This window comes from Neobacillus sp. Soil_C_43 (genome assembly GCF_057656715.1).
This window is the reverse complement of record NZ_JBDGJV010000014.1, coordinates 1-57,671: the sequence shown is the minus strand read 5'-3', so window position 1 is coordinate 57,671 and position 57,671 is coordinate 1. Positions and strand designations below refer to the sequence as shown.

Below are 57,671 nucleotides of genomic sequence, written 5' to 3'. Positions count from 1 at the left end.
TAAAAGAAAAACAACCATTCGATAAGATGAAAGTAACTCTCACAGATCAAGTGAAAGACTCGAAGGTAACGCAGGATATGATTCTCAAAGTATTAAAAGAAGAGTTTAAAAAGGCAGATATAAAAATCTCTGATAAAGATTTGAAGAAAGCAGCGGAATTCGCTACACCAGCAACAACAAATTCATAATGAACTACTTTACAAAAAAGGCAACGACCAAGCGGTCAGTTGCCTTCTTTCAATATGAGTTGTGCGACACACTCTACATGTACAGTATGCGGGAATAAATCCACCGGCTGTACAATCTTTAATTCATATCCGAAATGCTCAAGCTCTTTAATATCTGTAGCAAACGTATCCGGATTACAAGATATATAAACGATTCTTTCTGGTTTGGATCGTCCAATTTTTCTCATTACTTTACCGCCTGCACCAGAACGGGGCGGGTCTAGCACTAATAACTCTGGATGACCAAAGCTCTCCAGTACTTCATCTATCCCATTTCTCGCATCTTTGGCTAAAAAGTATGTGTTTGTAAGGCCATTATCGAGAGCATTTCGTTTGGCCGATTCAATTGAACTCTCCACAATCTCAATTCCTGCTAGTTTTTCTACTTTGCTGGCAAAAGGAAGAGAGAACGTACCTACCCCACAGAATAAATCAATCATCTTTTCCGTTTTCTTTGGTTCACCCATTTCGATTGCTAAGTCAACCAGTTTTTGTGCTTGGGTTGGATTCGTTTGGAAGAATGTATCAAACCATAGACGGAACCGATAACCATCCATTTCATCGTATATAAAATCACGTCCGGCTAATACATGACTTTTTTCGGATTGCGTGCGGTCGGCCCAGTCTGTATTTTCAAGCCATAACAAGCTTTTTACCTGAGGAAATTTTTGTCCGATTCTCTTTGCTAAATCAGCTGCTGCATCCTCTAAATGGGCAACAGGTCCTTCTGTTGCAAATAAAGCCAGCATAATTTCACCTGTAGCAAAGGACTGTCTCACCATTAAATGACGTAGCAATCCTTCATGTAGGTCTTTGTTATATCCTGTTAATTGGTGGTCTCTCACCCATGCGGCTACTTCCATCGCAGCTTCAACCATTTCCTTACCAGCAATCAAACATGATTCAAGTGAAATGATTTTTCGGAAGTTCCCTTGTTCATGCAGCCCAAGTGACCCATCAGGAGCAAACGTAAATTCCATTTTATTTCGATACTGCCAAGGGTCGTCCATACCCATCGTGTCTTGAACGAGGTCCGGATTAAAGCCTTGAGCTTCAATTGCCTGTTTTACATGTAGCGTCTTTTGCTTTAGCTGCCCGCTATAATCCCAATGTTGCCATACGCATCCACCACATCTTTCAAAATGCGGACATGGCGCGGTTGTTCTTTCTGGATTCGCCTCAAGGATTTCTTCCGGCATTGCTTTTCTTCGTCTTCGGTCTGGTTGGTCAACTATGACACGAACCTTCTCACCTGGAAGAGAATGCGGAATAGTAAGCTTTAACTTGCGTTTATTTCCAAGCTCATTTTCAAGCCATTGAACCGCTTGACCAGAGCCTTTTTCATCTAAATTATCTATTTCAACTAGCATTTCTTTTGCTGTAGTACCAGTCAATTTTTCTTCCTCCTAAATTACCTTTCTTACTCTATTTAAAAATATAATAAATATCTATTATGACATAAGTTTATCATTTTTTTAATCCTCTTTTACAAATATTAAAACCACCTTATTCTATTTTTTGGTGGTTTTAAAGTTTATTACATTGTTTTCAAAGAAGTGCATTTACCAAGATTTACTCCTTCAACCCGGCAGATAAATTAGACCCTTTGATAAAGTAGCTCTGGAACAGAAAGAAAATAAGAATAATAGGAATCAGAACCATAACAGACATAGCCATTAAATAATTCCATTGGGTCTGAACACTACCTTTAAACGTTTGAAGTCCCAGCTGTAGGGTATAAAGCTTTTCATCGCTAAGATACAATAATGGTGTTAAAAGGTCATTCCATGCTCCTGTAAAAGAAAAAATCCCAACTGTTAGTAACGCTGGCTTAACGAGCGGCATAACGATCGACCACCAAATGCGGAAATGGCTTGCACCGTCCATAAATGCTGCTTCAATGAGTTCATTCGGTACCGTCATCATAAATTGCCGAATCAGAAAAATATTAAAAGCACTACCTAAAAAAGCAGGTACAATTAACGGTAGATACGTATTGACCCATCCTAATTTTGAAAATAGTATGTATTGTGGGATTAAGGTCACAAATCCAGGTATGATCATGGTCGAAAGAACAAGAACAAAAAGCGCGTTCCTTCCTTTAAAATGAACCTTTGCAAACCCGTAAGCAACAAAAGAGTTGATTAAAACGTTCCCTACCGTGCTGGCAACGGCAATTAGTAAGGTGTTCGTACTCCATCTTGTAAAATCTCCCGTCTTCCACGCCTCTATATAATTGGAAAAATGGAATTGCTTCGGGAAAAAAGACGGTGGAAACTGCAAAATCTCCTGTGTTGATTTTAAGGAAGTGGAAATCATCCACCAAAGTGGTGTCAATAACACCAAGCTCCCTACTAGTAGAATAAGGAATACAACCAAATTCTTGCTGTTCCATTCCTTCTTACGATAAATTTCTAATTCTCTTGAATCACTCATTTTCCATCTCCCCCCTCATAGTAAACCCACTTCTTTCCTGCTTTTAAATTCAGTACGGTTAATACCATAATGATGATAAATAGGAACCAAGCCATGGCAGATGCATATCCCATATCAAATGACTTAAACGCATTGTTCCACATGTGAAGATTATAGAAGAGCATAGAATTGGCCGGACCGCCCGTGCCATTTTGGGTCATCACATAAGCTTCCTGGAAAATTTGAAAGGATCCAATCGTACTGGTAATCACATCAAAGAATATTATGGGCGTTATTAACGGAAGGGTAATATGAAAAAACTTTTGGAAACTGTTGGCCCCGTCTAATTCAGAAGATTCATACAAGGAGGGTGAGATCCCCTGCATTCTGCCAAGATATAATAACATCCCGCCGCCTACACTCCACATTTTCATTAAAATTAGTGCGGGTTTTGTCCATTTTGGATCGAAAAGCCAGTTAGGTCCATTGATTCCAAACATATGTAAGAATTGGTTAACTAATCCCGTTGAAGGGCTTAACAGCTGCATCCATAAAAAGTAGACCGCTACACCCGATAGTATAGCCGGAAGATAAAAAATGGTCCGAAAAACTTTTATTCCTTTAATTTTTTGATTCATTAAAACTGCTGCAAAAATCGCCCCTGCTGTAGTTAAAGGAACAGAAAAAATAACATAATAGACCGTATTCCACAGAGAAGTCCAAAACATATCATCTAAGGTGAACATCCTCTTGTAATTATCCAGACCGATAAAATTCATCTTGGAGGTAATATTATAATCTGTAAAGCTGGCATATAGAGCAAATAACAAGGGACCTGCTGTTAAACCGACAAAGCCAACAAGCCATGGAAAAATAAATACATATCCCGTAATGTTTCTTTTCCACTTTGATCGGGATGCAGTTGGGAGAATTGCCGCTTTGGAAGCCTTTTCGGTAAATTGGATTTTTGGTAATGTGGTATCGATTTGCTTCATTATTGCTTTATCCTTCCTCTCTTATAATCGGAAGAGAAGCACGATGGCTTCTCTTCTCACCTATTATTTCTTCATTTTTTCCACATCTTTTTCCGCCTTTTCTAAAGCTTCCGAAGGCGAACGTTTGCCATGAGTTGCAGACTCCACTAAAGGATTGATTCGGTTTTGATAGTCTGGATAATGTGTGGGAACCGGTGACATCGTTGTGTATGGTAAAGCGTTCACTGCCTCTCGATAGACAATTTTGGAATCACCCGTTAACCCCTTCAACGCACCTTCTGCTCCCTTGATATTAGCAACGTTATCATAATTCTTTTCAGCCCAATATTTTTGCGCTTTTTCACCTGTCAAGTACTTAATAAATTCCATCGCTTCTTTCGGATGCTTGGCACCTTTAGGAACTTCCGCCACAAATCCACCTCCATCACTCCAATGCTTACTCTCCTTATCTAAAGATGGGATTGGAGCTACACCAAAATCCATCTTCGTACCTGAGTCACGGATTTGGGTAAAGAATGTTGCTACATCCGTAAACATTGCAACCTTTCCTGCGATAAACGGATTGGCTTGTCCATTACTAAATTCGGCCTGGTAATTTTGGATTGTTTTATCGCCGTACTTCTTTTGCCAATCTGCCAGCCATTGTAATGCCTTTACCTTATTAGGGGTATTAATTTTTAACTTACCATCTTCAATGTAGCCATTTCCGTTATCCGCATTTTTCAGCCAACTTGGTGCACCGAAGCCGCCAAACAAAGGATAAAATCCAATTCTAGTGAATTGACCATCTTGCTTTTTATCCAGCTGTTGGGCATATTCCTCTAGCTCTTTCCACGTTTGAGGAGGTTTATTTGGATCTAATCCAGCCTCTTTGAAAGCATCCTTATTATAGAAAAGCAATCTAGTATCCGTGGTGAACGGAACAGCGTATGGCTTCCCTTTATATAAAACGGTGTTCCATAAATTTGGGTAAAATTGTTTTTTGAAGGTATCATCTTTTATGTACTGAGATAAATCTTCTGCTTGATTGTTTTCTGCGCGCTGTGCCACACTGTTTATATCATTGATGACCACATCTGCAGGGTTTCCTGCTGCTACTGCGGCAAGATTTTTAGTCCAAATATCTCCCCATGGGATAAATGTATGTTTTACAATAATTCGATCTTGCGATTGATTAAAATCATTGACGATTTTTTCAATGATCGGTCTTCTTGTTTCTGAGCCCCAAAAGGTCCAAAAGTTAACCACTACCTTCCCCTTTGTGTCAGCCGCTTCTGTCTTACTTGAACAGCCTGATAGGATCGTTGATAAAATGAGGATTACTACAAATAAAAAACTACTAATTTTTTTTGTCATTAGACGATGCCTCCATAGATGTTTTTGTTTTTTTATAAAAAAAACAACCCGATTACAATAGGAGGAATACCCAGGTTTTTGTCTAATAAACCTACTTATTATCAAAATAGGAAGAAAGTACGAGAAAACTTTAGAGGGCTAGAATATGACAAGTGGGGCAAGGTGAATTACCTTTACCAGCAAGTTTACCCGTGTTTCTTTTATTTAATAGGCAACTTGGGAATATTACAATAAGGTCATTTGCCTTAAAGGAATGGGGGGAAGATTCAATGGGAATTGTGACGGGAGCAAAATTTCATTTATATAAAGAGAAAATATTTTCTCTACAATTGCCGTTATCCGATCATGACCTGCTAAATTCAACATTTTTATTAGAAAAGGATGTACAGAAAAAATTAGAAGTCTATTACACTCCTTTTGATTATATAAATGAGCACGCAAAGGTGGTTATAGCAGGCATCACACCTGGACTCAATCAGATGAAAAAAGCTTATACAACTGTTATTGAGAATAGACATTTAAGTGACGAGGAAATACTTCATCAGGTAAAAAAAAGTGCCAGCTTTGAGGGATCAATGAGAACCAATCTTATTTCGATGCTTGATGCACTTGAATTACCGGGACATCTAGATATTTCATCTTCAAGTCAACTTTTTGGTGAAGCAAGCCACCTTGTTTACACTACCTCTATCCTTCCATACGCTGTATTTTACGAACATCAAAATTTTAACGGTTCACGGCCCAATATTTTAAAAACCGAAATGTTATTGGCCTATGTAAAAAATTACTTTATGAAAGATAACTCAAAAATTGAAAATCCGCTCATTATTCCTCTTGGTGTGAATGTAAGTAAAGTGCTTACCTATTTTTATAAGGAAAAACATATTTTGAAGGGGTTCCCTCATCCTTCGGGGAGTAACGGCCATCGGCACAGACAATTCCGCGAGAATAAAGAGGATATGAGGAGACAAATCGAGAATTATTTTACAGACCATCCGTTAGGAGTTTAGTAAATATGGAAAAAATCGCTGTCATTTCAGACATTCATGGAAATATCCCTGCACTAGAATCTGTGCTAAGTGATATAGATTCTAGAAACATTAAGAGAATTATTTGCCTAGGTGATTTAGTAGGCAAAGGCCCACAATCTAGTATGGCAATACAAATAATTGAAAAGCATTGTGAACGTGTGATTAGAGGAAATTGGGATGATTTTTTTCCTAAACCCCAAGAAGCGGACACAATTAAGTGGCATCAAAACCAATTAACAAAAAACCAAATGGATTATTTAAAAGACCTCCCCTTTTCCGTCGAGTTTATGATGAGTGGAAAACTAGTCAGAATGTTTCATGCTTCACCAAGAAGTGTGTATGAAAGAATACAGCCATGGGATTCACTCGAACGACGCTTAAGTATGTTCGAAAACACTGCATGCACAGAAAATATAGAGGGAAAAATGGAGCCGGATGTCGTTTGTTATGGAGATATACATAATGCTTATCAGCAAAATATAAAAGGTAAAACTTTATGCAATGTCGGAAGCGTTGGTAATCCTCTTGATCTCACTCAAGCCTCCTATGCCATTCTTGAGGGAGAATATAACCAAACTGAAAAAGGAGTGTTTTCGATACAGCTTGTTCGTGTTCCATATGATATAGAATTATCAATCCAATTAGCAAGAGAAGCGGCAATGCCTGATCTTGCAGAATATATTCAGGAATTAACCACGGCGAAATATCGAGGTTTGAATAAGTAGTGTAGAAATCATTAGTAAAAGGCATGAATTCGAGTAAGTCTCGAATTCATGCCAAATAGGGCTTCTAATCATTCGTTACCAAATTTCGTGTTAGAACAAATCAAGCTGCCCCACTATTTTTGTCCCATGTACTTCACTTATTTTAAGCTTACTAGTGATAAAATTTAGGTTTCTGTCTGTAATTCCACCACCGGGCATAATGGTGATTTTGTCTTTCGCATAATCTACATATTCCTTCAACCGACTTAGATTATCTTCAATTGGACTAGAACTTGACCCTCCATGAGTTAAAATCCGACTCACCCCTTGTTCCACAAGCCAATCAATAGCCTCAAATTGATTTTCAGGTTTAATATGATCAAATGCCATATGAAAAGTGACATCAAGCCCTTTCGCTGATTCCAGCAAATGGAGCATGGGCTCTTCATCTAGCCAGCCAGAACGATTCAAACAACCAATGACCACCCCGTCTGTTCCTAACTGTTTGAAATGGTCAATATCATTTTGCATAATCTCGATTTCTTCTTTAGAATAGATAAAGTTTCCACCTCTGGGCCTAATTAAGGTCATTACTTTCGTATTGTGAAGGTGACAATATGTAATGGTTTTTTCAGCTACCCCGTGACTTACTGTGGTGCCCCCTACAGATAAGTTGTCACAAAGCTCAATGCGATTTCCCCCACGCGCAATCGCCATAGGAACCCATGTAAAATTCTCAACACATACTTCTTTAAGCATACAATTACACCCTTTTTGTTTTAAACTTACCCTTAGTATAATAATTAATAGTATATTATAGAAACAAAAAACACCTTCTTTAAACAAACGGAAAAATTCCGTTTAAATTGGAAAATACCCATATTTCCTTATAAATAAAGGAAGTTTTTCCGCTTATATTATCCAAACTGTTGGATTTCGTCTTATTTAGAGGAGTTAATCGGAATCTCTCCGCTTATTTCAGCTTCTTAAGCTTCCTCTATATCCAATAGCCGGAAATTCTCCGCCTATGAATTCTCATACCTACACGAAAATCAACAATGAATAATAACAGACCCTTTCTAAAAAAAAGAGAAGTGCTTAAATACACTTCTCCCTCTACTTATATTCATCATTTCAAGAGACCCGTCATCTTGGAAACACTTCTTGCAGCGCTAGTCACTGTTACTTCATTCTTTCTACTAAACCTCGACTTAATCGACCTTAATATATGATACGTTGTTGGTACAATCACCAAGGTTAACAAAGTTGAAGTCAGCAGCCCGGAAATAACGACAATCGCCAAGGACCTTGAGATTAATCCACCTTCACTGGACAAAGCTAAAGGTAAAAGCGCACCAATTGTAGCTAGAGCGGTCATCAAGATCGGGCGTAGACGTGTCTTACCAGCTTCAAGCAAAGCTGCTTTGATTTCCATGCCCTTCTTCTCATTCTGCTTCACCCGTTCCATTAACACAATCGCATTGGTAACCACAATACCGATTAACATGAGGAATCCAACTAATGCTGGCATGCCGAGTGCTTGATTCGTCAGATATAAGCCCAACAATCCACCAGAGAACAAGAATGGCAGGGAAGACAAGATCGACACTGGCATTAACATATTTCCAAACGCGACAAGCATGACGATAAATACCAGCACAACTGCTATCGCCATCGCAATCGTCATATTCGTAAACCCTTCATTCATTGCTTGCGCTTGGCCTTCTGAATGATAGGTAATTCCATCTGGTAAGTCTAACGATTTAAGACGCTTATCGACCTCTGCTTGCACACCAGAAGAATTATCCGTTGTGATTCGGCCAGAAACCTGCACATATTGTTGCTGATTTAATCGGTACAATGCGGAAGGACTTGGCTGCTTCGTAAGTATTGCCACATCTGATAGAGTAACTGGAACACCAATAGGATTCGTAATTGTTTGACTCATGATATCATGAATAGAATTAGCCGAATCTCCCGCCAATAACAAATTCACACTGGTTGTTTTTCCATCCACTTGTATATCGCCTACATGATCGCCCGAAATCAACTGTCTAATGAAGCCTGCCACCATAATTGGGCTTAACCCTTTTTCGGCAGCTTTTTGGTCATCGATTTTCAATTGAAGCTGTTCCTTCACGCCAGAGAGGTTCGATTCGACATTTTCCAACCCATCAATATCTTTAATTTTATCTACAATCATTTTGCCAGCAGTTTCTAAATCTTTGGGATTTGAACCCTCGACCATTAATGCTAAACCGCTTGTTCCAACTATCCCCACAGGAGCGAGTGCCACTTTCATTTGATCATCCAGTTTCTCTACTTCTGTTCTGACCCTCTTTTCAAATTCACTGGTCTGTTCCTTCGTGATGTTATCCTTTAAATCTATGGAAAAACGAATATGTTCCCCATTCACAATTGTCTGTACATTTTTAATTTGCTTTTCCTGAACTAGGACTTCTTCTACTTTGATAGCAAGTTCGTTCGCTTTTACCAGCGAGGTTCCAGCTGGTAAATCCCCAGTTAACCGGTAGGAAACTGCTTTTTCTTGCGGTAAAAAGTTCTTCGGGATCATAGGAACGAGTGCGAGCGATCCGGCAAACATCACTACTGCTATAACAATCGTTACCGCCCGTTTATTTAAGACCCATGTCAAAGTATGCTTATACGCTTTTTCAAACCAACTTTCTTTCACTTCTTTATGCTTGATCTTCAGTAAGAATAATTTTGCCAACAACGGTACAACCGTTAGTGAAACAATCAAGGAAAACGCGAGCGCCACGATGACCGTAATACCAAACGGTGCAAAAAAGCGGCCAATAATCCCTGGTACAAAAGAAAGTGGCCCGAATACGGCAATGGTTGTAAGTGTCGAGGAAGTGATTGCTCCTCCCACCTCTTTAGCTGCCGTTAACACCATTCGCTCATCACGTCTTGTGCTTGTTAAGGTTCTACGGTATACGTTCTCAATGACCACAATTGAATCGTCAATGACCCGCCCAACAGCAACCGCGATTCCAGCCAAGGTCATCATGTTTAAGCTATAGTCCAAGTATTTCATTGTGATCATTGAAGCCAAAATCGATAACGGGATCGATAAGACTGCTACAATCGTTGCTCTAACATTTCGTAAAAACAAGAACGTCACAATAACCGCAAACAACGTACCTAGCAATACCTCGCGCAGCATCCCGTTTACAGATGTTTTAACTTCCTTTGAGGTATCGTATAATTTCGTTAATTTATAGCCAGCAGGAAGATCTAACGCATCCAGCTTTTCCTTTGCCTGCCCCACTACCTCAACCGTATTGGAACCTGCTTGCGCCTTCATTTCGACTAAAACAGCCGGTTTTTCGTTTAAGCGAGTATAAACAGTTTCCTTTTTATTGCTATAGGAAACGTCGGCGATCTCTGACAAACTGACCTTTTGGATACCAGTTGGCCCTTGAGCCAAAATTTGAATATCCTTTACATCCTTTACCGAACCAAGCTTAAAATCAGCTTGAACATTTAGTGTTTTATCCTCTACATTCATTTGACCAGCAGGAAAGGAAAAATGATGAGCTAAAAATGTTTGTTTGACGGTCTCATATGTAATCCCGTAACTCTTCATCTTTTCCGGATCAAGTTTGATTGCTACTTGCTTTTCTGTCTCACCAGAAATCTCAATTGCACCTGCACCATCGATTCCTGTTAGTGCCGGCTTAATATGTTCATTAATATATTGTGTCAAATCGGATTGATTGGCTGTATCAGAAGAAAGAGCAAACTCAAATACTGGAGCAGCAGAAGGACCATCCTTTAGAATTTGTGGTTTCTCGGCACCTTCCGGCAGCTTGATTGATGCGACTGCTGTGGTCACATCCTTTTCGGCTTCATCCATGTCCTTGCTCATTTCAAACTCAAGAATTCCCACTACTACATTGCTGTGTGCTTCAATATAGAGGTTATCTAGTTTCTTGATTCCCGACAAGGTTGATTCCATAGGCTTTCCTATATCCTCTAACCCTTGTTCCGGCGTAGCTCCAACATATGGAACCTGTACGATGATATACGGAATATCGACATTCGGCATCGACTCCATCTTCATCGTTTTGACGGAATATATACCGCCTGCAATCACCATTAACATGGCGATAAAAATAACCCCTGCATTTTTTAAAGAAAATTTAATCCACGACTGCATAACTTCTTTCCCCTCCGTTAATCGTTTTCCCACCGCTTATTGTTTGATCTCCTTTTTCATTATAGGTTTTCTACCCAGCTTCCAGCCTCGGGCGGCTGTTGTAAAATTACCTAAGACCTGAGACCTAGAAATGTTTTCCAACTAGAATTATCAAACTGCTAAATAGCAATTTACAGTCGAAAGCACCAGATGAATAGACGGGAAAGTTGAATGTATGGTTTCATAAAATTATCCATTTTTTCTGAACACACAAAAAAGCCGCCCAGCAGTAGGAGCAGCTCTTAAATAATGGCTCTTTTCTAAGTCATTGTTGCTTTTGGCTACCTTTTTTAAGGTTCGTTCTAATAAATAGGCGGAGGAATTCCGCCTATTTGGAAAACTGGACGTAAATTAGCTCAAATAGAGGGAGATATTCCGCTTATTTGATTTTAAAACGCAAAAATGAGGCACTTTTCTTTGAATAAGCGGAAATACTCCGCTTATCTACTCCGAAATGAGCTCGATTTTGCAAATAAGCGGAAAAACTCCACTTATTTGTTACCCTTCTAAGGGGCAATCCAATTAGCAAGTTTTTTGCAGTGTATCTCTGATTCTAAATGAATAAGCCTCCGCATTTATACCATAACAACAATGTTTTAGTAAACATCCTAAATAATATATATACCTGCATCGAACTCTTACATTATTTCATTACCTTATCTTTAGAAAGAGCATTCTTAAACTGTTCGATAAGAATTGGGACAATCTCAAAGGCATCGCCAACAATTCCATAATGACAGTTTTGAAAAATAGGGGCTTCTTTGTCCTTATTAATAGCAATAATCAAGCCGGAATTCTTCATTCCCACAATATGTTGAATGGCACCAGAAATGCCAATCGCAAAATAGATCTTTGGCGTAACCGTCACACCGGTCTGCCCTACTTGGTGAGGGTGAGCAATCCAACCCGCTTCCACCACATCCCTGCTGGCTCCAACCGCTCCTCCAAGCGTTTCAGCCAACTGGTGTATTAACTGAAATCCATCGTAGCTCCCTAAACCTTTACCGCCTGCAACAACAATATCGGCTTCGTCGATTCGTACTTTTTTTACCGTTGCTTTTACAATTTCCAAAACTTTTGTCCGGACATCTTCCTCTTGTAGAGAAATGGTTTCTTCCACGATCTTGCCTGTTCTCCCTGGCTCAGGGTCCAGCGCCTTCATGACTTTGCCACGTACAGTCGCCATTTGCGGCCGATATTTTTTACATAAAATAGTCGCCATAATATTTCCGCCAAACGCTGGCCTGCTCGCTAATAGTAACCCCGTTTCCTCTTCGACATCCAACTCCGTCGTATCCGCAGTCAAACCTGTAGGAAGATCAGTAGCTACCGCGCTTGCCAAGTCTTTTCCAGTTGAAGTCGCCCCGTAGAGGATAATTTCTGGTTTGTATTTATCACTACATTCCAGAAGCGCCTTCATATAGGTCTCAGTCCGATAATGTTTAAAGATGGGTTGGTCATAGACATAAACTGTATCTGCTCCATATTCAAATACGGTTTTTGTTAAATGCTTAACATTCTCCCCGATTAAAATACCAGCTAATTCCACTCCCCGTTTGTCTGCCAACTTTCTTCCTGCCCCCAAAAGTTCAAGGGAAACAGAAGCAACCACGTCATCCTTTTGTTCAATAAATACCCAAACACCTTTGTAATCTTTAAAATCCAATTACATGCCCCCCTTTGTTTCAAACAGTTCTTTCTTTTCAAGAAGGACAGAGAGCAATTGCTCTACTTGTGCCATTGGGTTGCCTTCAAGAAACGTTCCTCCTGCCGGTTTTTGCGGAGCCCATACTTTTGAGACAATCGTTGGGGATCCCTTCAAACCAAGCTGCTTAATATCTACCCCTTCAAGATCATCCACAGACCAAATATGAGGTTTATACCTGGCAGCTTTTATCATGTTCGGAAACGGAGAGTACGGCACTTCATTGATTGTTTTTTCAACAGAAAACAAACACGGCAATGACGACCGGACGACTTCATACCCGTCCTCCAGCTTGCGATGGACAATCGCATATCCCTCTTCTTGATTGATTTCCACGACTTTGTTCACAGACGTCAGCGGTGGAATATCGAGCCTTCTTGCTATTCCGGGACCGACTTGACCGGTATCTCCATCGATGGACATTTTTCCGCAAATGATTAAATCTACGGGCTTTTGTTTTGCTATTTTTTCAATCGCCTTTGTAACGGCATAGCTCGTTGCCAATGTATCGGCTCCCGCAAACCGGCGGTCGGTGATCAGATAACCCTCATCGGCGCCGATTTCAATACACTTCTTAATCGCGGTAACCGCTGGAGGCGGCCCCATCGTAACAACAGATACGATTCCTCCATATCTTTGCTTTAAACGAACCGCCTCTTCCACAGCATGGGCATCATACGGATTCAATATCGCAGGTGCTGTTCTACGGTCCATCGTATTTGTTTTTGGATTCATCTTAATGATTTTAGTGTCTGGCACTTGCTTGATACAGGCTACAATATGCAGCATTTAACCCCTCCCTCTTAATAAAGCAAATAGTCCTTTACTTACATCGATATGAAACTTGCCGGATGTTTTTCGCTAAAAAGCCTTTTTACGCCCGTTTACTTTTACTTTATTAAAAGAGATGTCCTGACATTCGAATTTTCTGATAAATATCTATGTAAATATTGCCGATGAAATGCCAGACACATGAAAAAAGAAGCTGCCGTATTGTTTTGGCAACTTCTTAAGTACTGTTTATTCACCATTAAAGATTTGCCTGTTTAAAGGTATCTCCACCCTCAATGGTGCCATTTTCAAATCCTTTATTAAACCATCGCTTTCTTTGTTCAGACGTTCCATGTGTAAAGCTTTCAGGAACCACATAGCCCTGTGCTTTTTTCTGAATATTATCATCACCCACAGCATTTGCTGCATTCAATGCTTCTTCAAGGTCCCCTTTTTCAAGGTATCCTTTCCCTTGGGCGTCGTGTGCCCAAACACCCGCCAAGTAGTCAGCCTGCAATTCAAATCGGACGGAGTATTCATTGGAACGTTTTTGGCTTGCTGAAGCGTTGTCTCCCATATTCAAAAGTGTCTGGACATGGTGGCCTACCTCATGTGCGATAACATATGCCATAGCGAAGTCACCAGGTGCTTGGAATCTTTGTTTCAGCTCCTCATAAAAACTTAGGTCAATGTAAAGCTTGTGGTCACCAGGACAATAAAACGGCCCAACAGCAGAACTAGCAGTTCCACAGGCCGACTGAACACTGTCCCTGTACAAAACGAGCTTTGGATTTTCGTATGTTAGACCTTGTTCCTTGAATTTTTCTGCCCATACATCCTCTGTATCAGCAAGGACAACAGAAACAAAGTCCGCCAATTCTTTCTCCTGAGTTGTTTCTTGATAAGGAGCGCTTGTATCTGAACCAAAATTCGATGTACTATTATTTATTAAATCTCCGGGGTTACCGCCGAGGAGCGTAAAGAGGAGAACGATAATGATACTACCGATTCCGCCTCCAATTACTGTCTTTCCTCCCATGCCCATACCTCTACGATCTTCAACGTTTGAGCTTTGCCGTCTTCCTTTCCATTGCATCTTTTTACCTCCCTAAAAATTTCTGATAGAGTATAATTAACTAATTCCATATTGTTATACCCATATAAAAGAGAAATACACGAATACCCGGCTCTACTTAGCCATATTCCGATCCTCACCTGTTATCAACGCCTTCACAATGCTATGAAACGCTTGCCGAGCATTTATTAACTCTAATTCCACCCCCAAGTACGTATAATCCTATCATTGTATAGATTCAGAATGGATTATAAAGGATATAAAAATAGACCTATCCGCATTTGGAATAGGTCCTACAGTTTTTGAATTTTATCTATTAACACCAGCAGCTGCTTTTTCTTCTGCTAAATAATCATAAACGACACTTGGTGCTGCAAGTATAAGATCAGTAAGAATGTGAGAGGCATGGACGATTTCACGAACCGGAAGGTCTGCCATTGGTGCAAGGACATGTTCAAATAATTGCAGACGGGCAGGTCCTGTCCAAGCTCCGTGGATGGTTAGATCCGAAATTTCAGTTCTCACAATTTCACAAACCTTTTGTTTGCCATTAAAATCAGGCACGATTTTGAGCATAAATGTCGGACGAGTAAGCTCTTCTCTCGCAATCTTTATATCTAGCGGCTCATGTTTATAACCCATGGTGGCGTTTGCTACACGAAGGCTACCATAATCTAGTGTGCCAACTAGTGTATCTGAGTCGATAAACAGCTTTGGAGCACCTAGTTTTTTCGGATAGGCACTCGCTTCCCGGCCAACAGCAATAGCGGGGTGATTGTCCACATACATGGCATGGAGATATTCCCCTTTTTCACCATTGAAGCTAACAGGAATTACCTGACCGCACTCTGTGTAGGCGCCAAGACCAGTAACATCAGGCATATACATTACTTCAAATTTAACGAGAGGTTCCTCAATCTCCAGTGGCTCAGGAACGATTTTTCTTAAAGAATCTATATCTGTACGATATACAATATTCAAGTATTCCCTGTTATGGAAGAAATATGGTCCTTTTGGATATGCTGGTGCACCAAGTGGTGTTGTCATTTGTTTTTTTACATCCTTAATTAACATACGATTCATCCTTTCCTTTGTACTCCAAAAGTTTAATGCTAATTTATATATAGGTACAATACATATAATGAATACGATTTATTCATAGAATGAATATGTATTATCCGTTAGGAAAGTTTGACGTGATAAATTGCAGCAATTCCCTCGTTGCATATGAAAGATACTTATTTTTCCTCCAAATGATTGCGAGGTCCCATAATATTTTGGGCTCAATGATCGAAATCGTTTTAATATAGGATGGATCGAGTTTGCGGCAGAGGGGCTCTGGCAAAATGGCCACACCATTGCCGTTCGCAACCATTTCAGTAATAAAGTCCCACTGGGAGCTTTCATAAATGACGTGAGGATTAAATCCTGCCTGAATACAATGCTCACGAATACGGTCGTGCAAAGCAAAGCCTTCCCGCATGAAAAGAAATGATTCATTTTGTAATCTTTTAAGAGGGATTGTATCAACTTCTGCCAAGGGATGCCCGTCATCGACGATCAGCTTTAACTCGCTTTTTACAAATGGGTATGAATCGAAGAGTTCCTTATTGACAGGCAGTACTGCAACGCCGAAGTCTACGGCTCCTTCTTCTATCATTTTTTCTACTTTCTTGGCCCCCTCCTCCTCCAAACTTATATGGATATTCGGATAGTACTGGCGAAATTCCCTGATCAACTTAGGAAAAAAGAGAGAACCTATTACGGGAGGGAGTCCAATTTTTATATGACCTTTTTTAATTTTCATCTTATCAGAAAGCTTGTCTGACAAATTATTCATCAACCTCATTATTTCCTGTGCTTCTTCAAAGACTATCTCCCCTGCATCCGTTAGTTTCATATGTTTTGTGGTCCGGTCAAATAAAAGGACCTCCAATTCTTCCTCTAAGTTTTTAACCATTTTGCTTAAGGTAGGCTGCGTTACATTAAGCTGCTCTGCCGCCTTCGAAAAACTAAGCTGTTTAGCGACCTCTAAAAAGTATCCAAGCTGTCGGCTTTCCAACAGAAAAACCTCCTTTTATAATTATTTTTCATAAATACTATTCGATATATGTATTTTACCAATATATCCAACTGTTTTATAATAAAAACGGTTTCTAACAAACCTTATCGAAAAAAGGTTGTAAGGGTTATCCATTTAAACAAAGGGGAGAACATCAATGGGAGAACACACTAATAGAACGATCATTGTTACGGGGGCTGCTAGAGGAATTGGCTATGCCATTGCCGAAGCGTTTGTTAAAAACGGTGACTTTGTTGCGATTGGGGATTTAAATCTAGAAAATGCTGAAAAAAGTGCAGCCGCACTTGGAAGCCTAGCTAAAGGTTATCAAGTAAATGTAGCGGACGAGGAATCTGTAAAAGGATTTATTAATCAAGTAGTAGCATATAGGGGTACTGTCCATGTATTGGTTAATAACGCTGGATTGCAGCATATCGATAAAGTAGAAGATTTCCCATCAGAAAAATGGAATCTATTACTAGGTGTTATGTTAACAGGACCATTCCTGTTGACGAAACATGTTGTACCACTAATGAAAAAGCAGCAATATGGAAGAATTATCAATATTTCTTCTGTTCACGGCAAGATGGCTTCTCCATTTAAAGCTGCGTATGTTTCTGCGAAGCATGGTGTCGTTGGCTTAACTAGAACGGTTGCGATTGAAACGGCTAATGAAGGAATTACCGTTAATGCGATAATGCCTGGAGCAGTAAAAACGGAATTAGTTATGAACCAGTTGGCTGGCTTGGCGCAGGAGGATGGAATTTCCGAAGAAGAAGCATTATACAAACATCTTTTAAACAAACAGGCTTTAAAACGTTTTGTCGAGCCATCTGAGATCGCTGCAGCGGCTATTTATCTAGCGTCTGAGGGTGCTGCATCTGTTACTGGTGAAACTCTTAGTGTTTCTGGTGGAATGTAAGACAATACATGTTAATAAGGGGCTTCTTTTGTAAGAAGTGCCCCTTTTTTTTCTGAAAAAGAAAGGTGTCAAGGAAGACTTTGTTCGCACAAGATTAACTAATTTTATGCCCATCAAATGGAAGATTTTAGTTTTTGTCATATGATTTTTTTATGATTATATGATATAGTTTGTGCCATTCACTAGTTTTGAGACAAAATGATCAGTTAACTCTTAAACCAGTTGCCTAATAGTAAAACAAGTCCCTTCTACCAGGAAATTTCCTTTCGATCCCTAAAAAACCGTCCCGTTCGTCCAACATTTCCAGTCGCCAGCCACACCGCAGTATCAGCCCCCTCTGCTACTGAACGCGGGGCACTTGATCCGCCCATGTCCGTGCGAACCCAGCCTGGACACATGGAATTGACCAAAACACCTTTATCTCGTAAAACATCTGCTAATTGAATTGTTAAAACATTCAAAGCTGTTTTGGAGAGGGAGTAAGAAGGATACCATCCTTCCAAATCCTCTATGGCTCCCATTCCACTTGATACGTTCACGATCCTGCCTTCCCCGCTTACTTCGAGTAATGGAACCAAAACCTGAGATAATCTAAGCGGCCCATAAACATTTGTTTCCATCGTTTTTCGCACAGTGTCTAAATCAATGTCAAGGATACTATTTTTATCATCAATATAGATTCCCGCATTATTAATTAAAATATCAAGCGATCCAAACTGTTCTTTTACATCAAGAGCAAGTTTTTGAATACTTTCTTCATTTGTCACGTCTAGATCATGAAAATGTACATCTAGCCCCTTCTTTTTTAATTGGCTGTATGCCGCTTTCCCTTTTTCTTCGTTTCTTGCGGTCATAATAACTTTTACTCCAATCTTCCCGAGCTGCCTAGTGATTTCCAGACCAATCCCTCTATTTGCACCTGTTACAATCGCTGTTTTTAGATTCATTTTACTCTTAGACCTCCAGTCTTTAAAAATTAAGCCACGACATAAACCCAATAACTTCTAATTTTTCATAAGGCTCAACTATAATAGAATGTTATTAAATGATACAAAAAATGGTTTCCTAGTCTGGAAACCATTTTTTGTATCATCCTTACAGCTCATTTTCCGTGCCGGTTTGAATCAGGATTGCAAAAATCTAGTGAATATTTTGTTCGAGTTATTTGATGAAACTTCAAACGTTCGTAAAAGAAATTTAAATAATAAAAATGGATTAGATTGTAGATTTAACAAAAGAGGTTAATGCTCTAAAAGTGAGTTGAAGAAGCTGAGTGTCTTTGAAGTGATTTACTTTTACTAATAATCATATTCCCAAAAACTTCAGGATATTTTTGGAAGATGTTCTTCACTATCTATAATTAACCTTAACAGAAACTTTTTATTTGATTTTCAGTGATCCCTTTTATTAATCCCAGTTCACTCATCAAAAATCCATGTGCGTTATCCAACATTGTTTTTTCGCTTGAATTAAGTGCTTTTTCTTTCTTCATACGCATTAAATCACGTACAACTTCAGCACCTTCTTGTATTTTACCCGTTTTTACTTTGTCGGCGTTCACTTTATACCTTTGTTTCCACGGCAGCAATCGATCTGATTCTCCATGCTGAAAAATGTGTATGATGTGTTTTAATGCAATTATGTCAGTAACTGGACGTATACTTGAACTCAATATTTTACCCGTAGGAATCATAACTTGCATATTACTGATTAACATTTTTATAACAAAATACTGTTGTTTTACCCCTGAGATTTCCTTTTCTTCTATGGCTTTAATTATACCTGCTCCGTGCATTGGATAAACAATGTTATCGCCAATTTGAAACAAATAATCCACCTCCATATTTGGTAACCTTCTTAAGCCTAACACATATAATATTTTTTATCAAATTTTCTATAATATCATAAATTTATTTTAAGCGTCAACTACTTTTTCTTCAAAAATCAAAAAAAGTAAAAACAATAGGAATCGTGTCGGATTACCAATAAAGGAAAGGTAAATTTTCCCTCATATATTCTGAAACCTCTACTAATTAACGTAGATCAATTTACCCTTGAAAATCCCGTTTTTTCAATCTTATGATACTTTTAAATTTCGAATTCTAAGGTTTCTGAGTCATACGAAATATTGTTTAGCCTAAATAAAAAAACGATTCATAAGGATAAGGAAAAAGGTATTGTTGCGTTCTCTTTATTTTCTAAGTTTATTGCATAAAAAAACCAATGTTTTTGTGGTAGTTACTTCTTCAAATAGCATTCATAGGCTGGTGAAAAAATGGGAGAATTGCTACTACGAATTTCACACTTTCTTGTAATTTTCCAATTAATAGACATAAAAAATCCACCTTTCCTAAAGCAAAAGTGGATTTTTACAAGTCTTTCTTATAAAATCACAGCTTAATCAACTGGAACTCTTGCATGATACAACTCATAATCTAGTTCACGAAAATAAATTTTCTTTTGTTCATCAGTCCAACCCATTTGCTTAGCCATATACTCAATTACGGCATCTTTGTTTTTATTAACATCTTTAATATTAAACAATAAATCTCCAGTCCGCCTCAAAAAGAAATCCAGCGGTGTAGCTACCATTTCATATTGAATTGCATATTCAAGTTTTGCTAATAAGACTGTAGGTAGCTTATTATTATAAAAAAACAGTTCCTTGTTTTGGACGATGTCATATAAAACAGACACATTCGTTCCATAGCATAGTGCCAGTTCCCTTGCTTCTTCTTCTGAAAGCCCAGCTTTTTCCCCTTTTTTTACCTGCTCTTTAATAAAACTGCTAAATTTCTGAGAACCACCAAATTCACCTCCAGATATTGGAGTATTTCTAGTGTGAGATTCCGTAAACTTTCTGCCGGTTTCCTCAGTAAATTTTTCGGAAAGTAAATCGACTACTGTTTCTGCCATTTTTCTATATCCAGTCAATTTTCCTCCGGCAATTGTAATTAAACCGGACCCAGAAACCCATATTTCATCTTTACGTGATATCTCAGACGGATTCTTTCCTTCTTCAAATATTAATGGCCTTACACCCGCCCAACTAGATTCAATGTCATCTGGATTAATCTGTACCGTGGGAAACATATAATTAATAGCATTGATAATATAGTTTCTATCACTTTCTGTCATCTTAGGGTGTGCTTTATCACCGTTATAAAAAGTATCTGTTGTACCAACATAAGTTTTCCCATTACGTGGAATGGCAAATACCATCCTTTGATCCTGTGTATCAAAATATACCGCCTGCTTAAGCGGGAATCTTGATTGATCAATTACAAGGTGTACTCCTTTTGAAAGCCTAAGCTTTTTACCTTTATTTGAGTTATCCTTCTCACGGAAATCATCTACCCAAGGACCTGTTGCGTTAACAACCTTTTTTGCCCTTATGTTGAAGGTCTCATTACCCAACAGGTCTGTAAAAACGATTCCACTTACTTGACCATTTTCATAATGGAATCCTTCAGCCTTAGCATAATTTATAGCATTTACCCCATTTTCAACGGCTTTTTTCATAACTTCTATGGTAAGTCTAGCATCATCCGTTCTGTACTCTACATAGCAGCCTCCTCCCTTTAAGCCTTCCTTTTTTATAAGAGGTTCAAGGTCAAGAGTTTCACGTTTACTCAGCATACGTCTTCTTTCTCTCTTCTTAACCCCAGCGAGAAAATCATAGACCCGCAGACCAATGGAAGTACTCCATTTACCAAAAGTACCACCTTGGTGGATTGGTAGAAGCATCCATTCCGATTTCGTTACATGAGGACCATTTTCATAAACAATTGCCCGTTCTTTTCCTACCTCTGCTACCATTTTCACTTCTAACTGCTTTAAATATCTCAATCCTCCGTGAACAAGCTTGGTAGAACGGCTGGATGTACCAGCCGCAAAATCCTGCATTTCAACTAGTGCTGTTTTCATACCTCTTGTTGTGGCATCAAGAGCAATTCCTGCCCCTGTAATCCCGCCACCAATTATAAGGACATCGTATTCCCCAGTTACGAGGTTTTTTATTATTTCTTTTCTGCTTAGATTAGTGAATGGCATATTAATCCCCTCAAGAATTTACAGGTTAAATACAATAATACGTTCCTCCGTCATTTCTTCGATGGCGTATTTTGGACCTTCCTTCCCATTGCCACTATTCTTTACCCCTCCATATGGCATATGATCCACACGATAGGCAGAGGCATCATTGACAATGAGTCCCCCCACTTCTATTTCTAGAGCAGCTTTCATCGCAAATTGAAGGTCATTCGTGAATAAACCAGCTTGCAACCCGTATTCAGAATCATTTACTTTTTCAATGACCTCATCAACCTCTTTATAGGTGGCAACAGAAACAACCGGTCCAAATATTTCTTGCCGGCAAACCTTCATATCATCATTTACATTAGTAAGAATTGTAGGATAATAGAGTGCCCCATTGCGCTTTCCACCCATCTCAATAACGGCTCCTTGATCGACAGCTTCGTTTACCCAGGCTTCTACCCTCTCAGCCTCTAGTAAGCTTATCATTGGGCCAACATCCGTTTTTTCATCCATTGGATCTCCGAGGACAAAGGAACTTGTTTGATCCTTTAATAGCGCTAAGAATGGTTCATAAATATCCTGGTGAACATATACCCTCTGAACAGAGATACAAACCTGACCAGCATTGCTAAAACCTTTTTGAACAATCATTGATGCTGCCAGCTCTAAGTCAGCATCCTTATGAACAATCGTTGCAGAGTTATTACCTAGTTCTAAAGCCACTTTCCTTAGCCCTGCCTTTGTGCGAAGGATTTCTCCCACACGTGGACTTCCTGTAAAGGTAAACATATTAATGTCTTTATTTTCAAGCAGCCACTCTCCAATCTTTGAACCCGAACCCGTTAATACTTGCAGTCGTCCGCTTGGAAGCCCTGCTTCCTCCATTATTTCAGCTAACAATAACGCACAAATGGATGTTACTTCTGCTGGTTTTAATACCACACTGTTTCCTGCTGCAATGGCAGGGCCTATTTTGTGACAAACAAGATTAATAGGTACATTAAACGGAGTGATAGCAGCCACGACTCCTACAGGTACACGGACCGTGAAGGCGATCCGATTTTCAGAACCTGGAGCAGCTTCGACCGGAATGCCTTCCCCTTGAATTCGTTTCGCTTCTTCTGCTGATATTTGTAAAGTTTGAACTGCACGTTCAACCTCACCACGGGACTCCCGAATGGGTTTACCCACTTCTATCGCAAGAATGTTCGCAAATTCTTCCTTACGCTCCAATAACAGCTGTGATGCTTTCATTAACACTTTATAACGCTCGTAAGGTGGAAACGGCTGTTTAAGCGCGGCCTTTGCCCCTCTCACTGCCGTATCAACATGCTCTTTTTTGGCAATGGAGATGTGCGCTGCCACCTCTTGGCTGTATTTATTTAAAACCGCCGCAGTCTTTTCTGTCTTTTCAAACTGTCCATTTATATAAAGTCCATATTGATTGGATAAAGTTACAACCGACATCTATTATCCACTCCTTAATATTGGGAATGTTTTCATTTACCAATTTATTTCTACGGGGAAAACCATTAGTTATAAAAAGACTTTTGTCTCTAGCGCAAGAATCCGGCCGAGTTCGATTAGCTGCTTCGTTACATCACCGTAGACCAATGCATAATGCGGCTCAAAGCCTTCATGCATAAGCTCATATACGGTTGATGTAACTTCGGTCGCTAATTCAACTTCTACCGATGTTCCGCTGAATGGCTGCTCAACATCAAGAGCCGACCCTTTCATGACTAGAAGCCGGTATCCGTCTGGATAATGACTGACTCTAAATATAGTCACTTCTCCTGGTTTTAAGCCAAAGTCCATTGCCAAGCCTATCTTTCGATTTGGATGTACACCTGCTGTTGCTCCAGTTGAAGGATGTGCAAGGGAATAAGCCCCAGCCCCACAGTGCCAAAATACCACCGAGTTTTTTTCTTCATTCACATGAACTAAATCCCCTAGGTAAGGAGCATTCCCACCTGTAAGTTCGCGTAACACAAACATCGAAATGGATCCATGAATATCGGATTCACATGAAGTAACCATGCCATCCTCTGTGAATTGCGACAATGTCGAACATGGTGCTGCGCCTAATTCATTGAAAAAGTCCGGCCAGCAGCGCATCGCTAAAGATTTCAGCTCTTCCTTTTTGATATGTTTTTTAATGTAGGTGGAGAACTGAGCGAATTTTTTTACGGTTTCATCATCGCGCTTTAAACCAATCACTTGCTTTGCTGCCCGGTCAATTTCCCTAACCCACTCTTCCTCTGGAAGCTCCACGCATTTCTTGAAAGCTTCCTGAAGGTCAATCTTATGAAGGGTAACGCCAAGTGCCCTTTGAAGTTCTTCCGCGTTGGCATCCGAGAAAAAGAATCCCGGTGGATAGTCCCCAACCACACCAATTTTTAGATTTCGCATCTTCTTCAGTACACGCATCACATCAAATTGGCGACGTAACCTTTGTTGAAGTTCTTCTTCATCTGGATTTCCGAATACGAAGGAAAAAGGATGTTGCTGGTTTCTTAGCACATTACTGGTGCTATTCCCACCAGTTAAAGAATTTAGACGCAGCCGACCGCCAATACTTGGTTCCCGAACGGACCATACAATGACTGGTTCTTTAAAATACTCTAATGCCTTCACCATAAATTCCCCATCAGCAAATGTAACACTTTGATATAAAATGGTATCAATTTCAATAGTTTTAATGGGCGCTAAAAAATCCTCGAGTTCTTCAATTGATGAAATGATCTGTTTTGGTGCAAGAACAGTTTGGCAGCTTTCTTCCAACCATTTCAGGCTTTGATCACGATACCGTTCGGCCACTTCCATATCAAATGTTTTTCTGCCAATTGGCAGGTATAAAACTGCTGAATTTATCATTAAACAGTTCTCCTTTTTGATCAAAATATCATTATCATTCCTTCATTATCTCTTTGGTTACAAAATGTGTTCTTACATTCCTACTGATGAAGAATCATATAAATATTTGAATATTTTCACCCATAATTCCCGGATACGCACCACGATTCACTAACACTTCTCTTTCAGGATGTACAAGAAGCCATTTATTTTTCATAAATAGCAATTTATCTTCTTCAGTCCGTTTATCGACCTCTTGCTCTAAAGGTTCGTTCGTACCTGCTGGTAAAATAACAACCGCCTTGAAACCATCTTGATTTACTTTACAAGGTCCAAAATGCAAGGTAGTTGCATAAATTTCTATTGCTGTGCCTTTAGGAATATAGAATGCTTCAACGATTTTAGAATCATAGCGATTTTGATTAATATCCTGTACACGTCCCAAAAGAAGTACCAGATCAGTAATCGCAATGTTAATTTCGCTGCTTTTATGATATTCAAGTCCATTTAAGGTAGAATTGGGTCCATTACAGTAGCCGATTTGAATAGGCATCCCCCCATAAAAAGTGCATTGAATCTCATCTTTCAATTTGGTATTTTCCATTTCCGGGACGGATGCTATATACACATTTCCGTCAACAGGAACCACTGTTTGTTCCATAAACGGGTGTAATTCTTTAAAATTATAATTCTTAATAATTTTGCCATAGGCTTTGAATTTCTGATCCACTATATGGAAAAAAGGGACATGTGTATTTATTTCTTTTAACCTATTAAAATCTGACATTGTCATTCACTTCCTATACCGGCAAATTCAAAAAATGGTGGGCCTTGTTACTACTACCGAATAATCTTATTTTTTCTTTCACTTTTTCTTTCATCAATTCACGTCCATTACCAAGGGACTTTGCGAGGTGATATTCGTGAGGATTATCCTTGAGTATTTCAAGCATTCCATAAGTAAATGCCTGGCGTAATTCCGTATCGACATTTATTTTCGCTACTCCAAGTGAAATCGCAGCTGATATTTGGTCATCAGGAACATCTGAACCCCCATGAAGAACAATCGGTCGATTTACAGCAGCAGAAATTTCTTTCAGTCTTTCCAAAGCCAGCTTTGGTGGTTTTTTATAAATTCCATGTGCAGTACCGATTGAAACAGCCAAGTAATCCACATCAGTTGCTTCCACAAAGGCCATTGCTTCTTCCGTACTAGTGATCATCGCATCCTCTTCTGCTACTGTAATATCATCCTCTGTACCGCCAATTTTCCCAATCTCCCCTTCGGTACCAATTCCGAGTGGACGTGCTTCGTTCACCACTTTTGAAGTTATTGCTGCGTTCTCCTGAAAAGAACGAGCAGACCCATCAAACATGACGGACTGAAACCCGAGTTGAATGGCTTGTTTCGTTTGAGCATAGTCACGGCTGTGATCTAGGTGAATGGATATGGGAACGGTGGTATTTTTTGAGAAAAGATCGATCATCCTTTTCATATTCTCAAGTCCCATATACTGAATCACCTTTTGTCCTATCATAATCATGACCGGTGCTTGTTCCTCTTCGGCTGCCCAAAGGATGGACTGAATGGTTTCTGCATTGTGGACACTAAACGCCCCAATAGCGTATTTATTTTTATAGGCATGAGATAATAAATCTTTTCCGGCAATATACGTCATACTATTCCTCCAAAACTAAAAAAATCTTTTTTTACATCTATTGAATCTACCTGAGAATAGTCGGTACTGATTAGTGGTGAGAGCCACTCGTAATACTTGTTCGTTTGATGCAAATATTCATACGGCAGCAATCTTTCGCTCGTATTTGCAACCGTATGGAGAGGTACAGCACAATATTCATATTGATAAAAAGGGCCAGGTTTTCTTTGAATGCTGACCATGACACTGGTTTTTCCCTCTTTTATAAAATCAGCAGCCATTTGCCCTATTTCATATGCTTCATGTCGATCCTGTGCAGATACAGATAAAGAAGAACTCCTCTGATTCATTCCGAGCATTTCAACCCTAGTAAAATATCCGAGATTTTCATTCACCATCTCTTTCAATTGAAAAGAGATGCCCCCCAGGACACTTCGCCCCTTTACCTCCGCCTGTTCCACTTGGCCCTGACCTTCAATTACCGATCCCTCGCTGACTACTACTGTGGCAGTACCATATTCCTTCACTGCATTCCGTACGTCTTCGAGAAATCGATTAATTTTGATAGGAACCTCAGGAACATATATTAGGTGCGGACCATCCTGTTCCTGTCTTTTTAAATAACCTGCAGCCAATGCCAGCCAGCCAGCATTCCGCCCCATCGTTTCAATGACTCTGACCTGTTCAAAATTAGACATGGCTGCTAGATCATAACTGATATCCCTGGTTGCATACGCCACGTATTTTGCTGCACTCGCAAAGCCTGGGGCATGATCGGTTTCAGCCAAGTCATTATCTACAGTCTTGGGTATTCCTATGACTTGTAAGGGGATGTTTAATTTCTGGGCCATTTCACTAATGCGATGCAGTGCTGCCATTGTTCCATTTCCCCCGATAAAAACGAGAGTAGTAATGTTCTTTTTTTCTAAATTTCTAACAGCGGTTTCTATTTTCTCTTCATCCATAAGGAATCTTCCTGCCCCGAGACACGCACCCGGCAAGTCTCTGCTTCGGTGAACCCGTTTTAACAACTCACTTTGAAGGGGAACGATATAATCGCGAGCCAGCCCCTCATATCCGTTCATTACGGCATATATAGGTCTTATGGATGAAAGGTTTTCTAAGAATCCTATTACACTCAAATTAATAACAGCAGTAGGTCCTCCTGCTTGCCCAATTGCCATTCCACTCATACACCACACCCCTTTCCTGGCAAACTATAATTCATTAATGGTAAATGTATCGAAAGAACCCATAAAATATTTGGACTAGCCAAATATCTTATGGGAGTGAAGAGATTAACGTTTAATGTATTCTTTAGATAAATTGTTCTAAGTGTTTTTTCGCGTGAAGAAGACCCTTTTGAACCTTTTCATCTGTCCCTTCCCAAATAGGATCTTCATGCTCAATACTAAGAACATGGTTATACCCCACTTCATGAAGCGCCGTAATGAATTTATTCCAATCAACATCCCCTTGACCCGGAATCCGGTGTCTCCACCAATTCATGGTCAGCATCCCTTCGGTCCGAAGGATGTTTGGGAGAACTTCGGTATCTTTCGCTTGGGCCAATACGATATGTTCCTTAAATTCATGTACTGCCTGCACATAATCAATTTTCTGCCACACTAGATGGGATGGATCGATATTTAAGCCTAGGGCGTTAGACGGCACTCTAGTAAATAACTCTTTCCATAGAAATGGTGAAACAGCAATGTTATAAACAGGCGGCCAGAACTCATACATCGGACAATTTTCAAAGGCAAGCCTTACACCGTATTTTTCAGCTTTTTCGGCAACTGCAGGAAAGACTTGCTCAAATGTATCTAGGTTTTCTTCGATAGTCTTCATCGGATCTCTACCTGTAAACGTAGAAACTACTTGTACGCCAATGTTTTTTGCTGCTCGTAATAACATATCGATATACTCCAGCGCTTCCCCTCTTTTCTCCTGATCCGGGGACAAAAATGGAAGGGCACCAAACATAATATCAATAACTGGCATCTCATATTTTTCTTGTAGATTCATGATTTCTGAAGTATTTTTCCCTTCCGCAAGCTCTTTCCAATTGATATGTTTATACCTTGGGCCGCCATGAAGTTCGATACCGTAGAAATCATTCTCCTTGGCCCAATTAAACGTTTTTTCGAGTTCCCAATTCATAAAGCAAGATTGGTAGAATCCGACTCTCATCATCTATCCCTTCCTTCCTGATACTCTTTGATTTATACAAAAATGACTTTGCCAGTTTCAATTGATTCCAACACAGCGTAAGATAGCTTTAGCATCTCTTTCCCCTGCTCAAATCCATAAGATACTGGATGACCTTGATCAAGAGCTTCAATAAAAGCTTCGAATTCTACTTGGTGAAGTACCCTTCTTTCCAGTGGAACGGTTTCAACTTGATCACCAATAAATAGATGAACTTCTGTTCCGCTGTCAGTACCCCACGTGTTGAAATAACCCTCTGCTCCTCCTTTAGGTCCAATGATCCTATCTGCTCTTCCCCGCATCTTTGTATGTTTCGCCAATCCCCAGGAGATGGTCATGTTTCCGATATCACCTGATTCAAATTCAATCGTGATGATGGCGGTATCTATTGCCAATTCCTCAAAATGGGCGATTTCCTGACGGTCCTTTCCTAAAATTCCGCCTCTTGCATACACTTTTTTAGGCTTCGAGCCAAACACGGTTTGCCACATCAGGAAAAAGTGACAACAAGTATCCACAACAGGACCCTGGTTGCCATTTTTATTATGCATGGTGATTTTCGGCCGTACCTCCTGAAGAAGATCCGAATTAAACACCATTGGAGAACCAAACAACCCCTTCTTCACCCAGTCGCTTGTCAGTTCCACACCATGTGCAAAATTACGTTGAAAACCCAGCCCAAATTTAACACCGGCTTCTTCTACAGCAGCTTGCATCCTTTCAACCTCTTCAAGTGAACTTGCTAAAGGCTTCTCGCAAAATACATGTTTGCCATTGTTTGCGGCCAAAATGGTTGCAGGTCCATGATAAATTAATGGTAATGCAATAGAAATGATATCTACATCAGGCTGGATAATTGATTGATTAAAATCCGAAAATACCTGCTTTACACCTGCTTTTTCAGCCAAAGTATTCGCTCTTTCAAGATCCACATCGGTAACCGAAACTACCTCATGCCCGGCTAGCTGCCATCCATGGACATGATGATTCGCCATGTCCCCTGCACCAAGAACTGCAACCCTATACTTTTTACTCATTGTTTCTACCCCCATTATAAAAATTGCTATTTTACCATTATTCAAGTTTTAAAGGGTAAGCACTCTACATCCCCAAGTTTTGAAGGAATTTCCTGCTTATAATGGCGCTCTCAACTGGCACTTTATCGGTTTCATCTTGTTCAACGGTCCACCATTCCAAATGTAACGTTTTTAATTCGTCGACAAGGGCGATCAAATCCATATCACCGTTTCCAAGTTCTTTCCATTGACCGTTTGCGGTGTCTTTCACGTGCACATATTTAATCGTTTCTCTATACCGATCAATAAATTCTTTGAAACTATATTTAGCACGGAAAATCCATGCAAAATCAGCAGCCAGCTGCATATTCGGGTCTTTACTAATCACATCGAACAGTTGATAACCGTAGTCAAATTCCCAATCATGGTTGTGGTACAAGAGCTGTATCTTTCTATTTGCACAGCTTTTTGCAATAGAAGAAATTGCTTCCATCCATTCTAAATATTCTTCTAGACTGTCTTTTTTTAATAATGTAACGATTAGCCTTTGAATACCGAAACGATTCATTCTTTCAAGTAAGGCAGTTAAATCCTCCTCGGGGTGATCGGGGTGAAAGGATTCAGCAAGAATATGTAATGCAACGATTTTTAGATTTGGATTTTGCTTTAAATAGGTGTTCAGGTTTTCCTCATCGTTAACAAGATTAAATCGGCATTCAACACCATAAAAACCTGCCTGCAAAACATCATTGAAGATGATAGGAAAATCAGTTTCGATCCGTTCTACGCCCCACATTCTTGTTTGTATGGCCAGCTTAGGTGAATACATCTCAAAAACACTTCCTCACTATTATTTTCAAGGGATGGCTTTAAAGAAAGGGAGACGTTGTTCCGTCTCCCAATCATAATGATGTTTTTATTGTTTCCTTAAGGTGTTCATCGCTTCATCTAATTTTTCAAGGGTCTGCTCTTTGGTCAATTTATTCGCCACATATGCTTGGAAAATTGAACCGAATTCTTTCTCATAACCAGAAGGCAGCATATTGTAATAACGTCCATCACTTAAACCTTTATCGGTGTATGCAGTTAGCGCCGTAGCCAGTGGACCAAGCTGCTCATTGGTAAATTTAATATTGGTGAAAGCAGGGATAAACTTAAATTTTTCCACAATATACTTTTGACCTGCTGGATCGGTTACCAGCCAATTTAACCATTCTTTTACTTCAGGAATAACCTTTGAATCCTTATTGATAGACCAATAGTTTCCTGCAAATGCAAACATTTCTTCGTTGGCTTTTACATCATCATTAATTGGAATCGGGAACATTCCCAAGTTTAATTTAGAACCCATCTGATCCAGCACTGGCTGTGTCCAGGAACCTTGTTGAATAATGGCCCCCTCACCGGCCACAAACTTTGCCATAGAAGTGTTGTAATCAGTCGTCATCGCATCTTTATTGCCATACTTTTTATTCAAATCAAGCAGTTTCATGTAATCTTCGGTCTGAGCGTTTCCTTTGAAAGTTACTTTTCCATTATTTAAATCTTCCATCCATTTTCTCGGATCTTCTTGTCTGGCAAAAACAGCATTAAACCCTTGCTTACCCATGGTGAAATTTTCCTGCCATGCATTAACGAAGGCCGTAATACCGGCAGCTTTCAGTTTTTTAGATACTTCTTCAAGCTCGCTTAATGTTTTCGGAGTTTCCTTAATACCTGCTTTTTCGAATAAATCCTTATTGTAAATGTAGCCGAAACCTTCTATGTTGTAAGGCATTCCATAGATTTTCCCATCCACTGTAATAGGTGGTTTAGCGATTTCTACCATGTCTTTCACCCAAGGCTCATTCGAGAGGTCAACCATCCGATCCTTCCACAATACCGCATCCGCATCACCATTATTGGTAAATACGTCAGGAGCATTCCCAGATGCAAAGGCTGACTTCAAAGCCGTGTTATAATCATCCTGACCACCCAAAAACTGAAATTCTATGTTTGGGTGTGTTTTTTGGTATTCTGTGGCCATCTCTTTTAATTGGTCGACGATTTCCCGCTTTAATTGAAGAACCGTAATAACCTTCTTCTCTTGGGATTTCCCCCCTCCTCCCGACGCATTGTTTGAACTCGATGTCTCCGTCTTATCGGAGCAAGCGCTCAGCATTGCAAGTAAAAGCATTAGAGATACACACAAGCTAAATACCTTTTTCATTTGATAGCCTCCCCAAATATTTTTATATGTTTTCATTTACTAACCTTTTACTGATCCAGCCGTAACTCCTTCTATCACATGTTTTTGCAAAATCAGAAAGAAAATAATAATTGGTGTAATGCTCATTACCAGGCTTGCCAGTCCCATATCCCACTGCTTCGCATATTCCGTAAAGAAAGTGAAATTCGCCAGCGGAATGGTTCTCAATTCTATGTTTTGTAAAATCAATGAGGGGAGCAGGAAATCATTCCAAACCCACAAGCTTTGGAGAATAATGACCGTTACAGTCATGGGTTTTAATAGGGGGAAAACCACCCTCCAAAAGACCCCATAAGGAGAACAACCGTCCATAACCGCTGCTTCTTCCAATTCAAGAGGAATCGACTTAATAAATCCTTGAAATAGAAAGACACATAGCGGTACTCCAAGACCCCAGTAGATAAAAATAAGTCCTAGATGACTGTTCATGATATTCAAACCATTAGCCACCTGTACAAGGGGAATCATAATAGATTGAAAGGGAATAACCATAGCAGCTACGAACAAAGTAAAGACCAGTTTACTAAATAAAGTGGGCCTACGAGCAATACGGTAGGCTGCCATTGCACTGATCAATGTCATCCCGGCAACACTGAAAACGGTTACAATTAATGAGTTCCAAAAAGCCTTAGGATAATCAATTCTCTCCCATACTTTTAGGTAGTTAGACCAAAGAAATTCTTTAGGCCAGCTAGCCCCATTAATCAGAATATCTGCGAAACTCTTAACCGAATTAATAAAAACGAAATAGAAAGGAATTAAAAATAGAATGGCGATTATGATTGCAAATAGCTCCAAAATCCACCTTCCCTTGAAGATTGCCAATTATTGTACCTCCCTTCTTTTTGTAAACCAGACTTGCAATAAGGTAATTAACGCGACAACAATAAAGAATATGAAAGCTTTAGCTGAACCAACCCCCATATTATTACGAGTAAAGGCTTCCACATAAATATCTAAAGCCACAGGCTCAGTGGAACGGAAAGGCCCCCCCTTCGTTAATGAGAAAATAACATCAAAAACCTTAAAGGATGTCGATAAACTGAGGAATACACAGACGGTAACAACCGGCATAATTAATGGAAGAATGATATGCCTGATTTTATGAAGAGTAGTCGCACCATCCATTTCAGCTGATTCCAACAATTCATGCGGGACACTGGCAATGCCTGCAATATATATAACCATTAAATAGCCTGCAAAATGCCAAACACTTACGATCACAATCCCCCAAAACGCGGTGTTTTCTGTTCCAAGCCACGGAAGGTTAAACAGGTCAATTCCCGTTAATTTACCGACTGTCGGGAGGCCTCTAGTGAAAATGAATAGCCAAATAAATCCAAGTAAGATTCCTCCAATAACATTAGGCAAAAAAGCGATGGCACGAACTGGATTTCTGATACGGAGTTTTCTAGTTAATAAGAACGCTAATAAAAACGCTAATACATTGTTCAAAATAACAACGACAACGGAATACTTAGCGGTAAATAAAAATGAGTTAAGAAAGTATTCATCTTTAAAGATACGAAGGAAGTTATCAATGCCTATCCAATTTTTTGCTGTTGAAATTCCATTCCAATCGGTAAAGGAATAATACATTCCCAATAAAAACGGGATAATTTTCATTATGAGGAATAAAACCAGTGCAGGTCCCAAAAATATCACGAGTTGCAGATTGTCGCTTTTTTTGCTATATTTCATTATTATACCTCCTCCCTTATCTAAAAGTTTACAATTAACTAAATTATCGGTAAATTCTAAATATTTGATATATGAAGTGTAATATATTGACATAGGAGGAATGATGTTTAGCATTCGTTATAAACTAACCCTACTGTTGTTGGCTGCCATATTACTTCCCATTGTAACTTCCATTTTGATCACCCATAATCTGACCAAATCTTCTATCACTGAAAAGGTGATAGAGGAGAACTCAAAATTATTATTTCAAGGGAAAACAAATTTGGAGAACTACCTGCAATCCATTGATAACACCACACAAAGCGCTTTATTTTCTAGAACCTCCTATCGATTATTTGACTTAATGAGAACCCGTACTCCTAAGGATCAAGAAAAAAATGATATCAATTTGTCTATCACTCAGCTGGGGGATTCAAAAAAAGAATTTCACCAAGTGTTCTTATTCTTGGACAGACAAAAACAAAGCTATCTTTACTCTGACTATGTAAGTAAACAAACTATGTCAAATTTTAAAACGGAACATAATGAAAGGGCTTTCACAGAACCAACCCATTTAAGTGATATCTATGGTTTCAATCAAAGGAATTTACTATCTCGATATGAACGCAAACAAGTATTTTCCTTTTATCGCATCATTGAAGACGTTCCGTTAAAGGACCGTCTAGGCGTCCTTTCTATTGACGTACGACTTGATTATCTGAGTTTTATTAGCGATATGCTATACACAAATAAAGAAGAAGATATTTTTATACTGGATCCAGACGGGGATGTCATTTATTCTTCTCAAGAAAAATTAATAGGTACAAAAGTACAGGAAGATTGGGTCGGTAAACTGTTTAGGATTAAAAAAACGTCCTCTCATTTTGAAGTAACCGATCATGGTTCTAAAGAATTAATTCTATATGATACTATTAACCTTCCTTATGCAAACTGGAAATTGGTTAAGAGAATACCCTATAGCTGGTTATATCATGATGCCAACCTTTTAACTAAGATTAATACTTTTGTAGTCATCTGTTTCTTAATTCTGGCGATTAGCGCCTCATTGATAATAGTTATCCAAACTGTTGTAAGACCCATCCGCAAGCTTATTTATGAGATGAACATTGTGGAAAGAGGTGAATTTAATGTTCAATTCCCAAACATCAACCGTAAAGATGAATTTGGGGTATTAGCTAGACGCTTTCATCAAATGGTTGATCGAATTAACTCACTTATTCTAAGTGAATATAAGTTAGAAATAGCCAATAAGACGAACCAATTGAAAGCACTTCAAGCACAGATTAATCCACACTTTTTCAATAATGTACTGCAGTCGATTGGCACCTTAGCGTTAAAGGATAAGAATCTTAAAATCTACTCATTAACATCGGCGTTAGGAAGAATGATGCATTTTAATATGAAAATTGATGAGTCCATTATTCCACTTGGGAAAGAAATAGATTATATTAAATCCTATTTGGAACTTCAGCAACAAAGATTTGAGGATGATTTCCAGGTGTTTATGGATATCGACGAGGCAACTTTACCTATTCAGGTTCCGAAGATGATTCTGCAGCCCATTATTGAAAATTATTTTGTACATGGCAGAATGGATCAAGGTAACCGGGGTGTCCTGAAACTAACTACTAAACTAGAAAATAATGAAGAACTGATTTTAATAGTCGAAGACAACGGACAAGGAATCAATGACTCGAAAATGAAAGAATTGACGAAGTTATTACGAGAAAAAAACGATTTTGAATGGAAATCATCGGACCATATTGGCCTATTAAATGTATTAACTAGGTTACGCGTTTACTTTTGCGCAGAAGTAAAAATGATTTTGAATCATGTAGTCCCACATGGTTTAAAAATAACGACAAAAATCCCTTTACATAAAGGCGGTGATCCAGAAAAAAATGAAGGTGTTAATCGTTGATGATGAAAAACATGTACGAGAGGCCATTTTGCTTTTAATTCCATGGGAAGAATATAAAATTTCAAAGGTTTTCGAATCACAGAATGTAGAAGCTGCTAAAAAAGTCATTGAGGTAGAAAAGCCAGATATTATCTTTCTGGATATGATGCTGGCAAATCAAACAGGTATTGAGCTATTAAGCTGGATTCATGAATGCGGCATCCCTTCGAAAGTTATTGTAGTAAGCGGACACAATGATTTTCACCTTGTCAGAAATACCATGAGATACAACGGAGTCGATTATATATTAAAACCAATCGATCAGGGTGAAATTTTAAATGCCTTAGAAAAAGCGATTGATGCGTGGAAACAAGATGAGGTAAAAAGATTAGAGAATCAATCGAAAAACTTAAGAATGCAACACTTTGAACCCATTTACTTGGACAAAGCTCTATCGGAATATCTTAAAGAACCTGCAAAGCATTATACTATTCTACAAGAGATTAACAGGGATATCGACGTAAACAATGGTCTAATTCGAATTGCCTTATTGAGCCTTCAGCTGATTCATAGGAGCATTCATCAAAAGTTTTCGACAAACAAAGACTTGCTGCTTTTTTCAATTAAAAATCTATGTAATGAATATTTAAGTCATTATGGCTGTGGTTATGCTTTTCAGGATTGGAATAATGAGAATGAGATTGTCATACTATTTTGGAATCAGTTTGACCTTACAAAACAAATTCTGGAGGGTATAAATCAGAAGATTGATCAAACTCTTGGTTCACATTTTTTCTTTTCTGTTGGCAAGCCACAGCCTCTTCCATTAGGAATCTCTCTTTCCTATGATGACGCTAGAAAGGTATTAAAGAGTAAATTAAATCTAAAAAAACCTGCCAGCTTTATTTTTGATGATTCACACCCAAGCGTCATAGAAAATGAATCTATTTATATCAATAATTATGAAAAAAAACTCCTTTTTGCCATGAAGTGTACAGAAGATACTATCATCAAATCAATAACAGACAACTTTACTAACGAATTGCGCACCTTACAAGCAATTACACTCAATCATATAGAGATTTGGCAAAACGAGCTCAATATTTTAAAGTTAAAATATTTTAAAGAATTCTCCGATCATTTAAAGCGATTTGACCCTCAAATTTCCTGTATCCTAATGAATGACAGTGGTCAATTGCTAATTGAGGAATGGTTAAAGGAGCTCAAGCAGTCTTTTATTCTTCTCCATCAAATCATATCCAAAAATAATACGGAAAGAGTAAATGTTTTTCATGAAATAGCTAATTATATCAGGAAGAATTATCATGAAGATTTAAGCCTGCAATATTTTTCAGATCATTTCTATTTAAGCCGTGAACATATTTCAAGGAAATTTAAGCAGGAATTTGGTACAAATTTACTTGATTTCGTCATTGACGTTAGGATGGAAAAAGCCAAGGCACTATTGTCCGACCCTGATTTAAGAGTTTCGGACATTTGCAAAATGGTTGGTTATAATGATGAGAAATATTTCTATAAAGTTTTCAAAAAAAGTATAGGGTATTCGCCTTCTCAATTTAGACATCAAATATTTCAGTAAAATAAAAATGGCTTGGAGGTGTCACTCCAAGCCATTTACTCACTAGTTATTTTTTAAAAAGGGTCTATAATTTTTCAATAGAATTCTAAACGGTCTATAGATAAAAGTGTTTTTCCAATCCATTTTTCATTCGAAGAAAACGTTAGTGTATCAATATTTTTTGGCGGGACTGCGTGGGAATCGAACCCACCAGACCTGGCACGCAGGTCTCAAGCAGTTTTGAAGTTTGCTAGCATCTATATTTAAAATACCTTGAAATACCTTCAAATATTGATAAATCAAGCTTTTTTGCTTCCTAATGTTTTCTAGTAATTAGTAATTTTAAAAATTTGGGCACCAAGCATGGCACCTTTATGCCCACTAATAAAAAAAGAAAAAATATATTACATTTTGGTCTTTTACTGCGTAAATCTCACTTGATGCCTTCCCCCTATGAATTATTGTCTCTCTAGTATTTTCATTATTAAATAATTATTTCTATGTATTTAGAACATCAGAAGCTGTTCAGGCTGTATATCATGTTTCGTTTACATATGTTTGAAAAAATTGATTTAAACAAATTAGGTTAGCTCGTGAATATACCTAAATATTATAGGAACTTCATTTAATGTTAGCTATGAATTGATTTATGACATAATAACTAACCACAATTTTTTATTTAATTCCTCATATCTAATTACTGACTTTAGCAAGGTTAAACTTAATAAAAAATGATTGTAGCATTTCTTCACAGATTTTACTTTTTGCTAAAAAGCAGTTTGAAGTTAGTTGAAGTGGGGAGCATATTTACTTATTTAGTAGACAGTTTGGAAGGGCTTTTAAACAGCTATTTCTATGTATTCCGTTGATATTTTAAGTAAATATTGCATTCAATTATCCATATAATAGCACTTGAAAGTAAATTAAAAAAGGGTGACTCCTACTTAAACATAGGAACACCCTACTATCTTTTAATGATATTAAGTACTGGGATTAAATATAAGTATTACATCTGCCTAAATTATTTATTTCCCATGCTATTAATTAGTTTTTTATCTTTATTATATTCTTCAACAAATTTACTTAGTTCATTCTTAATTGGAGATAGATAATTATCTTCATCATACATAATAAAATCTATTCCACTTAATAATATGTCAAACCGATGCACATGGTAGTAATAGTGATATTGTTCAGATAGTTTTTTCCCTAAATTGCACCAAAAAGTGAATTGTTCTAAATCCTTCTCTTTTAAGAATTCACTATAGTAATAGACTGCTTCTAAATAGTAATATTTTATATGAGATAGCTTTTCAATCGCTTGCTCAAAAAGCACAATTTTATGGCTTTCATCATCCTCACTTAATGCCAACATTAAATCTTTTATCCCCATTGTATATGGGTTTGTTACAACTAACTTTTCTATCAATTCTTTGTTATATATTCCCATCTTGGTTTTAATATAGTTGGTCTGCATTAGTTCTATATATTCTTTATTATAAATGCCAGATTCAATATATGAATCGAGTTCTTCAATATTGATTATTCCAGAATTAAGTTTAATTTCAAAAAGGAAAAACTCATCCTTTTTTTTGAATTCTTCCAATGCCTTATAAGCACCTAGTTTAAATAAACAACTATAAAGTTGATTCATATCGTACAGATTATTCTCTATACAAAATTTTAATACTTTATATTCATATCCTTCATGTGAATATAAATTAAGAGCGTAACCAGTAATTAATTTCTTAATACTAGGATCTGTGTCTGGTTCAAGATTCTCCAATCTATCGAACGTCATTTCTGTAATTAAAAAATCGATAGCTTCTTCAAAGTCACCCTCATAATATTTTAAATATGCAATCTTTATGTCTCTTAGTAAGTCCCCATTTATTACATTACTATAAATCTTGTCACATTTTATTAACTGATTACGAAATTTTTTTAATTGACCTATTCCTTGGAAATATCTTAAAAGCTGATTAATATATTTTATATTTTGAATGTTATCATAATTGAGTTGACCGATGTATTCTAAACTTTTGATGAAATTATCTTCATTTTTATCAAATATACGTAAGCTTTCTACACTATCCTCTGAATGTATTTCATCTAATAGTTCAAGCAAATACACATTGAAGGCAAATGCTCTTTTAAAATATTTATACTTTTCTTCTTCAGACCTTTTATTCAAATGAAAATCAGCAAATCTACCAATTATTGACTGAAGGGAAATGAACCCGCCATTTATTTCTATTAATGACTTATTTTCCAAACTTCTTATTTCTTTATTTGTAATCCTGTAGATATCAGTCTTGAATTCATTTGTATTAAAAAAATTCTTAAACGACTCCATTGGTATACCATTAGGAAATAAGGATAATATTTCAAAAACTAATTGTTCCCTAGGTGATAGCCTTATATAGGAATAGTAAATAGACTGATATAAAGATACAGACCTTTCAATATTTCCATCCACTTCGTTATCATAAATATCTATGTAGCCAGTGTTAGTAGCTCTAAAAAAGTCCTCTTTAAGTTCAACTTTTAGAGCCTCCATACTAATTGACTTCGGGATATTTTGTGTAACAATTTTTATTGCCAAAGGATTATTATTTAATAATTTTCCAAGAATGTCCTCTTTTAATATTTTGCCGTTTTCTTTACTTATTTTTGATGGATAAAGTCTTTCAAATAGAGCTACAGCTTCTTCGGAAGTAAAACTTCTTAACTCATGCTTTTCTTCAAATTCAAAACCAATCCATTCTCTGGACGTAATTATTACAGTTTTAAAGTCACTAATAAAGGTGATTAAGCTTTTCATTTTTTCAACCTCTTCTAAATATAGAAGTGGTTCGAAATTATCTAAAATCATTAATGAATCAGATTTATTTCCGTTATTACTCATATGTTCCACAAAATTAATAGAGTTTTCAAGGTTAAAGGTCCTAGCAATATTCCTTTCAAAAGTTTTATAATCCTTTACAAATTCACAGTCAATAAAATCAATTCCATCCTTGAATAGTCCACGTTCGTGAAACTCTACTGCAATTTTTTTTACAATTGTGGTTTTTCCTATCCCACCTGAACCTTTTATCGTAATTATTTTATCCTGACCTTCAAGAATTTTTCTTATTAAATCAGTAATATCAATTTTTCTACCTACAAAATTAATAAGATTCTTTTTTTCTATATTGCTAGAAAGATGACCATTATTCTTATTTTTGATAAGTCCTTTTCCTTTTTCTACAGGTGAAAGCAAAAAATTTGAACGGTTATAAATATTGGTGTTTAGGTTATCCAAATCTGTTTTCTTAAATAATTTAAATAACAAATTGTTCAGGTTATCTTCATATTCAAAAACTGCAATTGGATATCCAAGATTATCAATTTCAACCAGGTCAGTTATTTTATCTAAAAACAAAAATATCCCGTCTGGTCTAAGTATTGCGAGTTGATCTTCTAACCGTTTTATTGAAATAATCTTTTTTCTAAAATATTCATCCTCAATAATGATCTTTTTTTGAGCCACTTTTGTAAATATAAAAACATAATTGTAGCATTCCAGTTCATTTAGGTTTTCTTCAGTCAAATGATAACAATCTATCTCAACATTAAATTTAATAAAATATTTTAATATATTTTCTAAATTATAAAATAGCTCTGCATCTATCGGATTGCAATAAAGTATTGCGATTTTGAACACATTTTCTTCTTTTAAACCTAATTGAACATTCTCCTTCTCCTCAATTTCACCAGTAACTATAGGAAAAGATGAATTTTCTTTTATTGCTATTAAATAATCTAGAAACTCTGGTAAATTTAACCAAGATTCTAAAGAAATAGGCAATAAACCATATTCCATATAATCAACTTTATCTGTAGTTAGGATATAATGAGTTTTATTATAATTTTTGTATACCTCACAGATATATTTAAATGTTTCTTTTACGTATTCATCATTAAAACTAAATCCTATAAATAAAATTGTTTTATCAGATACAATTGACTTTAACCGTTCTATAGCAGCAGTTTTCGAAAAATACAAATCTTCATAATTGTCTCTAAAGAGGATGCAGTCTTGTGGTTTTTGAATGCATCCATGAATCTTATAAATATATTCCTTATACTCTGGTAATTTTGCTATATGAAAATCATCGTCATGTACAATTTTTTTAAAACTAGGTAATGCTGTTTCTAAAACCAAATCATAATTTGTTGTTATTATTTTTGAAGACACCTTACCTATTTTTTTAGGTATACTAAGATCAAAATCAGTTATTTTACGATTAATACTTAATTCTAGAACTTCATAGACCTTACCTCGATTTATAGGATTCATTACTAATAACCTATCAAGTATTTCTATTTCAGTAAAAAGATTATCTTCTAAGACATTTTTTAATCCCTCATACTTTTTATCATCAAGTGAAAGTTCATTGAGTACGTTCACAACCAATTCTTTCCATGAAGGAAATCCGAAGTTTTTAGATAGCCCTGCTCCTACAAATATTATTAAATTATCATTTTGAATAGCATTAATTAAATCTTTGCTAATTTTAAATTCTTTCATTATCTAATCTCCACTCATAATATGAATTCCACATATATTTTACCACTTTTTACATATATTGAAATTGTTTTTAAATGAAAGCTATAAAAAGTTGAGAGTATTTTAGAAAAACGTTTAACATAATTTACAAGAGTTGTAACTTTAATTGAACTTTTCGAAAAATAATTGCAAAAGAAGAAATGAGTGAAACCTTAAATCAACAAACTTGAAATGCAATAAACGTATTTCACTCCAAATTAAAAACACCTGAATAGATGGGAAATGGTGTTAATATTATCATGGTAAAAAAAGACTAAATAGAACTAAAAATATGCATAAATGATCTAATTAATGCTGCTGCCCCAAATACCAAATAGTGCTCAACAACATGAAACTCTAAATCGAAAACTTTAATAATAAGTGAAACCACACCCGCAAAACACGAAGTCTAAAATGATGTATTTTAATTTTTTGACTTTAAATAAAAGAACAATATACCCTCCTTATCATCTACTGGCCTACTTAATCATTTCTTTATTAGTATTTTTCGTCTTAAAGTTATATGTTTTGTACGGAGATAAAAACATCAAAATTTGCTTCATTTGTTGCCGTTGCTATTGTCTAGAAGTTAGGTCAAAACAAAAAGTACAAGGGAAGTATATGGGACGAATTGGGGAGTCTGAGAAGGAGATAGGAAGGCTTTAAAACCTTCTACAGGAAGAGAAACAAACGGTTTGAGTGTTGATGATATTGTTAAAATGACAGGCATTCCACGTTAGACGATCTATGCTAAAGCTAACTAGAAACTGTTAGGTTAGAAATTGATAAAGATAAAAGAGCTTAGCACATCCAAGCTCTTTTCAACCTTTTTTACAATGCTTTTACTTTCTCTTTAATCTTTACAAAAAAGTCATATAAATCAGTACCCTCTATGTCTGAAATCCCCATTATTTTTGCAATCTTTCTATTATTGTTTTTGGGATTCAGTCCTATTTGCTCCTCCAGCTTTTCATTAGGATTAATAGATGTAATACCCTCACTTATTTGTCCTTTAAAAACCGCTCTTAGAGCTTCAACAGTAAAATAGTTTTCAATTGCATATCTCTCTAATTTATGTACAGGGATATTATTTTTATTACAGTTTTCAACAAAACGGTCCCTTATTTTCTTACTGCCTGGATCCATATCAATAAGACCAATAATATTGTAGGACTCGCTAAAAACAGTAAGATCATGTTTGTCCATTATATCCCCACCTAAAGGCCAAATCTTAATATTATAATTTTGCACCACACCAAACTTATATAAAAATTCCTCAAGAACCGGCTTATCGGACGGCCCTTCGCACAATATAATTATATCAGAGGTAAGATTATCAGAAACGGAAAATCCTAAATCATTAAGTATCATGCTTCTACTAGTTGCATCTACAATATTTACTTTTTCGTCAAAAGTAACATGAAAAATCTTATTTACAAAAGTACTATCTAGAAAAATATTAGAGTGAGTTGTAATAAAAAACTGTTTTTTACTCTTTTCTTTTAAAATAAATAATAGTTTTCTTTGCATATCTGGATGTATGTGTGTTTCAACCTCGTCAACAAGAATTAATTTTCTAGAATCAATATTGTTTGCAAAGAACAGTAGTATTAATAGGTCACGTAATCCTAAGCCACATTTTTCCGCTTCAAGCCACTGACCTGAAGGGTTTGTAAACATCAATTTTAGTGTGCCGTCTCCGTTAATTACAATATCAAAATCACACCCGTCAGTAATGTATTTAAACTGTTCTTTCATACTTATGAATGTTTCTTTTTCATTTGAACCGTCTAATTGAGTTTTCATAAATAATAGTTGGTTTACCAATCCCGTTCCATTTGGCTCAACCTGCCTATTTTGAATATCATAATTTGGTCGTGTCTCTAACATTCTACTTGCAGGAATAAATAAGATTTCATCCTTATCCAAATATAAAAAGATTGAAGCTGCTTTTTCGGAAATCATCTGCCTAATCTGACTATCAACGAAATCGTATAAACCATTGACTTCTTTTTGATATATCTGGGATTCTAATAAAAACAAGTCGCTAATAAAATAGTAGTCTTTGTTATATGCTTTAAGGACTTGATCCAAAGCTGAGAAAAAATTCTCCGGTAATTCCTCCACCCAGAAATCTTTTTCATTATTTTCAGAATATATTTCACGAATAATATCTTCAAAAAACCTCCATAATTCTTCATATATAAACTTTTTTCCAAAGTAGATTTTATCTCTTCCACTAGATATAGTATTTAATATAGTTGTTTTACCAGAATTATTCTTTCCACAAAAAATATTTATTTTACTAAGATTGCTTAGTTCACAATCATGGATATGACTACTATCACTTGATATATTTATGGCTTGTATCATATGAAAAACATCCTCTCGTTTAATTCCCGGGTATATTCTACCAGTAAACGTTCTGAAATTCCATTTTTATGTATTACTTCCAAATATATAAATCCCTTATGCCTCTTCCTCTCCTACTGGATCTTTATCATTAGATTTCATCAATCTTTCTATCCAACTTCCATTTCTGCGGTACGAATTTGTGCAAACTGCAATTATTGGTTTTAATATAGAAACCTCACTTTCTCTCCTCCGGATTAATGAGCATGGACTTTAAATACTATTAGGTCCTTTTCCACCCTTCTATCCTAGCTGTGATAGACACAACGAATATTTCCAATAGCGAACATTTCTTAAAGTGTCATAACTTAAAAGTTTTGAAGATGGTTAAGAAGCTGATGGAATCGTAACAAAGTCAGAATATGCCCACCTTTTACAGCGGAAACACCAAAACTTCAACACTTTATCAAACTAAAAAATCCTGAACTCTGCCCTCTACGTAACCTCTTTTGGTGCAACTATATTTACATTTCCTTCCTGCTGAAAAAAGAAAAAACAGCTGAATCGCCAGCTGCTTGAAAATTAAATAAAAAGTTAATTAGATAAGTAGTGTAATTAAAATATTTACATTTTAGAAACCTTCTAATCTCTTAACATTTTTATTAATGGGACATTAAAAACTTGGGAAATTGGTTATTCACCTACAGCAAATAAAAATGAAGTCCTTGATTTCTTGAGTTTTTAACTTCTCTTCCTCTAGAAGCTTTTCTTGACTAAGTGCCACTTGTTTGAAAAGCCATGTGAATAACAAAACCATAACTATTAACATTAGAATTGATAGCGGTGTAAGACCTAATGTTTCAAAACTTTTAACCGCTAATTGAATTACATCTCCCAATTGCTTATTTACTTCCTTTCAATCTTATTTCTTTTAAACGAATACCACCAATTATCTTTTTTAATTGGAACTCCCAATAAATATTCATCAACTGTCCACTCGTGAAAAGGGGCTCCTCTTTCTATATGGCTTAATACATTTGTGCATAATCACTTGATTAAGTGAGTATCCATTATTTCTTAAGTATTATCCAATCGCTTGTCTAGCTTCTTTCAATCCACCTTAGTATTTCCCGCTATTATCAAATATTTTTTTGAAATTTCATTTTTCCATTCAATGCCACGTAGATTCCTAATTCTTTATCTCCTTCTATCGTAAAAAAATAATTATCCATACTTTGCTTCCCCCCTTCTTATCCATATTATAACAAAAATCCCTAGTTCTTCTTCTACTAATATAGCAAAAATTAATAGTTGACCATCATTGTTCTCTGTTGCTTCTGGTATTTCTACTTATGACGTTATGATAGTTTTTCACTTAAGGTATTATCAAAAGATTTCCCTTTCATGTATGAAGAATACCCTGTTCTTTTGGACTTTCTTTAAAAGATATGTCCTTATTCCAGTACAATAATTGAATAGCACCTCTAAAAAATGCCGTCATAGTCGTCATAGCCGTCATTACATTATTTATAAATATTTTATATTTATTTTTTCTACTTTTTGAATGCACCTCAAAAAGCAGTATCTAAGCATTTTGAATGAAAAGAACGAAAAGACTATCAAAATACGATATGGTAAATTTTGACATTTATTAAAAATATTATTATACTATAAGAAAGGACAATATTTCATTTTAAATCTTTAAGTAGCAACGAAGTTTTATGAGCTATTAATATGTATTTACTTAAATAGAAAATCTCGTTTACACTCACCCCTCGAAAGGAAGTTATCTAATGATAAAATTTGTTAATAGTAGGTCAACCTGTAGAGAAAATTGTGATTTATTTGATGATATTACAGCGCAATGTTCAATAAAACATAATATAAATGTTGATAACCCTTTCATCCTAAAAAGATGCTCCTATTTTATTTGTAAGGATACCTTTGCAGAATCTAAGTGTGAAAAACTAAATTCAGAGGATGATTATAATAATTTTGAAATCACAGGAGCAATTGGCTTATCAGATTTTTCATATCCTTGTAATCCAGATAAACCTTCCAATAGAAATGATGCTATTTGGTATGTATCGCCCTGTAAAACCTATGGTTGCTGGATCATTAATCATGCAAAAAGAAAATATATAGTTATTCCGAATTCCAAAAAGCCTGAGATGGGTTGGAATAATAAAGTCTATAAATCTCCTTTTCCTCTACATAACCATAATTATCCATTACCCCTAGCTTCAATGGTAGCTTGGTATATTGATGAAGAAGGATATGGACGATATGTTTTACTTATAATTGGAAAGATTTCTACTCTAACTATCCCTAATAATGATAATTTAAAAAATCCAAATTAAGAATCGAGACATTTCTAGGAGGAGTATAAATGATAAACTTTTTTGCAGGCTTTATACTTGGCAGAAGATTGATTAGTGGCGGAAGTAGTAGCATATTTGGCATCTTTATCTTCTTTGCTTTTACCTATATGATTTTCCATTCAGTGGAAGAGGTGGTAAATAGCTCCTTTCTTAGAGTCTCTTTAAAGATGTGTACTTACTATTTTTATCCTTCCTTGTGGGATTACCACCACGGGATAGCAGAAGGACATGACGGACTCAAAGCATGGCTTATGGTTGGAAATGGTATAATTTCAGGAATACTAGGGAGCATTTCATCGACATTATTTTTAGTGTTCATAAAAAATAAAGTTGTTGTCGAAAAATTATTTCCAATCCTATTTACCATATTAATAGTTCCAAACCTAGTTTGTTCAATGGGGAGATTTTTTTATTATTTATTCAGAATCCTCTTTATATAGATATAAATACATATATACTCTAGGATTTAGTAAATAAAATTTCTATTGGAGGTATTCTTTATGAAAGAAGGGTTAATCATATTTAAAAGCCAAAGAGAGATTAATGCAGCAAGAAAAGCAGAACTAAATAAGAAACACGACTTGCTATTGAATAAAGTTGATATCCTAGTACGAATAAACAACCAGCTTACCGAGAAAAGTTTGAAGGAATTATTACAATTTCATGATGATTCGCTGGTTAGAATTCATAGATTACTAAAAGATCTCAAGTCAGTTTATTACAAAGACCATCTCTAAACACTGATTTTACAATTGATAAGAACATTGGAATTCCGCAAGATTTAACACAATTTTGATATTGGACTTAGATAGAAATAGTACTCCTTAAAAAAATATAATTTTCTAGCAAATCATTATAAAAATTGATATCATATATATAAATATTTAAAGCGATGACCGCTAAACCAACCCTACTATTAGGGTTGGTTTAGCGGTCTTTTTTTTCAAACTTAACTACATAGGCAATATGCCATAGTCATCTAAATAGATGTTAATTAGTCATTTGAATTTGCACCAATATGTTCGTATACAGAGTAAGCTGTCACTCCTTGATAATCGCCTGATTCGATTTGAACTTTAACCCATCCTTCTAGTAAATTTCTTTCTAGGACTTTTACTTTTGTTCCTTTTTCAACACCTATTATTTCTCCATTTAACAACATTTCTCTAACTCGATTATCATCTTCTGAAAACCTTATAAAACTGTCTAAATTTTCTTTTGTAGTGCCCATTCCACTAAGTTCATAGGTTACATATGCATATGCACCTTCCACTAGACCATCTGCTAAATCATCTTCTGTAAGTGACTCGGAAGATGGTGAAGATGAATTACTACAACCAGATATCATAGCTCCTATTAATAATAAAATAATTATAATCTTCTTATTCACATTATCTGCCTCCCAATCCTCATCATTCTATTATCGGTAATTAACTAAGAAAATTTAGGCATAGCAAACCCAATCAGATTTGTTTTTACAATTATGTAGCCAGTGGTCAGTAAAAAGACTAAATTTTAATTTTTTCGTGTAAAGTTTCTGTACTTATACCCATGACAACTCAAATATTGATGGCAACTGTTACTGCTCTATATTCATCAATTGATTGATCTTTTTCAATGATTAACAGAAGGTAGAAACGCGTATTTAAGATTCCATAATTATCCTTGGTTGAAGTTAAACTATTCACTACGATATCTCTTATTTATAACAATGAGCTCCTTCGGAAGTTTTGAAAAATTTTTCATAAAGGAATGATCACGAAAATATACGAACACTTCATGACAACTTCAATATAAAAATAGAAAGATGTTCCAAAAAGGAATCTCACACAGTGAACGTAGAGAACACATATAGTGGCGAATAGCTATAAGTGCTCCTCTGTAGAAAGAATCTCTCAAAATACGTGTACTAGACATGCATCGCATTAAGGTAGTGTTCTTTGCGACCAAGATCATAAACAACCTGAAGAGGAGAGATCTAAGCTTCTTCCTACCTCTTTCGAATATTTGTTTGGCCTTTCTTATTTTAAAAACCTAGACCAAAATTCCCCTTCAAATGAGTAAGAGCTTTTGGGTTACCTTGTGCAGCAGAAAGTCTCATACCTGCAAATAGTAAAAAGCCCCCAGCCGACATAACTAGATAAACGATTTTATTTTAATCAGCATAATTTGAACTGTTTTTGACATCACCTCTTGGTGTGATACCCGCCTGTTTTCATGCCGCTTCTACTGGATCAGAATAAACAAAGAATGCAAATTCAAATACAGCCGCTATATCTAGGAATGGAAGAATCTTTTTAAAGGTTTGCTTCTTCATGTATTCACCTCCTTTAAAGGGAACAACTAGGCAATCCCTTTGTTTGGTAACAAAACAAAAAGCCCCCGGGGAAACCAAAAGATAACGTAAATAAATACGAAGCTTTCAGTTTCCTCGGGGGCATTCCGTTAGTTATTATTTGTATGACTTTAAATTAATAGAATTAAATTATGTGGTCAAGAGTTAAATGGAAAAATTTCAAAATCGGGTAACAAGTTAAATTATTTTTCTACTATGGTTTCCCCTTGGAACTCATAATGATCATAATCAAATGTATTGATTGGTATACTAAATCTTTTAGTTTCGTTAGGATCAATGACTCCACCTGGTATAGAAGTCATATAGTCTTTAATTATTTTTCCATCCACATCTAGAAAGTAAACACTAAAATATCCATCTAACGGTACATATCCAGTGTTAGTGATCTCTCCTGTTAGAGAACCAGTATTACCAGAATAGTTGATATTTGTATTGGAAATCTTAAGATGCTTAAAATTATCATCATATTCTTGTTCAGCTGTTGCTTACGGGTTAGGGTCACGCTTATATGTTTTTCCTTCCAGTAACGCATTTATTTCTTTCTGTGCTTCAGCTGCCTCTAAATATTTTCCTTCCGAAGAAAGCTGATCAACTTCTTTTTCAAGTTCCTTTATTTTTGACTCGTTAGAACTACATCCACACAGTAATAGACTCATAGTGAGTATAAGAAATAATAAAACTCACAACAAAAACTCCTCTTTTCGTTTAAGACTAACTATCAAAGTTGACAAAATTCCCTAATATTACTAGATTTCAGTATACAAATTCATGTTAAAAAGACAAGTAGAATAAATTATTAATAAACAAGCCCTCTATTGCGTGACAACCATTTACTCTCCACATTGGTTTTTGCCATCAGTTAATTTTGAAAATCTTATTTAAACGTTTTCGGATTATTTATAAATTCAATTCCAGCTAATTGATAGCGATAGAAAGCGTTTCGGCCATCCCAACCATCCTGCATATTTATTGAAGGTAAAGAGTTATCTTCATCCTCTGTCACAGTACAAGTATAGTAATATGTCATAAGCACATTATAGATTTCATCGTAAGTCAAAATTCCTTGTTTTGCTTTATTTACTAGAGTATTTAAATAAAGATTTTTCGGTATCATATGTTCAAAAATTAGTTTTACCTTTTCTTTTTGTTGCAGTATGAGTAAGGCTTTGGGGGTTATAAAGTCAGTCATACTGTATTTGCCATTATACAAGCCCTTCTGACGATAATAGCTCTCTGTTAGAAAATACAAATCATCCCCTAACCCTTTGGGACTTAAATGGTGTTGCTTCAAACGTAGATCGCTTATTTGAAGCTTTAAATGAATGATTTCGTCTAAATGTCGGCTTATAAATTCAATAAACTCTAATCTTGTAAATTCAATTTTTTTAGGTGTTAGATGACCCTCTACCTGTGGATGCTCTTTTTTAGGTCTACTACTATCATCTTGTTCAATCATTTGATTAATACTATAAACGACGCCATTTGTGTGTGTATAACTGATGTTTTCATGGATTGCCTCATTGATAATTGACCAGGGAATACGTTCTCGTCCTAGCTCAGCTTTCATAAAATGGGCTGCCTTTTGAATCGTAGGAAATTGTGCAAGTAGCTCATTGTCTTTATAAATGATTACTTCTATACCATTTTTTGTAAATTTCATATATTCACCTTATTTTCGAATTATTTATGAAAAAAATATGTTAGGGATTTTGTACAAATTTCTTCATAATTCTATCATATGGTTTATTGAAATGTAGGATTTACCATAATCACCTACATACAATTTCCTTCTTGGTTGGTAATTAACAAAAATAGGAATTTCTATGCTCTACAATTACTCCTAAAGCGATAGACCTGAATGGAAGACTGTTAATACATTTGTTATCTTTCTTCATAAACAAAACGCTTTTGTAGTTTTTTCTATTTTCTGTTTATGCTTCTGCGCTCTTGCCAATGTCTCTTACAGCTCTTCTTGTGATTTGTTAATAAAAAACAGAAGGCTTATCCCTTCTGTTTACCTAAAAGCTTTAATGATATTTTTTATTTATTCAATATGCCTTTTTTCATGTAATCCTAGAAAATCGATTATTTGATCAAGCATTAAGACACCGAGAGCAACTATTTTTGCCTATCTTGTTTCATTTTTGTGTTACATGTGTATAATATCCGATTTGTTTACTCACCTACTAGTCCATCACCATCTCGATCGTCCATATATTTATAGAGCCATGATTATATTTAGGTTAGGAGTCAAAAGGGTTGATAATAAAAGGAACACACATTTTAGATCTGTCTAATATGTTAGGTCCTTTAATTATTTTCTTATTCAACTAACGCCCCCTTTAGTTAAACAAGATATGTTATTCATAAAATCTTCCCGATAAGAGTATCTCCGCGAAATTTTTCCAATTTGGTTTTTCTGATAACATATTTGTATCAGTCATCCAAGCTTCAAATAGACTCTAAATAATCTTCAAGTGTTATATTTTCCCATTCCTCTTCGTTTGTTTTCAAGTCTGTTCTTAAGGATTTTATAAACATTATTAAGTCTTTTTTGGTTCTTACATTATCACTTTTATCCCAAATATCCATTCTGACTCCACCTAACCATACTAATTAATAAGTACCATTTTTCACCTAATCATATTTCTACATTTACCAAACAATTCCTCTTGAAGTAAACTGCTCTATAGTTGAAGAAGACTTATTGGAATAAATCAATCAATTGTTCTCTAATCTCTTTCCAAATCCCCATTTGAATTGATACGTCCTTAATCTGTTGAAGGACTGACTCTTTTAGGTGGATTTTCTCTTCATATACGGCTGCACAAAGGTGTTCCAATGCAACTCCCCACTCACGGTGTTCTAAATATTCTAATACAATAACTTGGTCGTTTTTTGGCAATCCATCCACTTGTTGAACTATATCTTTTATTTTCATTTCGATGTCCAATTAAAACCACACCTTATTCTGATTTAAACGCTAACCTCTAATAGCTTATCATTTCCTTATTAAACAAACCTGCCGCGTTCGTATTATAAGGTTAACCAGATTAGTAAATATTTCTGGTTGACCATTTTTTATATGGTCTTATTATAACAGTAGCCAGGGTAGAACGTAACTGCCCGTGGGGCTTCGACCCCGTCAGCTAAACGGTTCGCCCCCTACTTGTAGAAACATGATTGAGGCTGGTTGGGACTTAGATCTCGTATAACAAGCGAAGCTGTGACACTGCATGGAGGATTTAGGGGTACTGGCAAATCACTAGTTTAGGAGGAGGATTTAGAATGAATCCAGTCGTTGGTCTGGATATTTCAAAAGGGGAAAGTCAGGTTCAAGCATTTTTAGATAAAGGCAAACCATATCGTAAGAGTTTTAAAGTGTCTCATACTGTTGAGGGGCTTAGTTATCTAGTAACATTTCTGGAGGATGTAAAAAAAGAATCTGGCAAGAAGCCTTCAATAATTTTAGAAGCTATGGGGCATTATCAAACACCAGTAGTTCATTACTTGGAAGAACGAGGTTATTTATTAATTATCATCAATCCATTGATTTCCTATAAGGCTAGATCATCAAGCTTAAGAAAAGTAAAGACAGATGCCATTGATGCTTATCTTCTCTGTGAGTTGTTTTATAAGGAGGAATTAGAGCCTTATAAAAAGCGTGGAGTCCAGTTATTAAACCTTCGCAACCTTACTAGGCAACATGAAAATATTACTGGTGTGATGATTCAAACAAAGCTTCAATTTCAGGCAGTGCTTGAACAAGTGTTTCCTGAATATAAAGGGGTTTTTGGAGATTTATATTCGGTGGTGTCACTTTTAACTCTTTCAGAGTTCCCTTCTTCTGAGGATATTTTGAATGCAAGCGAAGAAGTAATCACAGACAAGATAAATGTTCTTTGTAAGAGTCGATCAAGCAGGTGGGCAAAGGAAAAAGCGATTGAACTTAAAGCTGCGGCTTCACGTAATCCTTTTGAAAAGACAGTCTATCAGAGTCATATTTTAAGCCTTGGTATGTATATTAAAATGATTCTTCAATACAAAGAGCATCTAGCAAAGTTAGAGTCAGAGATAGATGCCCTCGCTAAAGGTATTGAAGAATATAATATCATCAAATCTATTCCTGGTATTGGAGAAAAAATCGCTGCAACGATTATTTCAGAGATTGGGGAGATAGATTGATTTAATGACCCTAAAAAGCTTGTAGCATTCGCTGGAGTTGATCCTAGTGTCTTTGAATCTGGTAAGTTTTCTGCCACCAAGAACCGAATTACTAAAAGAGGATCTAGTAGACTTAGACATGCCTTGTATATGGCTGTTCGTTGTGCCATTCGTGATTGTCGTAAAAAGAAAACAACGGATGAAATCATACCCCGCAATAAAAGAATGCGAGAATTTTACGATAAGAAACGTGATGAAGGTAAGCCTTTTAAAGTAGCTGTTATTGCCTGTGTAAATAAACTCTTACATTGGATATTTGCCCTTTTAAAGAACAGAACGGCTTTCCAAGATATAGATTAAAACCTATATCTAACTAAATAACACAAAACCTTCCAGATCAAAACAAACGGAAGGTTATTTGGCATGCTTATTTTTAGTATAGCATGATATATTTTAAGTTTTTAATGAAAAATATTGACAAACTATTAGCTGGGTTAGCACAACAAGAAAAAAGACCGCTGCAGCGATCTGGTATCTTTAACTCTCTCACCCGTTACTTTAACTAGAAGTTTTATAAATAACCTATTGTTATTTCTCCTTCGTGATAAACCTCAATAACGTATTTCATTGGTATATAAAGAAAAATATCTGAATCAACTGCAATTAGTTCATCAAATACATTTATAACATTTTGAAATTTGGCTTTTATTACTGGAAAATCAGAGTATCTCCAGTACACTTCAACATACTCTTGATTGAGTAGGTCAGCAACCTCAGATAAATTAGAAATCAGATGATGGTTTTCAATTTTGTTCCAATCGATTAAGCCAAATCGTGAAAATGGTACCTGATTTTGAAACGAAATTTGAAGTTCATTACTCTTCTCATTTGAAAAATATAGTCACTCCACTCCCTAGAGCTTCAATGCATTCATCAAATAAAACTCTATAATGATTGATACTTTTTAATTTGTCTTGTTTTTGTTTTTGGCGTTCTAAAAGAAATTCCAGCCTTTTCTTCCTATCATTATTTTCCATACACTTTTCACCCTAGCAAAAAATTCATTTTTTTATTACTTAATTCATCTTTCTTATTAAATAATCCTGCTCGTTAGTTGAATAACAAAATGAGCTGCCGCCGTAGGAGGGGCTTGGTGATAAGCCCAACTCCCTCTTTTGTTTATACCTATAAATAATTCACCGTATTTTCATCCGAGGCAATACTAACCAACAAACTTTCTTTTACCCCGCTTTTACTAACTTCAATTGTAAATTCATAATTATGGAATCGACCAGTGACCCGCTCCACACCGTTTGGGTCTAAAAAAATACAGACAGGAGCACGTGCCTCTACCATTGATAAAATAGGCGATACGTCTGTATACTCTTTTCGGAAGAAGATTGCCTCATCTTTTAAATCCTTAAAATTAACTAACATCATAACCAGCCTCCTGACATTATTAAAAGTTGGAATGAGTTTTCATCCCACTTATATTTTGTGCACGGGCTGTTCCATCAAATGCAAAAGGACAGCCTGCCTAGGCTGCCGCAAAGTGTATTTATTTCCATCTTACTTCCACTAACGCACCCATTAGCTTAAGTACATTATTTCACAAACTTTGTCACGATAAAGGCGACAGGGGTATCCATTCTTTCAGATAAGCTGAACAATGTTCATCTGAGATATGGAAATTTCCTCTACATGTTAAAACTGCTACTTCAACTCTTGACTCAGTTATCTTAATGGGAAGTAATAATTTTACTATGATTTCTGCTTTGTCTTTCTAAATAACAAATAGGTGAATAACGGCATTAATATAACCATTATTTCGTCATTTTTCACAATCAAACGATACAACCCATATCCCCAAATTAGGACAAGCAAAATTATATTCCAAATAATATCTGTTTTTTTTGATTTCATTTTTGATTCATTATCCCTTCTTGAACACCTTACTGAATCACCTTTATATTAACATATTCTTCTTGTTTTACTGTTTATCCTTCTTCAAGTAACCTGCTTACGTTTGTTCGATAAGACTTTTAAAAAAAAGGAGACAATCCTTCTTGGTTCATCGCCTCCAATAGTTGAAGAACAACTTATTCTAGTCCCACCATATTGAAAAAACTTTATAATCAGCGATTAACTTGGGTGCTATCGGAGGAACACCAAAAGCGTACCCTTCATCTACTTCAGAAGGTTCCAATATATTAACCCATTGTTCTACCGTTGATTTTTCTGCGTTTGTTAATATATAAACTCTTTCTGAAAAAGCCCAATACTCTTCATCATCTTCAAGTTCCATTATTTCTACAAAAACACCCTGAACATTTTCCCTTTTTCTAATATTAAGCAATGTTTCATAAAAAGTACTAATCCCAGGGTGTTTTAACAGATTAGAGCCAATGGAGCCTTCATCTGTATTTCCTTCAAAGAAATCTTCTAGTGTAACGATTGGTGCTGTTTTTGCATCAGGATAACCTTGTGTAAATATTTTTTCTTCAAGATTTTTTCTCAACCTTACCTCCACATCCTTAATCAGCCTTTGATTCTTTTATAAATTCAACATCTGAATCTTTAATCCTTCTTGAACTATCCTGCACTCGTTAGTGCAAAAAAAGCTGCCTTAATGCAGCTAATTCAACTTCTTTTACACGTTTTATCCAATTTACTTTTTTACATCTTCAACATCATTTATAGCATTTTTTGCAGTCAATTTGTCTTCACTTAATGTATGCCCTTCTAGAATAGAGACAAAATATTCACCGTTAGATACCGAAACGTAATTAGGTTCCTCATTAGTCTTTTTAAAATGAATTGTGTATTTATTGCCATTCATTGTGTTTAGTTCAAAACCTGTTTCTGTGGTTAACTGAAAACCTGGTGTAATTTTCTCAGCATAAAACCCGTTGTCATCCTTTTTTAATTCTCCAACAAAATAGATATTGGTACTCTCTTGGGTCACTAATAACTTGTCTCCTTGTAAAGTAGTAATTAAATCAATACTGCCTGAAACATTTTCAATTTTAATATAATGTTGAAATGCCTTTTCTTTAGAAGAGAAATGTTCTATTTTGTCCTTTGATTTAGAAGTTGTTACATTACAAGCTACCAATAGAAAAACAGTTAAACACGCTAGACTAGCTTTAAGTTTTTTAATAATCGTTCCCTCCTTTATACATTTAAATGGAACCAATTTCCCTATATTACCATCACCTTGGATCTATTGGATATTCGCTACCCATTTGTTGGATTCCTTCTTGCACTAAATGCACCGTTAGTTGAAGAAGGATGATTTACTTATGTATTAACTTAGTTAAAATTTAAAGCAAAGGAAATTAAAAACGATGTAATAGCTATTGTTAGTATTATTAAAATAATGCTTATCACGACTAATAAGGTTTCTATTTTACTAATACTTTTATTAAAGGTGTTAGTTGAAATTATATAGACCGAAATTACGATGAACATGAGTGAAAATATTAAACTTGTCAAAAGCCATATATCGCCCCAGTGTAGAAGCAGCATGATAAAACTACATATGAATCCAAAAATTGATATTATTAAGGAATTAACAGACCAAGGTGAAAAATAATTTAGTAACACAACCCCACCACCAAGTGTAATTTTACACTTATTATAACATTCAAGTTGATATTCTAGGTAGATGTTTTACTTTATTAAAATAACCTGTTCCGATAGTAGAACAAGAAAAAAGAGCTGCTGTTACAACTCTTATTAAACTCAAGCCCCCGTTTGTTTAAGTGAATTTTTCCACAAAATTCTTCATTAAAGTATCAGTGTTAATATCATAAAGCAACCTAAACTTAAACATAAATATCCAAAGGGTTTGGGTTGTCCACCATCTTTTATAATATCCCAACCATTAAATATAAATAAAAAAGATGTAATTGAACGAAAAAAGGGAGATATCAAAGGATAATCTCTCTATAGTAAGATGTTAACAATTACAATAATTAGAAAAATTGTCGCAAGAATTTATTGCAACTAAGTAAGTTTCTTATAAACACCCCTGTATTTAGTCTGAGTCTACTACATTTTTGAGAAATTGACCCGTTAGTCAAATTTGAATTTACTTTACTTGTGCTTTCTTATTCCACAATACCATACCTAAAGAAACTCCTAATGCCACAGAAAAGGCTGTAAGGACGTTTAAATTGTCCTTAAAAATAGCATTAAAAATTAAACTGGTTATAAAGAGAAGGCAAAATTGCCGGAAAAACCTATATATTCTTTTCAAATTATCCTCCGCCAAAAAAATTTCATAAACAAATAATCCTTCTATAGTAACTTGTTTCGTTGCTATAACCATTCTATCCTGCACTGTTACTTTACAGAAGATAAGACGATCCTCCGTTACTGAAGCATCACACCCAATAACTGAAAAGCATAATATTTTTGCTTTGTGAAATATCTACTAAAGCTGAGAGTAAATAAACCACATGATGATTGCAATAAATGGGATGGCAAAACTAATTTTGAAGCTAATCCAATAAATTTTATTAAGTTTATTATATTTCTCCGTGTATTTCGAATATGCTGCTTTAACCTTTTCATAAACTTCTGCTTCCGTATCATCATAACTATTCTCTTGGCTATCATTAATAAACTGCTCAAGTTTGGGAAAGAGCACTTTGTTTATCTTTCGAGAGGTAAAAAATTGCCAAATTCCTTTGTAGAGCCCAAATCCAACATTCCACGCGAATAACAAACTGATTAAAGCACCAATAAAATCCGAATATAGTTGTCTACCGAAACCGTTAATCGCACTAATAATTATGATAAAAGTGAATGCAGTTAAAATTAAAATTATTACAGCAGTTAGAGGTTTAATCTGATAAGGTTTTTTTATCTCTTCTAATATTTCTTTTTTACTCCTCGTCATTTCTGCAACATCCAGCTTCATCAAAAATCACACCCAGTATATTTTTATACCTAAATAATTCTATAGTTGTCTTTAATTATCCTTCGTCAATTAAACTGCACCGTTAGTTCAACAAAAAAATGACCACCGCAGCGGTCATCATCCTAAACAAAAGCACCCGTTCGTAATATAAGGTTAGCCAGATTTTACTGGTTGACCTTTTTTTATATGGTCTTATCATATCTGT

The 57,671-nt window shown here is 36.1% G+C and carries 48 protein-coding genes and 1 pseudogene (1 of these 49 running past the window's edge); 10 read left to right on the top strand and 39 right to left on the bottom strand.

Going from position 1 to position 57,671, the window contains the following annotated elements:
• Positions 1-188: the 3' portion of a peptidylprolyl isomerase gene (locus AC3A54_RS17755; RefSeq protein ID WP_487655501.1), read on the top strand. It extends 673 nt beyond the left edge of the window; 188 of the gene's 861 nt are visible here — the last part of the coding sequence; the start codon falls outside the window, past its left edge; it ends in the stop codon at positions 186-188.
• Between the two features lie 35 nt (positions 189-223).
• On the opposite strand, the gene rlmD is transcribed toward AC3A54_RS17755, so the two are convergent.
• The 4 genes from rlmD to AC3A54_RS17735 all read right to left on the bottom strand — a co-directional run bounded on the left by rlmD (position 224) and on the right by AC3A54_RS17735 (position 4,993).
• Entirely contained in the window at positions 224-1,597 is a 1,374-nt protein-coding gene (gene rlmD / locus AC3A54_RS17750; RefSeq protein ID WP_487655592.1) for a 23S rRNA (uracil(1939)-C(5))-methyltransferase RlmD, read from the bottom strand.
• A 202-nt stretch (positions 1,598-1,799) separates the two neighbouring features.
• On the bottom strand, positions 1,800-2,663 hold the full coding sequence (locus AC3A54_RS17745) for a carbohydrate ABC transporter permease (protein WP_487655500.1): 864 nt from the start codon (positions 2,661-2,663) through the stop codon (positions 1,800-1,802).
• Complete coding sequence (locus tag AC3A54_RS17740) at positions 2,660-3,637, bottom strand: carbohydrate ABC transporter permease (protein ID WP_487655499.1); 978 nt, start codon at positions 3,635-3,637, stop codon at positions 2,660-2,662. The genes AC3A54_RS17745 and AC3A54_RS17740 overlap by 4 nt, the downstream gene beginning before the upstream one ends.
• 63 nt (positions 3,638-3,700) lie before the next feature.
• Positions 3,701-4,993, bottom strand: a complete 1,293-nt coding sequence (locus tag AC3A54_RS17735; RefSeq protein ID WP_487655498.1) for an ABC transporter substrate-binding protein — start codon at positions 4,991-4,993, stop codon at positions 3,701-3,703.
• 269 nt (positions 4,994-5,262) lie between these two features.
• Between AC3A54_RS17735 and AC3A54_RS17730 the strand changes: the two genes are divergently transcribed.
• On the top strand, positions 5,263-6,003 hold the full coding sequence (locus AC3A54_RS17730) for a hypothetical protein (protein WP_487655497.1): 741 nt from the start codon (positions 5,263-5,265) through the stop codon (positions 6,001-6,003).
• 5 nt (positions 6,004-6,008) lie between these two features.
• A complete protein-coding gene (locus AC3A54_RS17725; RefSeq protein WP_487655496.1) occupies positions 6,009-6,749 on the top strand; it encodes a metallophosphoesterase family protein in 741 nt (246 codons plus the stop codon).
• A 90-nt stretch (positions 6,750-6,839) separates the two neighbouring features.
• Here the strand turns inward: AC3A54_RS17725 and AC3A54_RS17720 are convergent, their stop codons facing one another.
• The 7 genes from AC3A54_RS17720 to AC3A54_RS17690 all read right to left on the bottom strand — a co-directional run bounded on the left by AC3A54_RS17720 (position 6,840) and on the right by AC3A54_RS17690 (position 16,566).
• On the bottom strand, positions 6,840-7,487 hold the full coding sequence (locus AC3A54_RS17720) for a copper homeostasis protein CutC (protein WP_487655495.1): 648 nt from the start codon (positions 7,485-7,487) through the stop codon (positions 6,840-6,842).
• A 370-nt stretch (positions 7,488-7,857) separates the two neighbouring features.
• The gene (locus tag AC3A54_RS17715; RefSeq protein ID WP_487655494.1) at positions 7,858-10,914 is read right to left on the bottom strand and encodes an efflux RND transporter permease subunit; all 3,057 of its coding nucleotides are present in this window, start codon (positions 10,912-10,914) and stop codon (positions 7,858-7,860) included.
• Between the two features lie 682 nt (positions 10,915-11,596).
• Entirely contained in the window at positions 11,597-12,619 is a 1,023-nt protein-coding gene (locus AC3A54_RS17710; RefSeq protein WP_487655493.1) for an electron transfer flavoprotein subunit alpha/FixB family protein, read from the bottom strand.
• On the bottom strand, positions 12,620-13,447 hold the full coding sequence (locus AC3A54_RS17705; protein WP_487655492.1) for an electron transfer flavoprotein subunit beta/FixA family protein: 828 nt from the start codon (positions 13,445-13,447) through the stop codon (positions 12,620-12,622).
• A gap of 241 nt (positions 13,448-13,688) precedes the next feature.
• Positions 13,689-14,525 (bottom strand): KPN_02809 family neutral zinc metallopeptidase, encoded by an 837-nt coding sequence (gene ypfJ / locus AC3A54_RS17700; RefSeq protein ID WP_487655491.1) that lies wholly within the window; start codon positions 14,523-14,525, stop codon positions 13,689-13,691.
• A 288-nt stretch (positions 14,526-14,813) separates the two neighbouring features.
• Complete coding sequence (locus tag AC3A54_RS17695) at positions 14,814-15,578, bottom strand: acetoacetate decarboxylase (RefSeq protein ID WP_487655490.1); 765 nt, start codon at positions 15,576-15,578, stop codon at positions 14,814-14,816.
• Between the two features lie 100 nt (positions 15,579-15,678).
• Complete coding sequence (locus AC3A54_RS17690) at positions 15,679-16,566, bottom strand: LysR family transcriptional regulator (protein ID WP_487655489.1); 888 nt, start codon at positions 16,564-16,566, stop codon at positions 15,679-15,681.
• 157 nt (positions 16,567-16,723) lie between these two features.
• Here AC3A54_RS17690 and AC3A54_RS17685 point away from each other — a divergent pair, with 157 nt between their 5' ends.
• The gene (locus tag AC3A54_RS17685; protein ID WP_487655488.1) at positions 16,724-17,488 is read left to right on the top strand and encodes a 3-hydroxybutyrate dehydrogenase; all 765 of its coding nucleotides are present in this window, start codon (positions 16,724-16,726) and stop codon (positions 17,486-17,488) included.
• A gap of 248 nt (positions 17,489-17,736) precedes the next feature.
• On the opposite strand, the gene AC3A54_RS17680 is transcribed toward AC3A54_RS17685, so the two are convergent.
• The 14 genes from AC3A54_RS17680 to AC3A54_RS17615 all read right to left on the bottom strand — a co-directional run bounded on the left by AC3A54_RS17680 (position 17,737) and on the right by AC3A54_RS17615 (position 33,216).
• Positions 17,737-18,435, bottom strand: a complete 699-nt coding sequence (locus AC3A54_RS17680; RefSeq protein WP_487655487.1) for an SDR family oxidoreductase — start codon at positions 18,433-18,435, stop codon at positions 17,737-17,739.
• Between the two features lie 419 nt (positions 18,436-18,854).
• Entirely contained in the window at positions 18,855-19,331 is a 477-nt protein-coding gene (locus tag AC3A54_RS17675; protein WP_487655486.1) for a CarD family transcriptional regulator, read from the bottom strand.
• A gap of 554 nt (positions 19,332-19,885) precedes the next feature.
• Complete coding sequence (locus AC3A54_RS17670; protein WP_487655485.1) at positions 19,886-21,541, bottom strand: glycerol-3-phosphate dehydrogenase/oxidase; 1,656 nt, start codon at positions 21,539-21,541, stop codon at positions 19,886-19,888.
• A gap of 18 nt (positions 21,542-21,559) precedes the next feature.
• A complete protein-coding gene (locus tag AC3A54_RS17665; protein WP_487655484.1) occupies positions 21,560-22,993 on the bottom strand; it encodes an aldehyde dehydrogenase family protein in 1,434 nt (477 codons plus the stop codon).
• Between the two features lie 69 nt (positions 22,994-23,062).
• Positions 23,063-24,403 (bottom strand): sulfoquinovose isomerase, encoded by a 1,341-nt coding sequence (sftI, locus tag AC3A54_RS17660; protein WP_487655483.1) that lies wholly within the window; start codon positions 24,401-24,403, stop codon positions 23,063-23,065.
• 94 nt (positions 24,404-24,497) lie between these two features.
• Positions 24,498-25,169, bottom strand: a complete 672-nt coding sequence (locus AC3A54_RS17655) for a DUF4867 family protein (RefSeq protein ID WP_487655482.1) — start codon at positions 25,167-25,169, stop codon at positions 24,498-24,500.
• 13 nt (positions 25,170-25,182) lie between these two features.
• Positions 25,183-26,061: a class II fructose-bisphosphate aldolase gene (locus AC3A54_RS17650; protein ID WP_487655481.1), complete on the bottom strand. Its 879-nt coding sequence runs from the start codon at positions 26,059-26,061 to the stop codon at positions 25,183-25,185.
• The gene (locus tag AC3A54_RS17645) at positions 26,058-27,233 is read right to left on the bottom strand and encodes a diphosphate--fructose-6-phosphate 1-phosphotransferase (RefSeq protein ID WP_487655480.1); all 1,176 of its coding nucleotides are present in this window, start codon (positions 27,231-27,233) and stop codon (positions 26,058-26,060) included. The genes AC3A54_RS17650 and AC3A54_RS17645 overlap by 4 nt, the downstream gene beginning before the upstream one ends.
• Before the next feature lie 124 nt (positions 27,234-27,357).
• Positions 27,358-28,236 carry a sugar phosphate isomerase/epimerase family protein gene (locus AC3A54_RS17640; RefSeq protein WP_487655479.1) on the bottom strand — a complete coding sequence of 293 codons (879 nt, stop codon included), beginning with the start codon at positions 28,234-28,236 and terminating at the stop codon, positions 27,358-27,360.
• A 29-nt stretch (positions 28,237-28,265) separates the two neighbouring features.
• Positions 28,266-29,288 (bottom strand): Gfo/Idh/MocA family protein, encoded by a 1,023-nt coding sequence (locus tag AC3A54_RS17635; RefSeq protein ID WP_487655478.1) that lies wholly within the window; start codon positions 29,286-29,288, stop codon positions 28,266-28,268.
• A 64-nt stretch (positions 29,289-29,352) separates the two neighbouring features.
• Complete coding sequence (locus tag AC3A54_RS17630; protein WP_487655477.1) at positions 29,353-30,096, bottom strand: sugar phosphate isomerase/epimerase family protein; 744 nt, start codon at positions 30,094-30,096, stop codon at positions 29,353-29,355.
• 87 nt (positions 30,097-30,183) lie between these two features.
• Positions 30,184-31,476 (bottom strand): ABC transporter substrate-binding protein, encoded by a 1,293-nt coding sequence (locus tag AC3A54_RS17625; protein ID WP_487655476.1) that lies wholly within the window; start codon positions 31,474-31,476, stop codon positions 30,184-30,186.
• Between the two features lie 39 nt (positions 31,477-31,515).
• Entirely contained in the window at positions 31,516-32,340 is an 825-nt protein-coding gene (locus AC3A54_RS17620; protein WP_487655475.1) for a carbohydrate ABC transporter permease, read from the bottom strand.
• Positions 32,341-33,216 carry a carbohydrate ABC transporter permease gene (locus tag AC3A54_RS17615; protein WP_487655474.1) on the bottom strand — a complete coding sequence of 292 codons (876 nt, stop codon included), beginning with the start codon at positions 33,214-33,216 and terminating at the stop codon, positions 32,341-32,343. It abuts the gene before it with no gap.
• A 100-nt stretch (positions 33,217-33,316) separates the two neighbouring features.
• Between AC3A54_RS17615 and AC3A54_RS17610 the strand changes: the two genes are divergently transcribed.
• Together AC3A54_RS17610 and AC3A54_RS17605 are read left to right on the top strand one after the other, a co-directional pair.
• A complete protein-coding gene (locus AC3A54_RS17610) occupies positions 33,317-35,137 on the top strand; it encodes a sensor histidine kinase (protein WP_487655473.1) in 1,821 nt (606 codons plus the stop codon).
• A complete protein-coding gene (locus AC3A54_RS17605; RefSeq protein WP_487655472.1) occupies positions 35,118-36,716 on the top strand; it encodes a response regulator transcription factor in 1,599 nt (532 codons plus the stop codon). The genes AC3A54_RS17610 and AC3A54_RS17605 overlap by 20 nt, the downstream gene beginning before the upstream one ends.
• A 1,000-nt stretch (positions 36,717-37,716) precedes the next feature.
• Here AC3A54_RS17605 and AC3A54_RS17600 read toward each other — a convergent pair.
• Positions 37,717-41,268 carry an SIR2 family protein gene (locus AC3A54_RS17600; RefSeq protein ID WP_487655471.1) on the bottom strand — a complete coding sequence of 1,184 codons (3,552 nt, stop codon included), beginning with the start codon at positions 41,266-41,268 and terminating at the stop codon, positions 37,717-37,719.
• Between the two features lie 849 nt (positions 41,269-42,117).
• The gene (locus tag AC3A54_RS17595; protein ID WP_487655470.1) at positions 42,118-43,659 is read right to left on the bottom strand and encodes an ATP-dependent nuclease; all 1,542 of its coding nucleotides are present in this window, start codon (positions 43,657-43,659) and stop codon (positions 42,118-42,120) included.
• A gap of 1,772 nt (positions 43,660-45,431) precedes the next feature.
• Between AC3A54_RS17595 and AC3A54_RS17590 the strand changes: the two genes are divergently transcribed.
• The 3 genes from AC3A54_RS17590 to AC3A54_RS17580 are packed head-to-tail and all read left to right on the top strand — an operon-like array spanning position 45,432 to position 46,756.
• On the top strand, positions 45,432-45,998 hold the full coding sequence (locus AC3A54_RS17590; protein ID WP_487655469.1) for a hypothetical protein: 567 nt from the start codon (positions 45,432-45,434) through the stop codon (positions 45,996-45,998).
• Positions 45,999-46,027: 29 nt separating this feature from the next.
• A complete protein-coding gene (locus AC3A54_RS17585; protein ID WP_487655468.1) occupies positions 46,028-46,459 on the top strand; it encodes a hypothetical protein in 432 nt (143 codons plus the stop codon).
• Between the two features lie 60 nt (positions 46,460-46,519).
• Positions 46,520-46,756 (top strand): hypothetical protein, encoded by a 237-nt coding sequence (locus AC3A54_RS17580; protein ID WP_487655467.1) that lies wholly within the window; start codon positions 46,520-46,522, stop codon positions 46,754-46,756.
• A gap of 257 nt (positions 46,757-47,013) precedes the next feature.
• On the opposite strand, the gene AC3A54_RS17575 is transcribed toward AC3A54_RS17580, so the two are convergent.
• The 6 genes from AC3A54_RS17575 to AC3A54_RS17550 form a co-directional block, all read right to left on the bottom strand.
• The gene (locus tag AC3A54_RS17575; RefSeq protein WP_487655466.1) at positions 47,014-47,409 is read right to left on the bottom strand and encodes a hypothetical protein; all 396 of its coding nucleotides are present in this window, start codon (positions 47,407-47,409) and stop codon (positions 47,014-47,016) included.
• Positions 47,410-47,578: 169 nt separating this feature from the next.
• Positions 47,579-47,707: a hypothetical protein gene (locus tag AC3A54_RS17570; RefSeq protein WP_487655465.1), complete on the bottom strand. Its 129-nt coding sequence runs from the start codon at positions 47,705-47,707 to the stop codon at positions 47,579-47,581.
• Between the two features lie 850 nt (positions 47,708-48,557).
• The gene (locus tag AC3A54_RS17565; RefSeq protein ID WP_487655591.1) at positions 48,558-48,800 is read right to left on the bottom strand and encodes an FxLYD domain-containing protein; all 243 of its coding nucleotides are present in this window, start codon (positions 48,798-48,800) and stop codon (positions 48,558-48,560) included.
• Between the two features lie 449 nt (positions 48,801-49,249).
• Positions 49,250-50,035 (bottom strand): hypothetical protein, encoded by a 786-nt coding sequence (locus tag AC3A54_RS17560; protein WP_487655464.1) that lies wholly within the window; start codon positions 50,033-50,035, stop codon positions 49,250-49,252.
• Between the two features lie 791 nt (positions 50,036-50,826).
• Positions 50,827-50,967: a DUF7660 family protein gene (locus tag AC3A54_RS17555; protein ID WP_487655463.1), complete on the bottom strand. Its 141-nt coding sequence runs from the start codon at positions 50,965-50,967 to the stop codon at positions 50,827-50,829.
• 112 nt (positions 50,968-51,079) lie between these two features.
• Positions 51,080-51,328: a MafI family immunity protein gene (locus AC3A54_RS17550; protein WP_487655462.1), complete on the bottom strand. Its 249-nt coding sequence runs from the start codon at positions 51,326-51,328 to the stop codon at positions 51,080-51,082.
• 335 nt (positions 51,329-51,663) lie between these two features.
• On the opposite strand from AC3A54_RS17550, the pseudogene AC3A54_RS17545 reads away from it, so the two are divergent.
• Positions 51,664-52,899, top strand: a pseudogene (locus AC3A54_RS17545) (IS110 family RNA-guided transposase).
• A 211-nt stretch (positions 52,900-53,110) separates the two neighbouring features.
• Here AC3A54_RS17545 and AC3A54_RS17540 read toward each other — a convergent pair.
• The 6 genes from AC3A54_RS17540 to AC3A54_RS17515 all read right to left on the bottom strand — a co-directional run bounded on the left by AC3A54_RS17540 (position 53,111) and on the right by AC3A54_RS17515 (position 57,466).
• Positions 53,111-53,404, bottom strand: a complete 294-nt coding sequence (locus AC3A54_RS17540) for a CDI toxin immunity protein (protein ID WP_487655590.1) — start codon at positions 53,402-53,404, stop codon at positions 53,111-53,113.
• Positions 53,405-53,423: 19 nt separating this feature from the next.
• Positions 53,424-53,576 carry a hypothetical protein gene (locus AC3A54_RS17535; RefSeq protein WP_487655461.1) on the bottom strand — a complete coding sequence of 51 codons (153 nt, stop codon included), beginning with the start codon at positions 53,574-53,576 and terminating at the stop codon, positions 53,424-53,426.
• A gap of 148 nt (positions 53,577-53,724) precedes the next feature.
• Positions 53,725-53,979 carry a hypothetical protein gene (locus AC3A54_RS17530; RefSeq protein WP_487655460.1) on the bottom strand — a complete coding sequence of 85 codons (255 nt, stop codon included), beginning with the start codon at positions 53,977-53,979 and terminating at the stop codon, positions 53,725-53,727.
• A gap of 664 nt (positions 53,980-54,643) precedes the next feature.
• Entirely contained in the window at positions 54,644-55,057 is a 414-nt protein-coding gene (locus AC3A54_RS17525) for a hypothetical protein (protein ID WP_487655459.1), read from the bottom strand.
• A 150-nt stretch (positions 55,058-55,207) separates the two neighbouring features.
• The gene (locus AC3A54_RS17520) at positions 55,208-55,735 is read right to left on the bottom strand and encodes a hypothetical protein (protein ID WP_487655458.1); all 528 of its coding nucleotides are present in this window, start codon (positions 55,733-55,735) and stop codon (positions 55,208-55,210) included.
• A gap of 1,242 nt (positions 55,736-56,977) precedes the next feature.
• A complete protein-coding gene (locus tag AC3A54_RS17515) occupies positions 56,978-57,466 on the bottom strand; it encodes a hypothetical protein (protein ID WP_487655457.1) in 489 nt (162 codons plus the stop codon).
• Between the last annotated feature and the right edge of the window lie 205 nt (positions 57,467-57,671).

Excerpts from the sequence above, each read along its gene's own strand:
- AC3A54_RS17740 (WP_487655499.1), bottom strand. The coding sequence starts at position 3,637 with ATGAAGCAAATCGATACCACATTACCAAAAATCCAATTTACCGAAAAG.
- AC3A54_RS17560 (WP_487655464.1), bottom strand. The coding sequence starts at position 50,035 with ATGAAATTTACAAAAAATGGTATAGAAGTAATCATTTATAAAGACAAT.
- AC3A54_RS17635 (WP_487655478.1), bottom strand. The coding sequence starts at position 29,288 with ATGAGTAAAAAGTATAGGGTTGCAGTTCTTGGTGCAGGGGACATGGCG.
- AC3A54_RS17535 (WP_487655461.1), bottom strand. The coding sequence starts at position 53,576 with ATGGAAAATAATGATAGGAAGAAAAGGCTGGAATTTCTTTTAGAACGC.
- AC3A54_RS17730 (WP_487655497.1), top strand. The coding sequence starts at position 5,263 with ATGGGAATTGTGACGGGAGCAAAATTTCATTTATATAAAGAGAAAATA.
- AC3A54_RS17725 (WP_487655496.1), top strand. The coding sequence starts at position 6,009 with ATGGAAAAAATCGCTGTCATTTCAGACATTCATGGAAATATCCCTGCA.
- AC3A54_RS17655 (WP_487655482.1), bottom strand. The coding sequence starts at position 25,169 with ATGTCAGATTTTAATAGGTTAAAAGAAATAAATACACATGTCCCTTTT.
- AC3A54_RS17515 (WP_487655457.1), bottom strand. The coding sequence starts at position 57,466 with ATGAAGCTGGATGTTGCAGAAATGACGAGGAGTAAAAAAGAAATATTA.
- AC3A54_RS17600 (WP_487655471.1), bottom strand. The coding sequence starts at position 41,268 with ATGAAAGAATTTAAAATTAGCAAAGATTTAATTAATGCTATTCAAAAT.
- AC3A54_RS17695 (WP_487655490.1), bottom strand. The coding sequence starts at position 15,578 with ATGTTAATTAAGGATGTAAAAAAACAAATGACAACACCACTTGGTGCA.
- AC3A54_RS17555 (WP_487655463.1), bottom strand. The coding sequence starts at position 50,967 with ATGGATATTTGGGATAAAAGTGATAATGTAAGAACCAAAAAAGACTTA.
- rlmD (WP_487655592.1), bottom strand. The coding sequence starts at position 1,597 with ATGCTAGTTGAAATAGATAATTTAGATGAAAAAGGCTCTGGTCAAGCG.
- AC3A54_RS17745 (WP_487655500.1), bottom strand. The coding sequence starts at position 2,663 with ATGAGTGATTCAAGAGAATTAGAAATTTATCGTAAGAAGGAATGGAAC.
- AC3A54_RS17530 (WP_487655460.1), bottom strand. The coding sequence starts at position 53,979 with ATGATGTTAGTTAATTTTAAGGATTTAAAAGATGAGGCAATCTTCTTC.
- AC3A54_RS17595 (WP_487655470.1), bottom strand. The coding sequence starts at position 43,659 with ATGATACAAGCCATAAATATATCAAGTGATAGTAGTCATATCCATGAT.
- AC3A54_RS17665 (WP_487655484.1), bottom strand. The coding sequence starts at position 22,993 with ATGTCGGTTGTAACTTTATCCAATCAATATGGACTTTATATAAATGGA.
- AC3A54_RS17705 (WP_487655492.1), bottom strand. The coding sequence starts at position 13,447 with ATGCTGCATATTGTAGCCTGTATCAAGCAAGTGCCAGACACTAAAATC.
- AC3A54_RS17585 (WP_487655468.1), top strand. The coding sequence starts at position 46,028 with ATGATAAACTTTTTTGCAGGCTTTATACTTGGCAGAAGATTGATTAGT.
- AC3A54_RS17735 (WP_487655498.1), bottom strand. The coding sequence starts at position 4,993 with ATGACAAAAAAAATTAGTAGTTTTTTATTTGTAGTAATCCTCATTTTA.
- AC3A54_RS17675 (WP_487655486.1), bottom strand. The coding sequence starts at position 19,331 with ATGGAGGTGGATTATTTGTTTCAAATTGGCGATAACATTGTTTATCCA.
- AC3A54_RS17685 (WP_487655488.1), top strand. The coding sequence starts at position 16,724 with ATGGGAGAACACACTAATAGAACGATCATTGTTACGGGGGCTGCTAGA.
- AC3A54_RS17680 (WP_487655487.1), bottom strand. The coding sequence starts at position 18,435 with ATGAATCTAAAAACAGCGATTGTAACAGGTGCAAATAGAGGGATTGGT.
- AC3A54_RS17645 (WP_487655480.1), bottom strand. The coding sequence starts at position 27,233 with ATGAGTGGAATGGCAATTGGGCAAGCAGGAGGACCTACTGCTGTTATT.
- AC3A54_RS17630 (WP_487655477.1), bottom strand. The coding sequence starts at position 30,096 with ATGTATTCACCTAAGCTGGCCATACAAACAAGAATGTGGGGCGTAGAA.
- AC3A54_RS17715 (WP_487655494.1), bottom strand. The coding sequence starts at position 10,914 with ATGCAGTCGTGGATTAAATTTTCTTTAAAAAATGCAGGGGTTATTTTT.
- AC3A54_RS17650 (WP_487655481.1), bottom strand. The coding sequence starts at position 26,061 with ATGACGTATATTGCCGGAAAAGATTTATTATCTCATGCCTATAAAAAT.
- AC3A54_RS17625 (WP_487655476.1), bottom strand. The coding sequence starts at position 31,476 with ATGAAAAAGGTATTTAGCTTGTGTGTATCTCTAATGCTTTTACTTGCA.
- sftI (WP_487655483.1), bottom strand. The coding sequence starts at position 24,403 with ATGATAAATTCAGCAGTTTTATACCTGCCAATTGGCAGAAAAACATTT.
- AC3A54_RS17720 (WP_487655495.1), bottom strand. The coding sequence starts at position 7,487 with ATGCTTAAAGAAGTATGTGTTGAGAATTTTACATGGGTTCCTATGGCG.
- AC3A54_RS17580 (WP_487655467.1), top strand. The coding sequence starts at position 46,520 with ATGAAAGAAGGGTTAATCATATTTAAAAGCCAAAGAGAGATTAATGCA.
- AC3A54_RS17615 (WP_487655474.1), bottom strand. The coding sequence starts at position 33,216 with ATGAAATATAGCAAAAAAAGCGACAATCTGCAACTCGTGATATTTTTG.
- AC3A54_RS17610 (WP_487655473.1), top strand. The coding sequence starts at position 33,317 with ATGATGTTTAGCATTCGTTATAAACTAACCCTACTGTTGTTGGCTGCC.
- ypfJ (WP_487655491.1), bottom strand. The coding sequence starts at position 14,525 with ATGCAATGGAAAGGAAGACGGCAAAGCTCAAACGTTGAAGATCGTAGA.
- AC3A54_RS17640 (WP_487655479.1), bottom strand. The coding sequence starts at position 28,236 with ATGATGAGAGTCGGATTCTACCAATCTTGCTTTATGAATTGGGAACTC.
- AC3A54_RS17670 (WP_487655485.1), bottom strand. The coding sequence starts at position 21,541 with ATGCCATTCACTAATCTAAGCAGAAAAGAAATAATAAAAAACCTCGTA.
- AC3A54_RS17590 (WP_487655469.1), top strand. The coding sequence starts at position 45,432 with ATGATAAAATTTGTTAATAGTAGGTCAACCTGTAGAGAAAATTGTGAT.
- AC3A54_RS17605 (WP_487655472.1), top strand. The coding sequence starts at position 35,118 with ATGAAGGTGTTAATCGTTGATGATGAAAAACATGTACGAGAGGCCATT.